The following is a 50,771-nucleotide window of genomic DNA, read 5'->3' on the forward strand; positions in this document are numbered from 1 at the left end:
GAAGAAGCGCAATGGCTTGAATCAATTCAACGTTTCAGGCAGCAGTACTCAAATTTTGCAGGCAGCAAACAACGGTTAAAGCAGCAAGCCGCCAGCAACGATGTAAAATGGTACAAAGGCGCAGGCTGAACAGTTGCATCTTTATTAGGTTGTTTTAAAAATACACTATTGAACAAAGTGACGGCCTAGCTTTGCCTTTTTTTGCCTAAAATCCTTTCCAAGCACCTCAATTCTAAGCTCTGTAACTAACACTAACAGTATGTGAAAAAATAATTATGCGATTATCCACAACGGGAGAGGTGCTAAATTTTCTGACACAAAATATGTGTCTGTCCTTTTTATTTCCGTTTCTATTTCCTGCAGTCATCTTCATGCGTGTAATTTAGGTTTAATAGGGCTAATGACTTATTTAATAGGTGAAATAAAAATAACCCCGCAATAAAAGATAAATTCTGAACCTGAAAAGTAAATTTAGTGACACAGTTTTATTTGTTCAATTAGAGTGGCTCTCTTATTTAGTTGCTGCTGAAAGGTAAAGGGTTAGGAAAGATAGTCGACGCTGTACCAATAGTGAAAGGTCATCAAATGTTGAAGACAGAGCTGTTCCAGATCACTGGGAGTTGGACTTGAACCAAGGCTCAGAAAACAGCTTTATCGCGACCTTAGTTGAACGACATTCTAGGTATGTAATGCTAGCGAAAGTACCTAGTAATAAAACAAAGCCAGTAATCGAAGCATTGATTAGACAAGCTAATAAGTTGCCAGCACTGCCAAGCTAGTATGTTGCGATTAATTTAGATGTAGCGACAAATTAAATAGTTCGAACGAGTTAGCGGCCTAGCTTGCTGCATCAAATCAGCTAATTAACCTGCTTAATTGCTCAGGTCAGTAACGACTGTGCATACGAAAAATATAATTGCTTAAGGGTTAAACATTAGGTTTAATGGATAGATAATAAACACTGAGTAACGCAGGGACAGCATAGATACGACAGGCACACTAATTAAATTTGCTTGCTATAGCTTAGGTCATAAAAAGCCTTTCTATATATGTAAAGTCCATAGCATAAACAACACCAACTCTACACATCGAGCAGGTAGCGCCTCAGTCCGACAAGCGATTATGCAACACAAACTGCGTGTCGCATAAATACTAAAATGTTATAGCGCAATTGAAATTCAGCAAGATTCGGGTCGGCATTAATCGTTCGGCCTCCTAATATAGCATCTGTTCGGGCATATGCCCTTTAATTGTCAGCAGAGCTAGGAGAAATAATCGATGAACATATTGGCCAACAAAGTTGCTATTGTTACTGGTGCCAGCACCGGCATTGGCTACGCAGCCGCGAAGCTTTTTGCGAGAGAAGGTGCTGCCGTAGTGGTGGCAGCAAGGCGACAGAAGGAGCTTGATGAACTGGTGGAATTAATCAAGACTGAAGGTGGGCAGGCACTGGCACTAGCCGGTGATGTTGGCGAAGAAGCTTTTGCCAAAGCTTTGGTAGATAAGGCTGTAAGCCACTTTGGTGGCCTGGATATCGCTTTTAACAATGCTGCCATTCTGGGTGCTATGTGCCCTGTGCCGCAGATGTCGCTCACGGACTGGAATCAAGTTATTGCGACCAACTTAACCAGTGCATTTTTGGGCGCAAAGTACCAGCTGCCCGCCATGGCTGCCCGAAAAGGAGGTTCGTTAATTTTCACCTCTACCTTCGTTGGTTACACCGCAGGTATGCCAGGCATGGCTGCCTACGCAGCCAGTAAGGCTGGTCTTATTGGTTTGACTCAAGTGCTGGCGTCAGAGCATGGGCCTCAGAATATCCGGGTCAATGCCCTTTTGCCTGGTGGTACTGATACGCCAGCGGGACGTGAGTTTGCTAATACGCCAGAAGCATTGGCGTTTGTGCGTAACCTGCATGCGCTCAAGCGTATGGCGACACCAGATGAAATTGCTCAATCCGCATTGTACTTAGCATCCGATGCATCCAGTTTCACAACTGGTTCTGCGATGTTGGTAGATGGCGGTGTATCCATAAATCGTGTCTGAGAGGCAGAGTGTGTCAGACTATGACCGTATCGCACGTGCTATGGCATACTTGGTAGATCGTGCAACTACCCAGCCCGCTCTAGAGGAGATAGCCGCCCATGTGCATCTGAGTCCGTATCATTTTCAGAGGTTGTTTTGTCGTTGGGCGGGTACCACGCCAAAGCGGTTTTTGCAGGTCCTGACATTGGAGCGTAGCAAGGAGTTGTTGGATAAATCCCGCTCTCTGCTCGACGTTTCACATGAGATTGGCTTAAGCGGTAGTTCAAGGTTGCATGATCACTTTGTGCAGCTGGAGGCAGTGACACCGGGGGAGTATAAAAATAAGGGTAAGGAGCTACGTATCGAATACGGTGTGCACCCTACACCACTGGGGCCTATGTTTGTAGCTGTAACACAGCGTGGTGTTTGTAGGGTTGAGTTCATGGACTTCAATTACATTGAAGAGCTGCTGGATGACTTGCGTAACGCTTGGCCATTGAGTTCGATTGTTGAAAGCATCACATCTACGCACTATGTTATTGATGCGTTTTTTAGTAGTGATACAGCTGCCAAACATGGTCCGCTGTCGCTTCATGTGAAAGGTACGAATTTTCAGGTAGCTGTGTGGCGGGCGCTGCTGAAAATACCACCGGGCGCAGTGGCTAGCTATTCTCAGGTAGCCACAGCACTCAATGCGCCCCAATCTGCAAGAGCGGTTGGTAACGCCATTGGAGCAAATCCTGTTGCTTTACTGATCCCCTGCCATCGGGTAATACAGCACAGTGGTGCACTTGGTGGTTACCGTTGGGGGCCAGCCAAGAAGCTTATGGTACAAACATGGGAAAAAATGCGTGATGAACCTGTTTCGCTATAACAATGTCATGCAGCTGACGTTCTTATCTTACCCCGCGCGGCAGATGGCGGGCGTTGAGGCTGTAGAATTACTCTTTACAGGAACGAATGCACCTACTTTTAGTTGTTCAACTTTTAACCTTGAATCTACTATCAAGCTATGATCTAGTAAATATTATTCACCCACGGTAAATCGTTATGGCTCTTTCGTTGGGTGAGGAGTCAAGCGAGACTTATCCTACCAAAATAAATTCATTCCAATCAATTTCGCTGAGCAAATTGACCTTGCGCGGACAAACGAAAGTGAATGCTTTCACTTCACACTGCGGCAACTGTATTGCTTAGTTCATAATAGAGAAAAGCTGCAAAACACGATGCACTAATTAGGGTAGCCCTTATCACCTCAAATAAGCCACTCAAACACCTTGCAAAATGCCAATTAAAATAACACCAAGTCCTCTTTTTATATTTTACGTAAAATCGAAGTAACTAATTGAATCAAAATAGGAACTCGGCTATGGTGAATGCATCAATAAGAATAAATTAAAAACGAGTAATTCTACAGGCTCGTTACATTTCTTGAGAATACGCATGACCAAGGCAGAAATTAAAAAGTTGTTTGTTGCAATCGAAAAGCACGACCAGGATTCAGTTCTTGGTATCCTTGCAAAGGATAAGGGCGTAATCGAAACAGTTGGGCACCATAACGCTAATTGCAGAGACAAGACTCCTTTGATGTATGCCATGCAATGCGAAGATTTTGAGCTTGCCAACAAGCTCATAGAGTTGGGGGCTAACGTAAAGGCAAAAATGCCAGCAGGGCCTGAGACTAGCGTAATTCAATTAGCTGTAAAGTTTGGCCATGGTCTAAATCCAAATTTTGATAAATGGCTTAGCTTTACTCAAAAGCTTATTGAGCAAGGCGCTAATCCATCAGAGGCCTTATGGCCGGCGTGCCATGGATACAACAAAGTTGCGGATAAACCGGAAATTATTTCACTATTATTACAAAATGGTGCTTCCCTGGAAGGCGAAGTTGGCAATAGCGGTAGCACAGTGAAAGAGCTTCTTGTGATTAATTCGCAGCTCTATTCAAGTCGAGTTCTTAATCTATTCGGGCTGTAGCAATGACAAAATGTGACACATATGAGCCTTAACTCTGTCAATAGGCACTAGTATTTTCTTTAACCGTTTTTATACAGTGACGGTCAATTCAAAATCAACTTTAATTCAATAAGCAAATTCGTTTACTTCGTCGGCCGATGCGGCGGTTAAGCAAGTAGCTTACGGCAAACACATATAGGCGCGTTACGCAGTAATCGATTATTGCGAGCTCATCGCAGCCAGGTTTTTCCCATATCCTTTTGGAGTCGCTGGGGCACTACGACTAAATGGATTTAGAAGGTAGAGCGAAGCAGGATGCTAGAGCCGAGACATTCATCGGTTAACCTTATCATGGCACTATTCAAGGCGGCTGGTTTCATCATTGTGATCCAGTTATATTTAGGTGCGTAACGCAGTTATCAAGTCAGGTGTAAGCGACTTTGTTTATTGTATTAATGCACGCGTACTGAGTGTCTAATCAAGGCAAGTGGTTTAGGTCTGTAGGCATATAATCAGGTTAAACCTTGTTGGTTATTAACTCACCCAATTGATTCATGCTCAGCCTTATATCCAGTTAGATGTTCAGCTGAAATAAAAGGACAGACAAAAATTTTTGCAATATTTACTTTTAGATAAAATAGAAGTAACCGATTGAATCAAAATAGGAACTCGGCTATGGTTAATGCATCAATAAAAATAAATTAAAACGAGTTAATCTACAGGCTCGTTATATTTTAAGTGCTAAATTTTACTTCTAAATTAGCTATATAAGGGATTTTATAATGAAAACTGGACTTTTAGTTCTATTATTTATCGTAGCCTTTGGCGTATCTGCAAAAGACGTCATTAAACCAAGTGTTTCAGGCTTGTATCAAGTAGATAAAGTGAACCTTTTTATTGAATGTTATGGTGAAGCCTCCCCTTCAATAATTATCAATGCTGGCTTTGGTGGTACGGTTGAAGACGGAAACTGGAAGAAGGTAATACAATCACTTCACAAAAAAAATAGAGTGTGTATTTATGACAGAGCCAACTTGGGGAAAAGTGATAAATCGCAAGGCCATTATGATCTAGGCACTATTGTTGAGCATCAAAATGTATTGTTACAAAGGGCTGGAATTCAGCCTCCTTACGTAATGGTTGGACACTCTTATGGCTCATATCCTATTAAGTTATTTAATCACCTTTACCCTGAAAAGGTCAGCGCCATTTTACTTGTAGATCCTTCATTGTATGGCCAATTTAGAAGCCATATAAAAAAGTGGGATGCAAAAAATGACACATATGATGCTGATACCAAGAAGAATATGGAAGCTGAACTTGCTAGCTGGCATGGTGCTCCTGATAATCTAGAAAAAATTAATATGAGAACTAGTTCAACGTTCATTCAGCAAAGCGACGATTTTGGTGACACACCTTATGTATTACTTTGGAACAGAGACGCAATTTGGGTGCCTGCAAATCAAACTCCAGATAACTGGCATCCAGCAGTCTGGGAGCGTATTAAAAAGTCTTATTCTACCGAATTAAATAAGATGCAGACTTTATCTAAAGATACCAAAATTACATTTGCAACAACTCCAGAGCATTACATACAAAAACATGAACCAGAGATTGTTATCGCAGAGATTAATTATTTATTGAATAAACTTTGAAATGAGTAAGCAAGACATAACAAGCGCCTTAACTCCAACAATGTTAAGTTGTCATGGTTTTGGCAAACAACGCAAAGTCATGCCAACACATTATGTAATGGTCTAATTGGACTGATTTATATCTTTTTAGTAGGATTAACTAGAGTTGTTAAACGCGATAAAGATGGCTTAAGGCGCATTAAATGGGGGTTTATAAACCTTGTACTATTTAGCTTGTCCATATATCTCTATGTTAATCAATCCTTTCTAAAGTTTGGTGATATTACTGCGGCAAGTATTTGCTTGGCTTTTTTATCAGGGGTTTTGCCAATAACACTTTTATTTTCTTTATGGATTTCTTTAAGAGGAAAGTTGCAAAGTAAGTTAATAAAATTGGATATTGCATCGATCATGATGTCTATACAATTTTGTTTAGTATTGGCTGCTTGGGGGCAGATATCCACTATATTTTGGCAATAAATTGCAGAGCTTTAACACATATGAGCCTTAACTCTGTCAATAGGAACTAGTATTCTTTTTGACCGTTTTTATACAGTGACGGTCAATTCAAAATCAACTTTAATTCAATAAGCAAATTCGTTTACTTCGTCTGTCGATGCGGCTTCATCATTGCAAAGATAAGCTCTTATCACCGCAAATAAGCCACTTAAATATCTGTAACAACTTGAAAAATGTCAATTAAAACAACACTAAATCCTATTTTATATTTTACGTGAAAGTCAGTTGTCGATTGAATCAAAATAGGAACTCGGCTATGGTTAATGCATCAAGTTCAGCTACAGGTTGCGCAGGAGTTGGTGAATGAAAAAACATAACAAAAGCATGTTGCATAAACTACTGAGTGGTTGGACGGTTTTTCCGCTCGTACCGCGCTACAAAACCGCCGCAAATGCAAGGCATTATGTGAATGGAGGTTAAATTGTCTTCTGTGCCAAGAAATAAGGATGAATTGGAGTTAGCCATAAACTCAGTGTTCCCAAAACTAATGGCTGATTATCGCTCAATTTCAAAAAGCAAAGCTCGTAAATTGGGCGTAGAAGGAAATATCAAAGGTACAATCATTAGCGTTAGTGACACAGTTGCTTACCTGATTGGTTGGGGCAAACTGGTCCTTAAATGGCATCATCTAAAGTCTCAAAATCAGGATGTAGATTTCCCTGAAACTGACTACAAATGGAATCAACTTGGGTTACTAGCTGAAAGTTTCCACGAAAAATATCGTGACTGGAAATACGATGATCTGCTTGTTGAGCTGGAGTCTACGGTTCACGAGATACTTTTACTCATTTCAAGTTTAAGTAATCATGAGTTGTATGGTGTTGCGTGGTATGAGCGATGGACTCTAGGGCGCATGATTCAATTTAATACGTCATCACCTATGAAAAACATGCGAACAAAAGTTCGGCGCTTCAATCGGGAATTCACATAACACATATGAGCCTTAACTCTATTAATAGGCACTAGTATTCTTTTTGACCTTTTTATTCAGTGACGGTCAATTATAAATCAATAAACAAATTTGTTTACTTCGTCGGCCGATGTGGCTTCATCATTGCAAAGGTAAGCCCTTATCACCGCAAATAAGCCACTTAAATATCTGTAATACTTTGAAAAAAAGCCAATTAAAACAACACCAAGTCCTCTTTTTTATATTTTACGTGAAAGTCAGTTGTCGATTGAATCAAAATAGGAACTCGGCTATGGTTAATCCATCAATAAAAATAAATTAAAACGAGTTATTCAACAGGCTCGTTATATTTATTAAGGTAGTTTAAATATCATTTGATAGTGAAATAGCTGCATTCATAGCAAAGTCAGACCAAAACGGAGAACGGGCTGATTTAGAAAAGTTAAAACGATTAAATAAAAAATAGGCGGTATTATTCCTAAGTGGTATATCGAGGCAATGTCCACACCTATTTTGCAATTTACTTCTTGGCTGGCAAAAATTTGAACCAGAAGAAGACTTTGATGGCATTGAAGAGATTCAAATTGTGAACATTGATTTATGGAAGAAGTTAATTGTGATTCCTACTCAGGGATGTATGTGTTGCCAGCAAACTATCTTGTTATTGGTTATGGCGCTGATTGGGCTGATAATTGTTTTGTAATTCCAACGGATCAAAGCGACGATCCGCCTCTTTATGAAGTGTTGCATGATGTGGCACTCAGCACTGAAGAGCTTGTTTCGACGATAAAGTCGGGTGCAGGTGGCTGTGAGAAAATAGCTGATAAACTGTCTATTTTTGTGGGCAATGCGATTGCACTAAAAACATAGCAAATTACTGCAGTGCGACTTGTGAACAGAGTAACAGAGCACGTGATATGGAGCTAATAAGCAATTTCACAGTTAATATGAACGATATTTAAGAGGAGGTTCTGTGGTTACTAAAGAAATAGAAAATATTGAGCGCAGTATTGGTAAGTTACCTAAATCTTACCGTGATTGGATCGAACAGGGTATTACAAAAGACAGCTCCTACAATATGTATTTGTTAGAGTGGATTTCAAGCTCAAATGTATTGAAAATTGAAATAGCTCCTGAGGGCGTACTTGATGGTATTTTGCCAATTGGTGTCTTCCATGGTGTTGCATTTTGGTGTTTGGATAATAAAAATAATGGCAGGGTCATTTTATGTCCACATGATGATATCGTTGCTGATTTTTATGCGCCTTCAGTTGAAGGGTGGATATATCGAATTTGCTTACAAGAAGCATCTAATTTCTGTGATGAAGACGAGATAGTGCAAAAACAGTTACAACTTTGGGCGTCTTTACTCGAAGAATCTAAACCTACTTGGGCTGAGCACATTATGTTGCTGGCAAAATCAAAGGTAAAAAATATGGGGCAGCACTCTGGCGTTATTTCTGACGAAGAGGTAGAAGCAATCATAGCTAAAGAATTCGGTTCAGAGTATTTAACAGAAAAAGTTGAGTTTTTAAACCCGAATTAACGTTAGTGGAGTCTCTTGAATTGGCTTCTATTTTTTTGGGAAGCAGTGTTAATGTGGGCATTGTGGAATACCTGTAAGGTGCATATGATCAATCAACTTAAAGTGACGAATATTGAGTTTTACTCGGATGAAACAGCATTAGTAACTGTTGAAAATGAACACTCAGCCGTTGACGTTTTTTGTCACATTTGTGAATACTCCATAGGTGATAAAGTTAATAACCTCCTTAAAGTGCTAGATGCCAACGTTAGAGCGGCGTACCTTGCCGATTGGCCGGTAGAAATGATTGCAGAAGCATCTAAAGAAAGAATTGAAAAAACGGGGCCTTATTCATACATAGGTTGTGGCAAAGTAATTGATGAAAATGAAGGGGTTATTGAGGTTCAAGGTTTTCTTATCGAGTTCGGTGATCTACCTTGCCAAGGCTCAGTCGAGTTTGAAATTGATAGGCTTGATTTATGGTAAATTGCTTAATAAAGCGTTGATGACAACTGCATTGATAGGCTAATAGATGTAGTCTGGAATGAGAGCGATAAAACGTTTTTTAGTCTTTACTGATAAAAAAGAAATTATTTTAACTTGTGATGGAGCGCCACGACGTGAAGTCGTCATATAACAAACCAATTATTCCGACCTTAACTCGCTACGCTCGTTTCGTCGGCATCTTGGGGCTTTAAGTGTCTAGGCTGATTCCGTATTTAAACCTTTTATTCAATTGTATCGTCTAAATAATGAATTTAATCATTTAAAAAAAGAAAACAATGAAGCTTTTTATATCTATTTTACTTTCAGTAATACTGTTTACTTCAACTAACCTAAGCGCAGAGTCGACAAAAAAAGTATTAATCATCGCATCAAATATGATCGATATGGGGGATTCTGAAAAACACGATGCGAGAAATAATTTATGGGAAGTTGCTCCACCGTACCATATTTTTATGAGCCATGGTTATGATGTCGATTTTGTTTCTCCAAATGGAGGAAAGGTTGAGTTCATGATGGATCCGTTGGGTATTAGTAGTTACACCATTAAATATGAAGGCTTTATGGATAAAGCGAAAAACAGCTTTGCTCCTGAACAAATTAACCCAAATGATTACTGGGGAATTTATATTGGTGGAGGGTATGGCCCATTATTTGATGTAGCTAATAACAAGGAATTACAATCAATTATCGCCAAAGTTTATGAATCTGGCGGTATTATTGGTGCAGGTGGTCACGGTGCCGGTGCGTTTGCCGATGTATTATTATCTTCTGGTCAGTATCTTGTTAAAGGTAAAAAAATTGCTGGTTTTCCTAATTCTACTGAAAAATCTAAGTCATGGGCTAAACAAGGTACTCTGCTACCTTTCCTTGTTGAAAGTCAGTTGAATAAAAATGGAGCTATTGCACAAAACAAAAAAACCTTAGAAGATAAACACGAAGTGGTCGTTGATCAAAGAATCGTTTCAACAATGTTTTTACCTTCAGCTGCTCTAGTTGCAAAAGAAATGATAATTTCTCACAAGCAGTAAATGCACATAACACATATGAGCCTTAACTCTGTCAACACAAGTTAACGAGTTATCAGCGATCCGTTAGAACTCGAGGTAAACTTCTACTCCAAATACCATTTAGGGATAAAAGTTTGCGGTAAAAATTCATAAATTAAACTCTCAAGCATATTATTTGCTTTATTTATAAGTTGCAGATAGACATTTAGTTAATTTTATTAACTTAAATAAACAACGTTGTCTTTTTGTTGCTTAGATGAAATAATATCTCACGACATTTATTTAACAAATATATCTGCATTTTAATTTTTAAGTTAAAAATGTTTAAGTTATTGAAATTTAATATCTTACTTTCTATGAAGTGAAAGGTAAGTTGAACTTTGTCTAATCCGTTATCTGACCATACGAAGCGTATAAGGAAGCTCTTGAATGAGTATAATTGTGAATCAAAACGTGGCTAATAAAATTAGTCTAGTTTGTTTTGGGGAGGTCCTTTGGGACTGTTTTGGCGCAACTAAGCGTTTGGGAGGCGCACCTTTAAATATGTGCTTTAGGGTTAAATCACTTGGAATTGATGCACAAATGATAAGTGCAGTAGGGGAGGATGAGTTAGGTGATGCTCTGCTTGACGAATTAAAAGAAAAGCAATTGAGTACAGAGTACATTGCTGTAAACCCAAACAAAAATACCAGTACGGTGCAGGTAACACTTGATAGCCATGGTTCTGCTAAGTACGAAATTATGCCTGATACTGCCTGGGATAATATTGTTTTAACTGATGAAATTATTGGCAAAGTTGAATCGACGGATATTTTTGTGTTTGGTAGTTTAATTGGCCGTACCGACACTTCATTAATAACTTTAAAGCAACTACTAGAACATGCGAAGTTTAAAGTGTTTGATGTAAATTTACGAGCTCCTCACTATCAACTTGAGAGCTTAATAGAATTAATGAATAGCGCTGACTTTATCAAACTAAATGATGAAGAACTATATGAAATAGCAAAAGGAATGGGGTGTAAATACCATTCATTAGAGCAAAACTTAGCATTTATAGCAAAGCAAACCAACACAGAGTTTTTGTGCGTGACGAAAGGAAACCATGGTGCTTTATTATCGATTAAAGGTAAAAACTACTATAACTCAGGCTACCTGATCGATGTTGTGGATACTGTTGGTGCAGGGGATTCGTTTTTGGGGGCTTTAATTTATCAATTGTGCATTCAAAACGATCCGCAACAGGCAATAGATTTTGCTTGTGCTGCAGGAGCTATGGTTGCTCAGCAGCTAGGGGCAACACCAGATATAACGCATCAGCAAATCTTAGAATTTATTGAACCATGTTAGCGTACAGCGTTGTATTTCAAGTTATACATATTTTTAATAAAATATTTTGTTATTTATATTGAATAGATGTTTTTTTAATGTTAAAAAGACAACGTTGTTTATTTGTGTTAGACCGATCAAGCCAAACAACAAAGTGTAAAAAGATATTTTTTTACGCCAAAAAGACAACGTTGTTAATTTGAATGATGAAATCAACATTCAAAAAATAAAATTAAAATGAGGACACACACAATGCTCAGATTTAGGAAAAACCAGCTTGCTGCGAGTGTTAGTACAGTATTGATAGGTTGTTGGCTGCCATCCAACAGCTTTGCCGCTGAACAACTGCAAGAAGAAGCGTCGGCCAAGGTTGGTATTGAAGTTATTGAAGTTTCATATGGTTATGGAAGTGTTAAAAAACAAGATTTAACCGGCGCAGTGAGCACAGTTGAGCTTGAAGATGTCGTTGATCAGCCTTCAGGTAATATCATGCAAAATTTGCAGGGGCGTGTGCCTGGCTTGCAAATTACAACTAATGGTTCACCTAACTCTGCAGCAACAGTGCGTATTCGTGGTCAAGGTTTAGGACCTTTAGGTAATAACGATCCTCTTTATGTTATTGATGGTGTACCAACTAAATCAGGCATGCATGAACTTAATAGCCATGATATTGCTGATATACAGGTGCTAAGAGATGCGGCAGCTGCAAGTATTTTTGGTGCTCGCTCTGGTAATGGGGTCATTATTATTACCACCAAAAAAGGGAATGAAGGGCTCGACTTTAATTTCTCTTTTAATCAGTCATATGATGATTTTAATTATGAATTAAATCCATTAAATACACAGCAAAGGGGACAAGCAGTTTGGCAAGCTGCAGTAAACGACGGCTCAGATCCAAATGCAGCAAGTTCTCTTTATAGCTATGATTGGAATAATGATTTTAATAACCCTCAATTAAACAACGTTGTTTTTCCTGAGTTTACGGATGCTGCAAAGGTGCAACGCCCAGCTGATACTAATTGGTTTGATGAAGTTACGCGCTCTGCAAAAGTAACCGATCTTAACTTTTCAGTTTCAGGTGGTTCAGACAAAGCTTCGATATATAGTTCACTTGGCTATTTCGGCTCAGAAGGTGTTGTTGATGGCTCAGAGTTTGAACGAATAAGCTTTCGCGTCAATTCTGATTATCAGCTAACAAATAAGCTTAAGATTGGTGAAAACTTTATAGTGACAAATCAAGAATCAAACTTGGTTAATGATCTGGCCGGTAATATTCTAACTTTGGCTATAGAACAACAATCTATCGTTCCTGTGTACAACGATAAAGGTGGCTGGGGAGGACCCGTCCCTGGTGTAACTGACCGTGATAATCCGGTTAGACTAATTGAAATGAATCGAGATAATGTTAGTAGATTCAATAAATTAATGGGAAATATTTTTGTTGAATATGAGGCAATAGAGGACTTAACGTTAAAAAGCTCTATCGGTTTAGATTACGGACAATACTACTTTAGAAACTATACCCGTGCTTTTCAAGCTGGCTCGCTAAACTATGGTGATCAGCTGTCAGTGACAGAAAACTGGAATAGCAGTTTTAGTTGGACTAATACCGCAGAATATAAGCTTGATTTAGATGCAAATCATTTTACGTTTTTGGTCGGTACAGAACAAATAGATTATGAGTATGAAGGATCTGTTGGTTTTGGTTCAGGTTTTGCGTCTGATGATCGTGATTATGCTCATTTATCACAAGCAACGGGTGATGTTCGTGTGGAAGGGGATGGCGATAAATGGTCTCTTAATTCTTATTTCGCGCGTATGGACTATAACTTTGATGACCGCTATTTAGCAGGTTTAACAATACGTCGCGATGGCTCATCTCGTTTTGGTAGTAATAATAGCTACGGTAATTTCCCTGCTATTTCTGCAGGTTGGGTGATCAGCAACGAATCATTCTATGATATTGAATTTTTATCTACCTTAAAGCTTCGAGCTAGTTGGGGCAAAACGGGTAATCAAGAAATCCCTACCGATGCAACATATACAACGTATTTAAGCCGTTATGCAACTCGGTCTTTATTCACTGATCAGCAAGATGAAGGGACCGCTTATGATATAGGCGGTGCAAATGGCGGCACGCTTCCTTCTGGATTTGTAAAAGCACAAACAGGGAATGATGACCTAAAGTGGGAAACATCAACGCAAACAAACATTGGTCTTGATTTTGGCATGCGTTACGAAACCATATACGGCAGTATCGATTGGTTTGAAAAAACCACAGAGGATATTTTAACGTTAACCAATCCACTTGCAACATTAGGTGAAGGCGCTCAGCAATGGGTCAATGGTGGCACGATTGAAAACTCTGGTTTTGAGTTTCTCATTGGCTACGCCGATTACCTTACTTTTGATAGCTTAGATGGTGATATCGATGTCGATATTAGCTTTAACATTTCTTCTGCTAAAAATAAGGTTGTCTCACTACCAGAGGATGTTGTGAATTCATTTGGTGGTAATGGTGATGATAAAACGATTGTTGGTCATTCAGTCAATTCTATTTATGGTTATGTCGCCGATGGGTTATTCCAAAATCAAGGTGAGATAGATGCTCACGCAGCGCAATCTGGGGCTGGTTTAGGCCGAGTTCGCTGGAAAGATTTAGACGGCAATGGCGTGATTGATGAAAACGATCAAAGCTTTTTCACCGATACTGATCCTGACTTTATGTATGGATTGAACATGAATTTCAAATACAAAAATTGGGATTTCAATATGTTCTGGCAAGGTGTTCAAGGAGGTGAGATACGTAATAGCTGGCGTGGATTTACTGACTTCACATCATTAAATATAGGCTCTAACTACGGTGATCGCGTTCTTGATACATGGTCAGTTAACAATACTGACAGCAATGTACCGGCATTAACTTTAATCGATAACAATGGTGAAGGCCGTCAATCAAGTTTGTTTTGGGAAGATGGCAGCTACATAAAGCTGCGTAACTTATCTATCGGTTATACACCTGATGAACAGTGGTTAAGTCAATACGGTATAAGTTCTGCACGAATTTATTTGCAGGGAAGTAACTTATTGACCATTACTCCGTCAGGGACGCTAAGCCAGGATCCAGAAACTCCAAACGGCAACTTCCCAATTCCAAAACGTATTACGTTAGGCGTGAACCTTTCTTTTTGATTTATTAAAACGACAACGATACGAGCACATATTATGAATAAAATTAAAACACTATTTACAGCAGCTACACTCGCGCTTTCTTTAGCATCGTGTGGTGGTTCTGATCTTGATGTTGCACCTTCTGGGGTATTAACCGAAGAGCAAGTTTCTAACAGTGAAAATGTAGATGCGTTGATTATTGCTGCCTACTCATATCTAGGAAACGATCATTATACCGCACCTAACTTTTTATGGCCGACAGGAAACTTACGCGCTGGAGACGCCCATAAAGGCGGTAATGGACCTGGTGATATCTTTGCTTATCATGCTTTGTCTTTATATCAACCAATAGTGCCTGATATGGAGTCTTTCCCGCCAGATTTAATTGATTTGAACAACAAAAAATGGGTACGTAATTACACCGGTATTTCAAGAGCAAACTCAGCATTAGCGGTAATCGCAAATGCGCCAGATGCCATTGAAAACAGTGCTGCAAAACAATCCGAACTGCGGTTCATTCGCAGTATTTTCTACTTTGATTTAAAAATACATCATAAGCATATCCCGTGGATTGATGAAACAATGACTCAAGATCAAATTCTTAGCGCTACTAATCGTGAGCTAAGCGATCAAGAGTTATGGGATAAAATTGCTGCAGATTTTGAGTTTGCTGCAAACAATCTACCACAAACCCAAAAAGATGTTGGACGCGCTTCAGCGTTATCAGCTAAGGCATATCTAGCTAAAACACTACTCTACCAAGCGTATGAGCAGAATGAGCTACATCAAGTTATTAATATTAATAAAGATAAACTTGTAAAAGTGGTGGCTCTGGTTGATGAAATTGAAGAAACGGGCGTCTATGGTTTATTTGATGATTACGCGAATAACTTTTTGTTTGAAAGTGAGAATGGTAAAGAGTCAGTTTTTGCTATTCAGCGCTCTCTAAATGACGGCTCTCCAGATGGACGTGGTAGCTGGCCTAGTGCATTAAATGCCCCAATGGCTGGTGGTTTTGGCTGTTGTGGTTTTCATGTACCAACAGAAAATTTCGTTAATGCGTTTAAAACAGACCAACAAGGTTTGCCGTTATTCGACTCTTTTAACGACTTTAACTACGACATGACGACAGACTCAGTTGACCCTCGCCTAGATCACACTGTGGCAATGGAAGGTAAACCATTTAAGTATGACGAAAACTTAATTCATGGCGGTGATAGCTGGGCACGTGCCCCTGGTATTTATGGCAACTTTACGGCAATGAAAGATCTTGAACACCCTGACTGTAGTTGTCGTGGTGAGAATGGCCCTTTTCCTATCTTTTCATTAAATACACCGCTCATTCGTTACGCTGATGTATTGCTTTGGAAAGCTGAAGCATTAATTGAGTTAGATAGGTATGACGAAGCATTGCCAATTATTAACCGTATTCGTGAGCGTGCTAAAAATAGTACCGGTAAATTACACAACGCGAGTATTTATAACATGGGCTTATATACAAGTTTTGATTCTAAAGAACAGGCAAGAGCGGCACTACGCTTTGAGCGACGTTTAGAATTAGGGCTTGAAGGACATCGCTTTTTTGACTTAGTTCGATGGGGAATAGCGAAAGAAACTATTGATAGTTACTTAGCTATTGAAGCTGTACGTAAACCTTATTTGGTCGATGCTATTTTCACTAAAGGTCGTGATGAGTATTTACCTATTCCGAACCAGCAGATGATTTTAAGTGGTGGATCGTACACACAAAACCCAGGTTATTAATAGTGGTGGGTTTCGGCCCACCTTTTAATCGTTAAGTTTTAAGAGTGATTATGAAAAAAATTATTTATTGGTCAGTCACCGTTGCCGTTGCTGGTTTTTTATTCGGCTTTGATACAGCAGTTATATCCGGTGCGGATAAACCTATTCAAGCGTTATGGAATACGAGCTCGTTATTTCATGGCTTATTTATTATGTCTTCAGCTTTATGGGGAACACTACTGGGTGCCTTAACCGGTAATTACCCATGCGATAAGTGGGGTAGAAAACCCACATTAGTTTTAGTTGGAGTGTTGTTTTTAATTTCGGCGCTTGGCTCCGCCATGGCACCTGACGCATATAGCTTCGCCTTATTACGGTTCATTGGTGGCGTGGGAGTGGGCATTTCTTCAATTGTTGTACCTGCTTATATTTCTGAGATTGCACCTGCTAAGTACCGTGGGCGTTTGGTTGCGCTTTATCAGTTTCAAATTGTATTTGGTATCTTAGTTGCGTTTGTTTCTAATTTTTTAATTGCAGGAACATCTGCAATTGACTGGCGTTTAATGTTAGGTGTGGAGGCAATACCTGCTCTGGCTTATTTATTAATGATCATTAAGGCACCTGAAAGCCCACGTTGGTTAGTGCAAAAGAAAAATGAGAAAACTAAAGCGCGTTCAATCTTAGTGACTTTAGGTGAACAAAACCCAGACCAAGTATTAAATGACATTGAACGCGACAAGTTACAAAACAGTCAATCAAAGCTATTTGGTGGTAGTTACAATAAGGCGGCTTTATTTGCATTTTTATTTGCCGCATTTAATCAATTATCTGGCATTAACTTTATCATTTATTATGCACCGCGCGTATTTGAACTTGCAGGGTTGGATGTAAATCAATCATTACTTTCTGGCGCTGGGATTGGCGTGGTTAACCTATGTTTTACCATGCTGGGTTTATCGTTGATTGATAAGTTTGGCCGCCGTTCGCTGATGTATATTGGCTCAATTGGCTACGTTATTTCGCTCTCTGTCGTGGCGTGGGCGTTTAGTACTGACTCTGGTGGTTTAACGGTTGTAGCGTTTGTATTTGTGTTTATTGCCGCTCATGCCATTGGCCAAGGTACCGTTATTTGGGTCTTCATTGCAGAAATATTCCCTAACAAAGTTCGTTCAAAAGGGCAGTCTTTGGGCTCCGGTACGCATTGGTTTTTTGCCGCAGCAATCACTTTACTTATGCCATTTTTCTTAGAACGTTTTAGTGCCACTGAAGTATTCACTTTCTTTACTTTAATGATGTTAGGGCAATTGATTTTTGTTGCGTGGTTTATGCCAGAAACAAAAGGACGTTCTTTAGAAGCAATTTCATTAGATACCAATAATAAACATGGAGCATTCGATGCGAACCGTTAATTTAGTTTTAATTTCATCATTTTTGGCAGCATGTAGTATGACAAACCAAACTGAAAAAACAGCCCCTATGGGTGAAGATAAACCGAGTAAAGAGGCGTTTCGACCTGCTTTTCATTTTACCCCAGAAAAGCATTGGATGAATGATCCCAATGGTATGGTTTATTACCAAGGTGAGTATCATTTATTTTACCAGCATAACCCTGATTCATCTGTATGGGGGCCAATGCATTGGGGGCACGCAATTAGTAAAGATATGGTTAATTGGCAGCATCAAGAAATTAAGTTGTTTCCTGATGAGCACGGCACTATTTTCTCTGGCAGTGCGGTAGTTGATTGGCAAAATAGCAGCGGCTTTGGCAGTAAAGAAAACCCACCATTAGTGGCTATATTTACCTATCATGATGATAAAAAGGCTGCACAGGGAGCGATTGATTTTCAAACGCAAGGTATAGCATATAGCACTGATAAAGGCCGTACATGGAAAAAATATGCTAACAACCCGGTATTAAAAAATCCTGGGATCCGCGACTTCCGTGACCCTAAAGTAAGCTGGCATGAAGATACTCAGCAATGGGTTATGGTATTGGCTCAAGATGATCATATTGGTTTTTACAGCTCAAAAGATTTAAAAACATGGCAATTTGAAAGTAACTTTGGCGCTGATTGGGGCAGTCACGCAGGAGTATGGGAGTGTCCAGATCTTATTCGCGTGCGTATTGAAGGCACAGACGAATATAAATATGTGTTATTAGTGAGTATTAACCCTGGTGCGCCAAATGGTGGCTCTGGTACACAATACTTTATTGGTGATTTCGATGGTGAAAAATTTGTATTAGATAGTGATTATCAAAAAATGCTTACAGGTACACCAGCTGCGTTTCCCGAAGGGTTAGACTTTTCTAACTTCAAAAATGGTTTAAAAAATTGGCAAGTATCTGGTGATGCATTTCATATAGTTAATGATCAACCAGCCAATACCATTGCTAGTTCTTTTAAAGATTCGGATAAGGCAACAGGCACCTTAACCTCAAAATCATTTGCGATCGACCATGATTTTATTAACTTTAAAATTGCAGGCGGAAAGCATCACAATAGTACCGCAATACAGTTGTTAGTAAACGGCGAAATAGTTAAAACTGCAAGTGGTAACAATACAGGTACGATGACCGAGCGCTCTTGGAATGTGAGTCAATTAAAAGGCCAGCAAGCTTATATTAAAGTGGTAGACAATGAACGTGGTGATTGGGGGCATATAAAAATTGCTGACATCGTGTTTTCTGATAAAGCAGCAAATGAAAAGTACGAACCTTCAATATGGTTAGACTACGGCACTGATAATTATGCTGGTGTAACTTTCTCTGATGTTCAAGACGGTAGACACTTATTTATGGGGTGGATGAGTAACTGGCAATACGCAAACCAAGTACCGACTGAGGTATGGCGCAGCGCAATGACGATTCCCCGAGAATTAAAGTTATTGCAAACGCCAGCAGGCGTGCGTTTGGCATCTCAACCTATTAAAGAGTTAGATAGTTTATTGAGTAAACCACAACAAAAGGCAACATTAACTGGCGCGAATAGCTATCAGTTAGATGAACTTTTTACTGTTGAACCTGGGCAATTTAAGGTGAGTTTTAGTGTAGCAAACGCTGAACAAGTTATTGATATCGTGCTTAGCTCTGCAACGGATGAATACACTAAGCTTCAACTAAACCCAGCTCAAGGACAACTAATACTAGACCGCAGACAGTCGGGTTTAAAAGACTTTGAAGATGGCTTTGCGTCTTTACAAACTGCACCATTACAGAAGGGCCTTGAGTATTACGATGTTGATATATGGGTAGATAAAGCGTCGATAGAAGTATTTGTTAATAAGGGAGTTAGCTCTATGACGTCTATTGTTTTTCCAACCTCTCCTTATAATAAAATACAAGTGAGTGCTGATCAGCCTTTGTCGCTTAGTGACGTAAAGTTAAACAATATAGCAATAGAAAAATAACCTTTGAAGCGACTCTATAGTAATATAGAGTCGTTTTACTTTTTATAAGGCTATGCGATATATGAGTAGTAATTATCGGCTATTAAGCGCCATATTCTTTATTTATTTTATGGCATGGTCATTTTCATTTTCATTTTTTCCAATTTGGCTTAGTCAAGAAGTAGGCCTCAACAGTGCTAAAGTAGGGGTCATCTTTAGTATCAATTCCATCATGGCTTTACTCGTGATGCCTTGTTATGGCATTTTGCAAGATAAACTCGGTTTACAAAAAACACTGCTTTACTTCATTGCATTTTTTATAATGTTGATTGGTCCATTTGTCAGTTATGTATACGCACCCTTACTACAAACACAGTTTTATCTGGCTGCTATTTTAGGAGGTGCTGTTTTTTCATGTGCATTTTTGGCTGGAGTCGGGACACTTGAAAGTTATATTGATAAACAAAGTCGCTCGACGAATTTTGAATTTGGTAAAGCTCGAATGTGGGGGTCACTAGGTTGGGCCATGGCAAGCTACTTTGCCGGTTTATCCTTTAATTTATCCCCTAGTTTAAATTATTGGTTATCAAGCATTGCGGCGGTTTGCTTAATGGGGTTATTAGCCTTTGTTAAGGTCGCAAAAAATCAGCCCGAAATAGCGCCTTCTCGAACTTTTTCTCCTGTAAAACAGCTTACAGCATTTTTTAAAATCGCAGGATTGTGGCGTTTAAGTGTATTTGTGATCGGTGTTAGTTGTATTTATGCGGTATTTGATCAGCAATTTGCTATTTATTACACCTCTTTTTTTGACACCCCAGAGCAAGGTCGAGAGTTTTTTGGCTATTTAACTTCAGCGCAAGTAATTCTTGAAGCGGCTATTTTGTATTTAGCTGTTAAATGGGTGAATTATTTGGGCGTTAAAAACTCGTTGCTGTTAAGTGGTGTATTGATGGCGATACGAATATATTGCTCGGGGATTGTTAATGACTCTATCAGCATTAGTGTATTAAAATTGTTACATGCAATTGAGTTACCGCTGATGTTAATTGCATTGTTTAAATATATAAACATGCACTTTGAAGCTCGTTATTCAGCCATGATCTATATCATTGGCTTTCAATTTACTACGCAATTGATGGCGTCAATGTTAGCCGTCGCTGTAGGTGTAGTATATGATAATGTAGGCTTTGCGTTAGCCTACCAATATTTGGGTTTGGTTGTGTGTGTGTTTATTGTATTATCGCTTTTTGCATTAAAGGCAGATGCAATTAAAACGAATCACGAGCAATTAGTTTAAATGGTAAGTGGTGGTGAACAATATCAGTGCGCTGCTCTATGAGGTATTCCATTGCCCAACGTCCCATAGCATGGTGTGGTAATGCCATAGTAGTTAAATTCGGTTGTAATAATTGTGGAATACTGCCCCAATCATCAAAACTAGCTATACCAATATCTTTACCAACGATCATTCCTTTATCATGCACAACAAAGTAAATTTCTAGCGCCATGGGGTCTTGACCACAAATAATTGCATCAGGTTTAAACTCGTCAATTACTCGCGCTGCAGACTCTCTCGAAGTAGAAATCTCACTACCATCGGCTTGACCAATAATCACCGATTCAATGAGTAAATCATCGAGTGGTAAGCCGTGCTTTTTAAATGAATTTATAACGCCTTGTTTACGGCCTTTGGCAGCAACTATATGCTCATTTAAGTTTAAGAAAGCAATTCGTCGATAGCCTTTACGGATTAACGCGTCAGTAATATCTTCACCGGCTTGCTGTTCATCAGGTACTACACAAGGGAAATTATTCAAAGCAGGAAAACAGTTAGCTAAAATTGTTGGTATTTTTTTTAGTTCATCAGCTACCACAACTTGGCGATGATACATTGCTGAATATATAACGCCCTCTACGCGATACTCTAAAAGGCTTTCTATAGCTCTGTCTATACTCGCTTGGGTTTCGTTAACATTGAGGATCAACAGTTCTTTATTTTTCTGCCACGCAATTTCTTGGGCACCACGAATAATATCAAAAGTATAAGGAACACTAAGCAGTTCATCAGCAATAATTGCGTAAATGTTTGAGTTTTTACGTCGCGTTAAACTTGCCGCACGATTAGGACGATAACCTAATTCTTTTATCGCTTTAAGAACTTTCTCGCGGTTAATATCTTTGACTGTTGGATCATTATTGACCACTCGCGATACAGTTTTAAATGAAACACCTGCGTGGACAGCGACTTGCTTAATTGTAACCATACTAGAATAAGACCCTCTGTGATTAAAAACAGTATAACAGCAGATTGCACTTTATTTATATGTTTTTGTTAAGGTTTGAGTTGTCGTTGTTATCTAAAGATAAACTTATTCAGAGGCTTACTTTTAAGTTATTGAGGCGAATTATACTCATGATGTAATAACATTGGCTAAACCTAGTAAGCCGAAAAGGTAATACCAAGCGTTGATATAATAGCTTAAAACATTAGCTCATCAGATTATAGAGTGAGCAGTCACAGTGAATCGAGTTTGATATATTACTATCTCTAATTGGCTCGCCATGGATCGCTTCGACTTTCAATGAGTGGAAGAAACTCGCTGACTTACCAGCTCACCGAATTTGAACCGCTTTATTTTTGATTCTTCGCGAAGTAGGTGGCAGCCTTTTTAATATGGCTAAGTCCTATGTTTTGGATACCTCAATAATTTCAGCTTTTCATACGCAAACAAGCTGCCAGCTGTTAAATAACATTTAATAGTAGGGGCTTGCTGCTAGCGTACGTTACAATTTAATGGTATTAAATGATAATTAATGTGCTAACTGCAAGGGAAAATCTATGTCATTGAGAGCTTTTAAAGAAAAACCAAGTGCAATAATTTTCTTTTTACCGCTTTTGCTACTGCTTTTAATTTGTATATCCCATTTTGGCGCAAACTATGTACAAATGCTTTATCAGAAAAAGTTTACGCAATCTCTTATTAGTAAAGCCGAAGAAATCTCCAGTGATATAAGCCAATCCATTTATCAGACAGAAGCCATTAACCCTCGACGCTGTGATGAAGAAACTGTAAATAAATTACGTATCCTTTTAACTAACTACCACTACACGCATGATGTTGGTTTAGTTAAACAAAATAGAATTATATGTTCGGCAAATTGGGGCATTTTAAAAGAGCCTGTTGAACTTAATGTTGATTTTTTTAAGGGCAATACAGGTTTTTATTTTGCGCAAAAAGTTGAGGGGATTTTTCCTATTGATGCCAAATATGATATTGCAAAACGTAACGGTATCGTTGCATTTACAATTCAAGATCCTTTTAAATATTTTGATCAAGCAAATAAGGATTTTTCGTTTAACATAACCTCTATTGATGGTTTGTACGTTTTCCATCAATTTGACTCCGAATTTCAGTTTGATAATGAATTTAACTTACTATCACAAGAAGTTAAAAGCTGTAGTACAAAGTTTGGCTATTGCGCTAGCGTGCTTAATAATCGCCCTGGGTTACTATTTTTTTCCACTTTGACTCTGACTGCAGTACTTTTACTACTTTGCGTTATTAGTTTTTTAATTATTTATTCTTTTATCTCATACATAGAAAGAACAAATTCGATTGAATTTCGATTACGTAATGCAATCGCAGATGAAAGTATTTATTTAGAATATCAGCCAATTTTAGAGGTCCAGAGTAAGCAGATTATTGGTGTAGAATGTTTAATTAGATGGAAAGATGCGGTACATGGGCAAGTCTCACCTGAGTTATTTTTAAGTATTGCTGAGCAGTTAAATTTATATCCGTCGATGGCATTTTCATCTGTACAGCGAGCATTTAAAGAGTTGTCGCCTTTTGTTATAGAAAAAGATGACTTTAGTATTGCGATTAATGTTAACTCCTTTGAAATTCAAAGTTCGGAGTATTTACCGTTTTTAAATGAGCAATGCGAATTATATAAAATAAGCCAAAAACAAATAAAAATTGAGATCACTGAGCGTATTGGACTGCCACTAAATGAGTTGTCACATTTTGCTTTGCAGGCTAAACGTTATGGGTTTACTGTTGCCTTGGACGATTTTGGCACAGGTGTTTCAAATTTAGTTTGGTTAACTGAAATTAACTTCGATATCATAAAAATAGACCGCATTTTTACCCAATCGATTACTGATCCTTTGAAAAAAGATATGCTCCTGGCAATAATGGCACTATTCACTAACCTTAATCGTATTGTTATTTTTGAAGGGGTTGAAACGAAAGAACAGTGTGAATTCATTGAAAAGTATAATAAATGCTACCAGGTTCAAGGTTGGTATTTTTATAAAGCGCTGCCTTTAGATGCGTTGAAAGAATTAATAGTTTAAATAAAGCGGTTTTGCGGAACCGATCATTCACCAGGCCTTACTTGAGTTAGAACACTTATGTCTGACTCAAATAATATGCTTTTTAAATAGTGCTGGTTTTTAGCTAAAGCTGGTGCTTCAAATTTAAACCGTAACCATAATCAAACCAAATATAGTATTTAAGTGTTGTAGCGCACAGAGCTGGGGAGCTTTATAAACTAGGCTTTAAATCTCGGCCTTTTACATTAACGTGAGGGGCGAGAACTCTGAGGCAACTATGCAAAATCCAACTCATGATAAAAAAGTAGATGATAAAAAATCTGCTGAAACACTAAAAAAAGAAGCGGCAAGCAAGCGCGCAGCTTTAGAACCTGACACGAAAAAATCATACAGAAAACCCCAGCAAAAATAATAGAGTCGTTAATTATCTAACCAGTTTTCGCAAAGCATTATTTGAGCTTAATTAAGGGTTGAGTGGCATTATCGACAGGTATATTCGATAAATATGCAAGGAGCTAGATAATAGATGTTCTCTACTATTTGTGGTTCTTCACTCGTTGGTGAGGGATCATATTCTTGTTGTTTAAGGCTACTGAGAGCGCTACGTCATTAGGGGCTGTTGATCTTTGTGGTACATATATTGATCAGCCCGCATTGGTAGCCACATCATCGTAAATGCTAAAGCGAGCATTGAATGATAATTTCGTGCAAGCTTTTCATACCGTGTGGCTATCTTTCTATATTGCTTAATATGGCCAAATGTATTCTCAACCAAGTGCCGATATTTGTACATGCATCAGTCAATATCTTCATTACCTATTAAACTGTTATCCTTGCGTAGAATAACGGGTGTCGTGTTGTTATCACGAACCAACTTTCTCAGTTTTTTACAATCGTAGCCTTTGTTAGCAACAACGACTTTATTTGTTGAACAATTTGCTACGAGTGACTCTGTGTGAACTATACCATGTGTATTTCCGCACGATAATTCATAGAGAATAGGCAATCCTCTGCTATAACCTAAGTATTAGTTTGTTAATTTATGCTGCATACAACATTGGCTGTATTAATTTCACATTTATATAAATCATTCAGCAAAACATACCCATATTCTTCGTCTTTAATTATTTGAGCTTTGGGAGTAGTAAGCTCAAATCAAGACGATTTGTGCATTTCATTTTCTATGAACGTAGAATTTAATACCAACACCGTATTTTAATTCAGTAAAAATTAATAGTCGTACTCACAAAATAGCGGCGGCTTTGCTGACTTTTGCATTTAGAACGAGTAGATCTTGAATATGCTCATCTCTACCATTTTCAAAACGAGGTTAAGCTAAATATCAATATACTCCATTTACAATATTTGAATGAACTCAGGCGCCAGAATTCAATCCGAGAGTTGAGTTTTTATTGCAATATGGTTGCACTGGCGTGGCTATTTTATTCATTAACGAGAGATACAATGAAAATAATTTTAAACAAGCTTGTTATTACTACTTTAGCTGCAACTATAGTGATGTCTAATGATGCTCGGGCTGAAAATAATAATCAAATGTTGAGAAAAGCAGTCGATAAGCAAGCCGAGCGCTTAATGCAGCAGTACCAAATTCCTGGTTTAGCGGTGGGTATAATTGTTGATGGTAAGTCACAGTTTTATAATTATGGTGTTGCGAATAAAGAAAAGAACCAAGCAGTAACACAGAATACACTGTTTGAATTAGGATCGGTCAGTAAAACCTTTGCTGCAACCTTTGCGAGTTATGCTCAAGGCAATGGTACTTTATCATTTGATGACACTGTTGATAAATATCTACCTGAGTTGAAAAATAGCGTTATTGGCAGCACAAAACTTACACAGTTAGCTACCTATACAGCAGGTGGTCTGCCTTTACAGTTCCCTGATAATGTTAAGACTGACGATGATATGGTGCAATATTATAAATCTTGGCAGCCAACCTTTGCTGAAAATTCACAACGACTCTATTCAAATCCAAGTATAGGTTTATTTGGCTATGTTTCTGCATTAAGTATGAAAGTTGATTATGCACAGTTTCTGGAAATTAAAATATTTCCGTCGTTAGGCATGTCAAATACGTTTGTTAATGTCCCAGCAAATAAAATGAATGATTATGCATTTGGATATAATGCTTCAGGCGATGCTGTGAGAGTAAATCCCGGTATGCTGGATGCACAAGCATATGGCATTAAGTCTACTAGTGCAGATATGGTGCAATTTATTAAAGCGAATTTAGGGTTAGTCTCTCTCGATGATAAAATCAATACGGCCTTGAAAAGTACTAGGAAGGGCTATTATCAAGCGAGCACTTTCACGCAAGGACTAGCGTGGGAAATGTATCCTTTACCAACTAACTTGGCTGCTCTGTTAGCTGGAAATTCAGTTGAAACCATTACACAACCTCAACCAATCGATATTAATAATTCTCCTCAAGTAGCTTTGCATAATGGCTGGATCAATAAAACAGGTTCAACAAATGGGTTTGGCGCATATATTGTATTTATTCCGGCAAAAAATGCTGGAATTGTTATGTTAGCAAACAAATATTACCCCAACGTAGAACGGGTCAAAGCCGCCTATGCGATTTTAGATTCAGTTATCAGCAGATAACGAAGAATAAAAAGTCACTCATTAGTTTAGTGAGTGGTGTTTTTTTTATTTATTGAATATGACTTTTTGCCAAATTTTTTTCGCTAGGCATTACTTGAAAGCCGATCATTTCAGCAATCCTTTTTCGCTTTTGCTAGTTTGTCCCAGTAACCCGCTAGTTCGTAATGTTGATATATAGCTGTTTCAAACTCGGGAGTTATTTGCAGGTTATAATCATACTCTGGCGCATCTTTTATTACTTTGCGGTTGAGATCAACACTGATGGTTTTGTCGAGCCAGCATACTTCGCTGATCCACTCTGGTGGCACGAGCACTTTATGTCCACCCCACCAATTACTGGTATCGATGATCAGATAACGCACCGCCCACGTTGTTTCTTCTACTAATAATCCAGATACATGACCAATATCACCATCATTTGCATTAATATGATAGCCAATAACCTCTTTGCAACTTCGTAAATTTGGATCGGCTTTTTTATTATCTTCACTTTTAACATTATGGTGAGTTAGTTGTGCGCTGCGTGCACCTGCTTCTGTATGTGGGAGGTGTTGGTGGTCACGGTACAATAAATAAGGGTAAATACCGCCTCCCCAAAATCCTTCGCCTACCCAATAATAAGGGTAGCCATAATAATCGAGTAAGCTGGCCTCATTTTGCCGTGACACGGGTTTATCGTTATCGATAGTTGGGCTGTTTTTAACTTGTTCTTTACTGATCAACACAGGCAGAATTTTTTCTATCCAGTTTGGTTTTTGAACCGCAATTGGTGAGATCAAAACCTGACGGCTGGATAGCCAAGAACCTGTTTCAACAACAAAATAGCGGATCACCCATGCTAAATCATCGAATAGAAAATCTTTTTCTTTACCGATCACACCATCGGTAGCAGCGATAGCGCAATTTTCTAGATCTTTCATGCTACGTAACATAGTAGTTATCCTTTTTAATGGGGTCGACAGTATAAAGTGTTGGCGTGTTTTAGAGCTGATATTGAGGTTGCCAACTAGGCGATGATTTGAATGAACCGCTTTAGTTTTAGCTTATTTGCCGCGGTTGTCTGTGCGCTGCAGTACACAGCCAAATTAGCGAGTTAATTACATGAATGCAGTAATGACCTATGAATCGCTGCTTTTTATTATTGACACACAGTTGTTTTGAGTTCGATAACGAACAGAACGTTAGCCTCTTACATAATAAAGTGATGGTAGGTAGTGAAGAATACACTTTACCGCCAATGGTGATCGCTCCACTTAATACTGAGGATATCCTAATGGATAAATACTTTTCAAAAATACTATGTGTTGTTGCAATACTGATGGTTTCACAATTAACTGGTTGCTATAAATCCTCAGAAATTGCTGCAGAAAAGCCGCCAAAAAGTACGGTGGCTAACAATGTTTTAGATATCGATGTAACTACAAACGTTAAAATGGCTTTAATGAATGATCCTATTCTCAGAGCATTTAATATCGAAGTCATTACGAATAAAGGCGATGTGCGTTTAATTGGTATTGTTGATAGCCAAAGCCAAATTGACTCAGCAATGTTAATTGCCAAAGGTGCTGAAGGTACGCATGCTATTCATGATGAACTGACTGTGAAAAGGAGTTCGTTATGAAAGGATATCTAATCGTGGGGGTTATAACCGCTGTTTTTGCTGTTACAGCAGTTGCCCAAGAAGATGAACGCGAAGGCGAACACCATATGATGATGGGCAAGATGATGCATGATAAAGAAACATCGCATATGGAACCAAAAATGCGGCAAATGTTTTCGCTAATGCAACAGATCGAAAACGAAAATAATCCACAAAGGTCAACACGCCCTAAAGCGCAGTAGAATAAATCGACTCTGAGCCACTACTTTCAGCGCTAACAGTGTTGAAAATAGCGGCCTTGAGAGATGCACTTTCAATTTTTTATAAAGCGGTCATTTATAAATATAATTATTAGGTGCTAGGGCCGGTTACCTCTCTGGTTGAAGATTGTTTAATTTACAAGCTATTTAATCACCATGCTAGGTTTGTAATCTGATGGGTTAAGTAAAAAATTAAGTAAAACTTCCGCACTTTATTCTGGCTCTCTACCTACATTAATACTGCCTTATCTAAAAACCAAACATACGGATGTAAAAGTAACTGTGAAAGATAAACAGGCTCTAGCCCTTGAAACTAAAGTTAATGGCCTCATACCTTTTACGAGGTCAAAAATTTTAAATGAACAAAGTAACAGGTGTATTTCGAAAAACTTAGGTTAGAAATCTAATAAGTTTATATTTAAACCGATTATTTTTATAAGGATAAAGTTATGACACAACGTGTAATTGAAATGCCAGACTTAGGCATGGGGACATTCCGCTTAGAAGGAAAAACAGCTTATGAATCTGTAAAAATGGCATTAGAAGTTGGCTTTCGCCATATTGATACCGCACAGATTTATGGCAATGAAGAGCAAGTTGGCCAAGCGATAAAAGACAGCAATATCCCTAGAGACGAGCTATTTATTACCACCAAAGTGTGGAATAACAAACTGAATAAAAGCGATTTTATCGCCAGTGTAAAAGAGTCTCTTAACAAACTGCAACTCGATTCAGTCGATTTATTGTTGATCCATTGGCCTGCGCCATCAAACGATGAGCCAATGAGCGAGTATTTAACTGAGTTATTAACGGCAAAGCAGCTAGGATTAACTAAGCATATTGGTGTATCGAACTTCACTATTGCGAATTTAAAAGAAGCCATGCAAACACTGGACTCACGTGAAATATTCACCAACCAAATAGAAGTACACCCTTATTTAACCAATACCAAGTTACGTGCTTTTTGTCAGCAGCATGACATTCATATCACCGCCTATATGCCATTTGTGGTAGGTAAAGTGTTAAACGATCATACCATTATTGATATTGCTAAGAAGCATGATGCAAGCCCTGCACAAGTAGTTATTGCATGGGTAAACGCCAAGGGTATGACGACCATTCCGTCATCAACTAAGCGTAAAAATCTTGAAGATAACTTTAATGATAAAGCCGTAAAACTTGATGAAGAAGACATTGCGCGTATTGATGCTCTCGATTGCGGCGACCGTCAAGCAACCCCAAGTTTTGCACCGCAGTGGGATCAAGACACGTTTTAAGCGTGTTCAATATAAAGTGCAGTGAGTCTGCACTTTTTAATGCAAAGGAATAACTATGTTAACCGTTATAGCAATGCTGTCATGTAAAAACGCTGATGCAGCTACGTTACTTAGTGCACTTGATAACTTACAAAAGTTATCACGCAAAGAAGTAGGGTGTTTGCGCTACGAGCTGGCTGTGAAAAATAATGACACGCAAACAGATTACATTGTAACTGAACAATGGGCTACAAATGAGCACTTTGAAGAGCATAAGTTAGCGCCGCATTTTAAAATGTTTGGTGAGCAGGCTGGTGATCTACTTATTCACAGTAATATTGATGTGTATAAAACGATTGGTTAATAATATACCCAAACCACCTCAAGATGCAGAATTCAGCGTTTCACAGGTGCTTAATATCAAGGCGTTACTTTGCAAGAATGGCCGTCCCTTTTAAGAAGTAACAACGCTGAGAGTAAGTGCCTGTGAAACGCCCGAAGGGTTGTTTTAAAAGCGATTTATACTGCGTTATTGATTTTAACAATAGAACCACTATTATTTGCAATCAATGCCTTGCCTAAATCGCTTTTAATTCCAACTGAAACTCGCATCTTGAGGTGGTTTGGGTATATAGGGGCAGTGTTTAAAGCCACGTATTTTATATCGAGCTTAGCATGTTAAGCATGGCTTTAATAACGCCTTAGCAGGTGACAATGAGTGAGTCTTGATAACTTACCTAATGTACTGACCTGCGTTTTTGGGTATATAAAGTTATGCCATGGTATTTTTCATCGCTCACTGGTTATATCCGCTTTCTTTGTGTTTATGGCATCGGTGGTCAGTTTTACTTTCATGTAATAAATTTTTAAGTTTTTTGACTGTTGATACTAAATCAAGGAGTCAGTTTATTTATTGTCCAAGATTTAATTTCGGCTTGTATTATATCTAACTCGCCTTAACGTATTTGACTAGTAATCAAAAAAGACCCTATGGATACTGTGAGACTGTTAAATAAAAGTAACAAAGCTTAACGTTTTACACACACATCAAAAGGTCGAATATGCACACAATAAATAAAAAAGCATTATCAATTGCCGTAGCATTGGCTTGCGCATTCCCGTTACATGCCCAACAAGCTGCTACGAATAATCCAACGAATACGAATGAAAGCAACACTGCGCAAAAACAAAGTACCTCCTTAGAGGTTATCTCTGTAACAGCAACCAAACGTAAAACAAAGTTAATGGAAACCCCTGTTGCTATTACAGCATTAACGGAGGCTGAGCTCAGGCAAAATGGCGTAAATAGTGTTAAAGATATTGCTAATCTAGTGCCAGGGTTAGATATCTCCACAGCGACGGATCAATCAGCACCTGTTATCTCGATGCGTGGCGTACGCTCTACCAATATTACTGAGCTTGGCGACCCTGCTGTTGGCGTTCACCTTGACGGTATTTATTCGCCAAGAATGCAAGGAGCGCTAGCTCTGATGTATGACATTGAACGAGTTGAGGCATTAAGGGGGCCACAAGGCACATTATTTGGTCGAAACTCTACAGTTGGTAGCATTAATGTTATTTCAGCAAAGCCTGAATTCACTCATTTATATGGCAATGTGAACGTTGAAGCAGGAAAATACAACAGCAAAAATATTGATGGCGTAATTAATATTCCAATTAATGACGAATTTGCAGTACGGTTTTCTGGCAAAGGATTAAAACGAGATTCTTACCTTGAGGGTTACTACGATCCTAACCAATACGACTCAAGACGATTAAGCGACGATATACTCAATGCTCCTGTTATATCAGAGGATTCTTATCAGGGTATTGGTCAAACAGTCACGCAGCGAGAAAACTGGTGGATTGATGGCGCAGGCACAAATCCAGAGGCACAAAAAGTTCGCCAATTAACCCCCGCAGAAAAAGACGACTTTTATAACAACGCTAATGAATACTCTTTTAGAATTAGTACGCTTTGGGAGCCGTTAGATGGTGGCTTTTCAAATCATACCGTTTTTCAAAAGTACGTTAATAACAGCAATAACAATCTCGATTTAGTTAACTGCGATAAAATTCGTGGTAGAAGTGAAGAGCTGGGCGGCGATTGCACAAACTTTTTACCCAGTGATAATACATATCAAGCTGTTGTGAATGTGCCTGGTAAGCTTAATTTAGATATCACCTATCTTAGAAATACCCTTAACTACGATATAAATGATGAATATTCGCTTGTGTGGCTACTTGGCTATGAGGATATGGAACGCTCTTCAGCACAAGATAGCGAAGTCGGCCTCGATCCTTGGGATGGGGCAACGTACTTTTTAGATGGCACTGGTGCTGAATCTTTTTCTACAGAAGTGCAATTACAATCTGACGAATACGGCGATTTTATTTGGATTGTTGGTGCTAACTATTTCCACGAAAAAACCACGACCTTAGGTTATTACGATAACCCAATGGACGATAAAGCCTTTTGGGATCAACCTGATCGCTCTACAGACGCATTCGCTTTGTTTGGCCAAGGTACATACGATTTAACTGAAAAATTACACCTAACACTTGGCTATCGATTTAGTGATGAAACAAAAGAAGATAAAGGCGGAAAAACCTATCGCTGTTCTAATGCTGATGGCTGCGCCGTAGGTTGGTTAAATAGAACGGATCTAAATAATTTACCAGTTGATTACTACCAAGATCCTTCAATTTATGCGTCATACTTTGCAAACGATAATAAAGGAAGTTGGCAGCATCATGACTTTCGTGTTGGTTTAGACTACGACATTTCACCTGAAACGATGGTTTATACCTACCTTGCCAGTGGTTTTAAAGCTGGTGGAATTGGTGATGTATATGAAGTCGTAAATGATAGAACGGGCGACGTAACACGCTTTGAAACTAAGTTCGATCCAGAAGAAGTACTTACATGGGAACTTGGCGCTAAATCGAGCTTTTTTGATAATTCATTAAACTTAAAAGCCGCGTTTTTCTACACAGATTACACCGACATGCAATACGCATCAGTGGGCTCAATCGGTAATGTAGAACGTTTATCTGTGGTAGAAGATGAAGATGGCTCTCCCGTTTTAGATAGCAATGGCGAGCCGGTACTTGATTTTCAAAACAAGCCTGTGATTGCTTATTACACACAAAATGTTCCTAGTTCAACAATCAAAGGTATTGAGCTTGAGTTTGATTGGAAGCCATACCCAAGCGGGCGTATCACCGGTTATGTAACCTGGACCGATGCCAAAGTGACGGACGATTGGAATACTAAGTGGGATTATGATGCTGAGTATCTTTTTGATATTTCTTATGAGGAATCAAAAAATCCTGAAAATACACTGCTATCAACTAACCTTAAAGGCAATAACCTAGCGATGACGCCTAAGTTCACGGCGAACATCAGCTACACACATACATTTGATTTAGGTGAATATGGTTTTATTCATAGCTGGCTTAATGCGAGCTGGAAAGATGAATCGTACTCAACAGTATGGAATGTTGATAAACACTTAGATGATATGGACTTTAGCGTGTCGGACGAGGCGACAAAATACATTGACGATAGCCGAGATGCATTTGCAGTCTATAACGCGTCAATTAAATATGAGCCGCAAGGACAAAGCTGGTACGCAGAAGTATTCGTTAATAATGCCTCTGATGAAACTATTCAATATTGGAATAATACTAGCAAAGGAATTCCAAAAGGCAGCTTTGGTATGCCGAGATATTACGGTATGAGAGCGGGTTTTTCATTCTAAATAACCGAGTAAAAGTTACCCTCCTACAGGCTAAAGTACTGTAGGAGATGCTTGATTAAATAAGGATTTAATAATGAAAACGAAGTTAATTTCAACCTTAGTTGCTGGCCTTATAGTTATTTCACCCGCCACATACGCTAACTATTTTAAAGACGATTTTTCGTGGGGATTTGACACGACTCTTTGGAGTGCACGTAGTGGCGATAATGGCTCACCTTTTGGCTGCGAATTTGTCCCAAGAATGATTAACCCAAGTCAACACGGCATCACCCTTTCTCTGTCACAAGGTGCATGTGCTGAGCTGCAAAGTAATCACTTTTATAGTTTTGGTAAGGTACAAGGCAGTGTTAAGTCGGGCAATATCGCCGGTACCGTGTCTTCTATTTTTACTTATACCTCATGGTGGGATTCGCCAGGACGCGCTTGGCAAGAAATAGATATCGAACTATTACCTTCTTTAGGCAATGTTGTTCATACCAATGTGATTTACCAGCCCCAAGGAGGTACATATCAAAGTTGGGAAAAGGATATCGATTTAAGCCAGTTTGGGCTTGATTACAGAGAAAACTTATTAACCATTGGCTTTGATTGGTCAAGCTCATCAATTCGTTGGTATCTGTACGACTCACAAGGAAACGAGAAAACAATTAGAGTGATGTACAAAGACAATGGGGATGGCGTAATAGCCGATAATGAAATTCCCGGCTATGCATGGCCAATTGATAAAACAAAAATAATGATTAACCAGTGGAATGGTGACAACTCGACTCAAGGGAATTACTTTCCGGGTCAATACTACGGCAGCCCTTCATGGGCATATTATGATTTTATTGAATATATTCCACACTAAATTAATCAGTCCATATTTTATAAAACAGTATTTAATCTCGAAGGTTTTAAATGTCGAAAATAAAACACCCTAAATTATTACTTTGCTTATTGCCTGTTTTTGGCATGTTCAACTGTCAAAATGTATTGAGTGCAGACAATCAGCAAGTTAACTGGCCTTATGTGAATACGCAACTTAAGCGTGATCCAGCCGTTGAAAAACAGATTGATAAACTGCTCGCAACAATGACTTTAGAGCAAAAAGTTGCGCAAATGATCCAGCCAGAAATTGGTTATTTAAGTGTAGAGCAAATGAAAAAGTATGGATTTGGCTCTTATCTAAATGGCGGAAATACTGCGCCTTACGGAAATAAACGAGCGGATCAAGCTACTTGGTTAAAATACGCAGATGAAATGTACCTAGCCTCTATGGATTCGACCATAGATGGTATTGCGATCCCGACAGTATGGGGAACCGATGCCATGCATGGGCATAGTAATGTGTATGGCGCTACGTTATTTCCGCACAATATTGGCTTAGGAGCTGCGCATGATGCTGATTTAATTAAACGCATAGGCCAAGCAACAGCAAAGGAAGTATCTGCTACAGGGATTGAATGGAGTTTTGCGCCTACTGTTGCTGTAGTTAGAGATGATCGCTGGGGCAGAACTTATGAAAGTTACTCAGAAGACCCTGAATTAGTTAGGTTGTATGCAGGTAGTATGGTTACCGGTATTCAAGGTGACATAGGCGCTGACTTTTTAAAAGGCAGTAACCGTATTGCCACCGCTAAGCACTTTGTGGGTGATGGTGGCACTGAGCGAGGCATTGATCGCGGAAATACGCTTATCGATGAAAAAGGATTAAGAGATATTCACAGCGCAGGTTATTTTTCGGCTATTAATGAAGGTGTGCAATCAGTGATGGCATCATTTAATAGTTGGAATGGCAAACGTGTACATGGTGATAAACATTTATTAACGGATGTACTTAAAAACCAACTTGGTTTTGATGGGTTTGTAGTCAGTGATTGGAATGCTCACAAGTTTGTAGAAGGCTGCGATTTAGAGCAATGTGCGCAAGCAATTAACGCGGGCGTTGATGTGATCATGGTGCCAGAGCATTTTGAAGCGTTTTATCATAATACTGTTAAGCAAGTGAAAGACGGTGTAATCGCAGAATCAAGAATTAACGATGCCGTTAGGCGCTTTTTAAGGGCTAAAATCCGCTGGGGTGTGTTTTCGAAGAGCAAACCATCAGCGCGACCTGAATCACAACACCCGCAGTGGTTAGGTGCTAATGAGCATCGCATTTTGGCAAGAGAAGCGGTTCGTAAGTCACTCGTTCTGTTAAAAAACAACGAAAACGTGCTGCCAATCAAAGCGAGTAGCCGCATCTTAGTTGCCGGCAAAGGCGCGAATGCAATTAATATGCAAGCGGGTGGCTGGAGCGTTTCTTGGCAGGGCACAGACAATACCAATAGTGACTTTCCAAATGCGACCTCTATTTATGCGGGTTTACAGTCGCAAGTAACAAAAGCGGGTGGTGAGATCACTTTGAGCGAGTCTGGTGAGTATAAAACCAAGCCAGATGTAGCCATTGTTGTTATTGGTGAAGAACCTTATGCAGAATGGTTTGGTGATATAGAAATGCTTGAGTTTCAGCATGAAACCAAACACGCACTTGCACTGTTGAAAAAGCTTAAGGCAGACAATATTCCGGTAGTAACGGTATTCTTAAGCGGCCGCCCGTTGTGGGTTAATAAAGAGCTCAATGCATCGGATGCCTTTGTTGCTGCTTGGCTACCAGGCTCTGAAGGTGAGGGCGTTGCAGATGTACTATTAACTAATAGCGAAGGTAAAGCCCAGTTTGATTTCAGCGGTAAGTTGAGTTTTTCATGGCCTAAATATGATGACCAATTTACGTTAAACTTAAACGATGCTGACTATGACCCATTATTTGCTTATGGCTATGGCTTAACTTATCAGGACAACATAAATGTGCCTGTTTTGAGTGAGAAAACCAGCCCTAAAAAAACGGTTAATAGTGACTCACATCCCCTGTTTGTAAGAAACTTAGCCAAAAATATGACTTGGCAACTGGCAGATACAAGCACAGAAAAGGTGTTAGCCAGCGGTGCATCAGCAACCAGTGGCGATAAACAAAGTTTACTTATGCAATCAGTCAATTTATCTTATCAAGAAGATGGCCGTGGCTTTAATTGGCGCGCACAAGCCGCTGTTAGCTTGAGTTACCTAGAGCCTAAACAGCTAGATAGTAAATTTAGTGCAGGTTACCTTGAATTAAAAATGCGCATAGATAAAGCTCCTGAACAAGGAGCAAACTTGCAAGTCATGTGTAGCGAAAATCATTGCTTAAGGAATATTGATTTTTCATCGTTTTCACAATTAATGACAGACAAAAGTTGGCATACTCTAGCAATCCCTTTGCACTGTGGTGATAGCGGACTTGCTGAGCAAAAAATAACAGACGCGCTGCGCATTACTAGTCAAAATTTAAGTTTAGCAATTGCTGATGTGGCGTTGACTATAAAACCGAGTAATGACTCATTATCATTAACGTGTGCAAAGTAATACCCATGGCTGTTGATTAACGTTTATTAATCAACAGCCTATAACATTGGATTTAATAATGTGAATAGTAATAACCCTAGAAGTCAGTTGTTCTGGTTATTCCAAAGTTGTGGTTGGATTGTCTATGCAATGCTGACCGAATTAATGATAAAAATACCAAGCGAAGAGCCATGGACAATACATATACCGCATTTAATTATTGATGTAGCGTGTGGCTTTTTGATCACTTTAACGTTAAGACGATTTTACAACTGTTTTAGTCAGCAAGAGCTCAAAGTTAAAGTCGCGTTACGTATTATGCTGCTTCTAATTGCAACATTACTCTGGACGCAAATTAAATGGATTTCCTTGCAGTGGTTATATGGTAACTGGTGGCTTTCAATGTCATGGTTTGACTTTGGTACATGGACGTCAGCCTCGTTAACCATGCTTTCAACATGGACTGCCTTTTATTACGGGATTAAAATTTATTTAGATAATCTTGAGCAAACTCAAAAGGCCGCAGAAGCTACCCATTTAGCGAAAGAGTCACAGCTAAAAATGCTTCGATATCAGCTTAACCCGCATTTTATGTTCAATAGTATTAACGCCATTTGCACGTTAATATTGAAAAAAGAAAGCTTGCAGGCAGTAAACATGCTTGAAAAACTATGTGACTTATTGCGCCATAGTTTATATACCGACCCACTTGAAAAAGTAGCTATCAAAGAAGAAATCGCAATGTTAAGAACCTACTTAGATATAGAGCAATGCCGATTTGCTGACAAGCTAGAGGTTAATATTAGCGTTGATGAACCATGCAACGATTTATTAATACCTTCTTTATTAATTCAACCATTGGTAGAAAACGCGTTAAAACATGGTATGCGAGCAGATCAAAAAATGGTGATCACAATTAATGTTGAAAAAACAAAATCCGCATTGCTCATTAAAGTTGCTGATACTGGTAAAGGCTTTGATGATAATAAAAAAACCAAAAGAGGCATCGGCTTGGCTAATTGTGAGCAACGCTTAAAATTAATATATGGTAATAGTCACCGAATTGAAAAAGGCAATGCGACTACCGGTGGTGCGTGGTTTTGTATCTCTCTTCCAATTAATGGTTTGCAATCATGATTCAATTAAAAACGTTACTCGTTGATGACGAATACAGTGCTATTGAAGGTTTGCGTATTCGCTTAGAAGCCTTTGCTGAAATTGAAGTGATTGGCAGTGCACAAAGTGTTGATGAAGCAATTAAAGTACTTAACGAATATGATGTAGATTTAGTGTTTCTAGATATAGAAATGCCAACAAAGTCAGGTTTTGAATTAATTAAACATTTTCAACCAGAGAGCTGCCCTGCGGTTATCTTTGTTACGGCATTTCATCAACATGCTGTTAAAGCTTTTGAGGTGAGGGCGCTGGATTATTTACTTAAGCCCGTTAAGTTAGCTCGCCTTGCAGAAGCCATTGAAAGAGTTATTAAAACCCAAAAGCTAAACAGAAAAACCGAACTTATTGAAGTGCACCAATCGCTGGTGATCAATGAATCGCAACCACTTGAAGTGGCGGGTAATTCTGACTATAAGTTTGAAGCTGAGAATTTAGTTATTCAAGATGCTAAAAACCCAATTCAAATTATTCCGTTTAAAGATATTTTATGGATTGATGCGGCGGGGGATTATATGTGTGTACACACACCTGCTGAAACACACGTAATGCGTGCGCGTTTAAAAGAGCTTGAAAAAAACACCTTGCCTGAAGATTTCCTGCGAATACATAAATCAACGATTGTGAATTTAAGCCATATAAAGCAATTTAACCCACTTAGAAACTCTGAATACACGGCTGTATTACAAAGTGGTAAAACACTTAAAGTCAGTCGTACCTATAGTAAAAATTTAAAGAGTTTGTTCAAATAATAAATATTGAGAGTAGTAAACTATAGCTGCAACAGTTTGTATAATAGGCATTTGTTATGCTATCTCAGGTCATAAATTATAAGGACTTTAAATTTCTATGGCAAAACCTCAGCTTTTTTGGATTATTTTAATATTATTGATTACCTGTTTTATGCCTTGCGGTTTTTTCATCTGGTATGAAAGTGTGGATCCCGCATTTATCCCTAATGCTAATTACAATTTTATTTTACAATGGGTTTTACCCTCGCTGACAGTGCTGACGATTGGTTACCTTTTTAGTCAGTATAAGAATTTTGCTCAAGTGAAGGAAAGCTTAGATGAGCATTTTATTGCTGAGGGACGTTTAGTTAAGTATTTTACGCTGCTTTTTAGTCCAGTGTTTATTTACTTTTACTTTTGGACATTCATTAATATCCCAATACAGTTATGGGCAAATTATCAATTGGCTGAGTATTGGTCGCAAGAATATTTATTAGTTGAGGCAACAACATGTAGTAGTGACTATGAGCCGCACTGCGTAGAATTAAAGTTTTCCGATTTAGCAAGTGAAGAAACGCATTCAATAAGATGGTATTTAGATAAAGCTGAATTATTAACGCTCAAGAATAAAAGAGTAAATCTGGTCGGTGAAAAAAGTTATTTTGGTTATATTATCAATACAATACAGTGGTGATCAAAGCTTTAAAAGGCATTATTGTGATTTGTGGTGGTTATAAAAAGGCCTATACTACCCCTGCCATTTTGCAGGGGTAGTATAAATTGGTTAACCGCGATTATGCTCGCGAGCGTAATCAATATTGGGCCCTTTAGGGACGATTTGCGTTGGGTTGATCATGGTATGACTAAAATAATAATGTCGTTTGATATGATAAAAATCAACGGTTTCTTTAACGCCAGCAACCTGATAAAGCTCACGTAAGTATTCACTCAGTGCCGGGTAATTTTCGATAGTACGCAGATTACATTTAAAATGCCCAACATACACACTGTCAAAGCGTATTAGAGTGGTAAATAATCGCCAATCTGCTTCTGTTAGGGTGTTGCCCACCAAATAGCGCTGCTTGAGTAAAATACTTTCGACTTTGTCTAATGCAGTGAATAAGTCATTAAATGCCTCTTCATAGGCTTTTTGAGTGGTCGCAAACCCATTACGATACACGCCATTATTAATGTTGTTGTACACCAGCTCATTAATTGCATCGATTTCAGCGTGCAAGTTATTTGGGTAAAAGTCTAGTTTATTGCCAGTTAAATCATTGAAGGCGCTGTTAAACATGCGAATGATTTCAGCAGATTCATTACTGACTATTTTATTTTGCTGTTTATCCCAAAGCACAGGCACAGTTACTCTTCCGGAATAATCTGCTTTATTTTCGGTGTATATTTGATGCATAAATTGCTTATCAAAAAGTGCATCTCCAGTGCTGTGGTTGTTTTTATCAAACGTCCAACCGTTATCTAACATATCTGGGCTAACCACAGAGACATCAATATAGTCTTCAAGGCCTTTTAATTTTCTAAAAATCAAGGTGCGGTGCGCCCATGGGCAGGCTAATGAAACATATAAATGATAACGGCCTTTCTGTGCCTTAAAGCCCGCCTCACCAGTTGGGCCTGCGCTGCCATCTTTGGTTATCCAGTTACGTAATTGTGCAGACTCGCGTTTAAACTCACCATCGCTTTTATCGGTGTCGTACCATTTATCTTGCCATTTACCGTTGACTAGTAATCCCATAATTGACTCCTATATCGTGTTTTAAAAGCTACCAAATTTACCGCTTTGGTAATCACTAATTGCTTCTCGTAATTGAGCTTGCGTATTCATCACAAACGGCCCCATGTGAGCAATAGGTTCATTAAGCGGATCACCGGCTAAAATAAGTACCCCAGCGCCGCTTTGCGAGCTAAATTTAATATCACTACCGGACTCTAAAATAAGTAGGCTGCCAGCCATTACTGGACCACCTTGTTCGGTGTTGATAGAGCCGGTATGAATATAAATCATCACCTTGCTTTGTATCAGAGGTGGGTGGGCAAACTCAGTGCCTACAGGTAATGTTACATCTGCTAGCATGCCATTGGCTGCTAGTTCTTGTAGGCTTGAAACCTGAGTTTGCTGGTCAAATTGCCAACTGCCAGCCAGTGCTTTTAGTTCAACACCTTGACTATTTTTATGATCAGGTGCAGAGTGCTCAGTAGTATCTTGATATTTCGGTGCTCTGAGCTTTTCAGTGCTTGGCATATTGAGCCAAATTTGAAAGCCATGCATCCCCTCAATCGCATCGGCAAGTGGCATTTCGCTATGGATAACGCCAAAGCCGGTACTCATCCATTGCACGTCACCTGCGCGAATAGCTTTTTTATTGCCCATTTGATCTTGGTGTTCAAAGCCGCCTTTAATAATGTAGGTAAAGGTTTCGATACCACGATGCGGGTGGGCAGGAAACCCACCCATAAAGTCACTGTGATCGTCGGATTTTAATTCGTCGATCATTAAAAAAGGATCTAAATGCTTACCATCAAAGCCTGGTATCCGGCTAATATTTACGCCATCACCATCTTGGGTTGCATGGCTATTGAGTTGCTTTATTACTTTCATTGCTTTGCTCCGAATCTTGTATGGTATTATTTAAACACAATAAAATTAAACAACCATGGGTAAAAATAGCACTATTCATTCGTTTTAACAGAACGTTCTGATTTTTGTTTTTTCGTTAGGTTATCCGCTACAAAAGCCCCGCGATTGCCAGACTGATGTGCAGGTCCCACGGTGCTATCAACCATGGTTTGCTGTTCGGTGCTGGCATTAATTGCAGCGCCAAAAATAATAATATAGGCGCTGATATACAACCACATCAACATGATCACGACCCCGGCTAAAGAACCATAGGTCTCATTGTATGAAGCAAACTGTGACACATAATATGAAAACCCTAATGATGCGATGATCCAAAGCCCAGTAGCCATTACTGAACCAGTTGTAACCCAACGCCACTTTGCCGCTTTTCTATGGGGTGCATAACGATATACAAAAGCTAAAGCAAAATGAAAAGTCGCTGCTAGTAACAGCCAAGTGAGTAATTTGATCACCGTATCGATACTGTTTTCTAGACCAACAATATTAAGTGCGATAGGCAATATACCAATGATTAATAATGCGATTACGGCGACCAATATAGCGCCAATAGAGAATAGAAAGCGCACTAAAAGCGCTTTGAAAAACTGCCTTTTGGTTTGCTCATGGTAGGTAATATTGCAGGCTGTGATCAGTGCTTGGCAGCCCTTACTGCTACTCCATGTGGTTAATAACAACGTGCTTATTGCACTAACACTTAACACTTTTTGTGATTGTTGGGTAACTTCAGATACCTGTTGTAGAACGATTTCTCGGCTGCTTGGTGGCAATAAAGTAATAAACTTACTAATCTGTTCACTAACATCCGCCGTAGAGGCGAAATAAGCATACAGCGAAACACAGGCTGCCAGTGCTGGAAAAATAGCGAGTAATGCGTAAAAGGCGACACCAGCGGCAACAAAGGATAAGTTATCTTGCGACATACTTTGATATACCCGCTTGCTGATATCCCACCAGCCCAGCAAGGGGATCTCGGTTGGTTTATCTGCTGTGTAGCCACGTGGTTTATGTGCCATATTTTATTCCTTGCTGATGGTTATTAGTCACTATTTATTAGAAGTTAAGGTGCAAGGTGCTTGCCAGCTTAAGTTGGCGTTTAATTTGCTTCTACAGAATTAATGGTTTTATCAATAAAGAGCGCATGAGTTACATATGGAAATAATGAATAGTATTAATAATCAAATTATTAGCGCATTAAAAATACAAACAACGAGTACCAATGCGGATCCTTTAGCGCCAGTATCTTGGCACGGTATAAACTCACAAATTGCGCATTTTTTACAAAGTGCTTGGCAAATGTTACCTGCTCTCACTTTAGGTATAGCAGCAATAATCGTGTGCTATTTTTTAGCAAAGCCTGTGTCTTATTTATTAGTGAAACCTATTGGCTATGTAAGTGAAAGGCGGTTATTGCATGTTGTTGCTCGTCGCTTTATTAGTACTGTGATCATTTTGTTTGGAGTTTATTTATTTTTACGCTTAGCAGGCTTAAGTGAATTTGCCGTGGCGATAATGAGCGGAACTGGATTAGTCGGGCTAATCTTAGGTTTTGCATTTCGTGATATTGCAGAAAACTTTATATCGAGCATGCTATTAAGTGTGCAACGTCCTTTTCGTATTGATGATGTTATTGAAGTCGATGGCTGCTTAGGGGTAGTAAAAAAGGTCACTGCGCGGGCGACCACATTAGTTGATTTTGATGGTAATCATATTCAAATACCTAATGCGACTGTTTATAAAAATGTGATTAAAAACCTTACTGCTAATCCGAAAATGCGCGGTCACTATAAAATAGGCATAGGTTACGATAACGATATACGTAACACTCAGCAGTTAGCGCTGAGTTTAATGGATAAACAAGCTGCTGTGCTAAAAGATCCGGCTCCACAGGTGTTACTTGATGAATTAGGCTCAGCCACTATCAATCTCAGTATTTACTTTTGGGTTAATAGTGAGCAAAACAGCCCGGTTAAGGTAGCGTCGCAATTGATGCGTGAAATGGTTAATAGCTTTAACGCGCATGGTATTAGTATGCCTGATGATGCTCGTGAACGGATTATTTTAAATGCACCAAGTGAGCAAGCACAAAAGACTCCGGAACAACCCACTACGCAAGATCAAAAAGTCAAACCGATTGCGCATCTGGATGCTGGTATTGATGATGTGAGCAGTGATGCTGATGAAATTCGTGAACAAGCTGAGCGCTCTCGCGATCCTGAGCAAGGCAACAATATTATTTAACTTGCTCTTTAAATAATATACTTAGTTTAATGGCCGTGGGTTCGGCAATTTTATTTAGCAAAGACTGAGTTATCGCTCGAGGAGAAAGTTTTACTGAAGACAGTTCATGTATGGATTGGTTATGTTTTTACCATCAATCTACTGTTGTTTTGTTATTACTGTAGCTTATCTTCCTCTAGACGATTAATTACCACAAAGTGGTTCACTGTTTTTGTGGGCTGCTCGCCGATAGCGTATACTGTTGTGCTTGTAATTTTGACTTATCTATTTTGTGCTAACGGATCAGTTTAAATTTCGCCGTCTTCTTACTCCTTTCTAAAATGATATTAAATAAATGAATGATATAACAGTAGCAACTCATAACGGTAATTTTCATGCGGATGATGTGTTTAGTATCGCCGCACTTAGGCATATTCTTCCTACTTTTAAACTTATACGTACCCGTGATTTAGAATTAATCGCGCAAGCTGACATAGTGATTGATGTTGGCGGCGAATATGACCCAGCTGCTGGACGTTTTGATCATCACCAACGTGGCGGTGCCGGCGAGCGTGAAAATGGCATCCCATACTCATCATTTGGTTTAATTTGGCAAAAATATGGTTTAGAGCTGTGTCAGGGTGACCAAGATGTTGCGCATGCAGTTGATGCCGGTTTGGTATCGACCATTGATGCGATTGATTGCGGTCATGTTGAAGGTGTATCGAAAGGGATCAGTCTTAGCCAAACAATTTCAATGTTTAACCCAACATGGCAAGAGGAAAGTGACTTTGATCGTTGTTTTGATGAGGCGGTTGAATTTGCATCGCGTGTTTTAACACGTTTTATTGCAGCAGCCAGTGGCGGCATTAATGCTAAAGCAATCGTCGCTAAAGCGATTGATAACGCAGATGATGCAAGAGTGATTGTATTAGAGCAATATACGCCGTGGAAAAAAACCGTGCATGCTTTATCGCAAGAAGCGTTATACATGGTTTATCCATCGCATTCAGGCAAATGGATTTTGCAAACGGTGCCTGTTGAACCGGGTTCATTTGAAGACAGAAAGTCACTACCAAAAGCATGGGCTGGTTTATCAGATGCTGCATTTCAAGCGCAAACGGGCATTGATGACGCAATGTTTTGCCACAATGGCTTGTTTATCGCTGGCGCAGAATCATTTGCAAGTACCATGAAACTTGCTGCTATGGCGTTGCAAGACGAATAAAACGAAGTCACGGTTATTAAAAAGGGGGGGTAAGCGCTGTACTGGCTTCCCCCCTTTTTGTATTAGTGCCTAAAGTTTTCTAGCAACGCTGGAATACCTGGCAGCATGCCCACCATGGCCATAACACTGGTCAATAATACAAACATAAACAGCGGAATGATCCAGCGACTCATATGGGTCAGCTCAGAGCTGCGCTCTTTACAGCCAATTAAGCCTAAGTTATCGAGCAGCATGGTCAGTGACCAGCCAAACGCTGGGTTTACTAACGTTGAAGCAAATACCACAATAGCTGCTGATTGCGTGGTTTTACCTTCGCGAGTCATTTCCATACCTGCCTCAAGCAGTGGGATAAATACACCCACTATTAACGCCACACACAGTACCGGTTGCCAAATGGCGAGATCCATTGGATAACCCCATATACCTGCAATTACACAAAAAAGTGCGGTTAAAATTGCACCAGCTGGAATAGGGCGCTTAGCAATCGCGGCAGGCACAATATACGTGCCCCATGATGAGGTGAAGTTAGACCCACCTAAAATAGAGCCAAAGGTTTGCCTAACTGATGCACTGAGCATAGTATCGTCAATGTTCATTTGCACTTTTTCAGTGCGTTTTGGGTAGCTGATCTTTTGGAATACTTGATGGCCTAAAAAGTCTGGCGACCACATGGCCACTGCCAGTATGGCAAAGGGCAATACGACTACAAAGCTTTCAAGAGTCGGCAAACCTAACATCCAACCGGTGTTTTCACCCCACCAATACATAGGGTTCATATTTGGTAACCCAGGGGCGGTTTTAAATTCAAACGGCGCACCTAAGGCAAAGGCCGTTAAACCACCAATAAGGCAGCTGAGCGGCACAGCTAACCAACGTTTTTTAAAATGTTCGAGTAGCGCGTACAGTAAAATAGTGGCCAAAATAACGATGAAGGCAATGTGGGTCATTTGAATTTTTTCAGCCCATGCAAACAGTTTCTTTACTTGCGATATAGTGCCTATGAATCCTAAGTAAAGTAATAATCCGCCGCACACCCCTTTACTGGTTAGTCGTGCCAACAAACTGCCGCCTTTACTGATGGCAAGCAGTAACCCTAAGGCGCCAATGAGTAGCCCGAATGCCATTGGGTGTCCGCCTGCTGCAACAACAATGGGAATTAATGGAATGAGTGGTCCGTGGGTTCCCGCTAAGTTAGCAGTGGGTAAAATAAAACCTGAAAACAAGATGATAAAAATAGCCACTATGAGTAACTCATAGCGTACGTTTTCTAACACAAAGGCGTCACTTAAACCAAGCGGTGCGGCAAAGGTGGCGGCAATAGCGCCTACCATAACAACTTTACCAATTGTCCCTGCCATAGCGGGAATCGTGTCTTCAAATTCGAAGCGGTAATCCCGAAAAGGCAAGTTAGGACGCCAGCGCTTTGGTTGCATAATTTGCAGTTCATGCTCGAGATAATCGTCTCGACTGGCAAACTCAGAGCTTGGTTTATGAAGATTTTTATAGCTATCGGAAACGGTTTGAGTATCGCTTACCTGCTCAGCTTGGGATGACGTGTCATCTTTTGGCGTGGTTGTCATGAATTCTCCTGCAACATTGTTGCTAACTCAAAATAAAAAAACAGCTTGTATAAAGCAATGAATATTGAATCGATAGAATAAAGTAGAGGTTTATCAATTACGATTAGGCAAAGGTCGAGCATGACGGATTAAAGTAGCTTGGCGCAGGTATAGCCAGCAGAGAAGAAAATATTCAAAAGTTAATTTCTATTGTTAATAATCAATACCTTATTTTCATATTTGTTGTTTATTGCTTTGAAAAAGCCAGTTATACGGCATGTATTAATGAATTACTGGGTTCTAAGTCTTTAGTCTAATGGCTAGGAGCTCACTCAAAGCTAAGCTCTGTTTTATTCTGTATAGCCGCCAGGGCGACTGTCTTGCATTAATAGATCTAGTTTTCTTTGTGCTTTTTTATAGTTATCTAAATCGATTACTTCAATCATTTCGCATTCGTCTCTTACCATTTCGGTGATAAGGCTAGGATAGTGGCGGCAATCTTCAGGGCGGTCTAAATAAATACTGCAGGTATATTTATTTGCGGCGAGGGGATTTATTTTTGGGGCTATTTCAAGAAAAGGGCATTGGCTTAGTTTTACTCCCGATTGTGGGTCGTGCCATATTTGGTTATTTTTAACGAACTCAAAGATTTCGGGGTTAAATATCTCCCATAGATCAATCTCTTCTTGCGTGGCGCTCAGATCGCCACCACCGTATTTAATACAGCATTTACCACATTGATTACATTCTTTCATGGTTCGCTAATTTGTAAGATGGACTAATTCTAGTGTAACACCGATTTTTTTAGTGCAGCTGTGTTTTTGCAGGGGTAATTTGTCAGATGCTATTTTATTTACAACAAGGTCAATTTTGTTCAATACATGGCTTATTGCAACAACAGATAATAAACGCCACTTTAAATAACCTAAGTATACGTTATGACTTTATCAGTGATCATCTCAATGGCACTATTTGCCTTGGCGGCGTCTATATCACCCGGGCCAGTTAACCTTGTTTCGTTAAGTAGTAGTGCGCGATATGGGGCAAAAAAAGGCTTAATATTTGTGACTGGTGCTACCTTTGGTTTCATTGCATTATTTTTGTTTATTGGTTTTAGTTTGCATTATCTCATTGCGCAATTAGCCTGGATCACTGGTGTATTACAGTGGCTCGGTATCGCTTTTTTACTTTATCTCAGTTATCAATTATTTATCGATGATGGCGGCCTCACAGCTGACGCTAAGCAAAATGCCCCTACCTTTATGACAGGTGTGATCATGCAATGGCTTAACCCTAAAGCGTGGTTGGCTTCTTTATCAGGCATTGCAGCATATAGTCCAGGGGCGCAAGGATTTGAACTGGTTACTTTTGCAAGTTTATATTTACCTATTTGTTGGTTATCACTTGGCTGTTGGGTTTGGCTAGGTATACGGCTCGGGCAGCATTTTCAAAGCCCAGCTAAAATACGAGTGATGAATAAAATTCTTGCACTATTACTGGCTGGCAGCTGCTTTTTATTATTGATTTAGTGGTTTTAATTTACAGTGATAAAGTACGGCGATATTGCTCGGGAGTTGCCGCTACGCGTTGTTTAAAGACCCGCTGAAAATGCGCTTGATCACTAAAACCTGCACTGTGAGCGATACTTGCTATTGGCTGGCCTTGTTTTAGTGCTTGCTGACCTAATTGAATACGACGATTTAACCGATAAGCGTGCGGAGTCATATTAAAATGACGTTTAAAAGCGCGCACTAAATAACTGCTGCTAAAGCCAAAAAGTGTACTGATTGTGTTAATTGATTGGTCTTCAAAACAGTGCTCATTCAGGTAGTTCGCTACTTGATATAGCTTATTTTCAGGTAATAACGTTTGCTCGTGTAATGGCTCAACGCAATCAAGGTACGTAAATAATTGCACGAAGTAACTACTTAGCAACGTGCGCTTTTGTGCTGCGGTAAACGTATTTGTCATTAGGTTTTGGCACAAGATAACAAAGTCCTGATAAAGCTGTGGTAGTAGCACTGTATCCAAGCGACTTCCTTGCCAGTTTTGTTGCTTTGTGACGCCAGACTCGAACAATAACGCTGCTAACCAATTTTTATCTATATGCATCATGTAATAAGCCCACACTGAGTTTTGCTTTGGATTACAGGCGTGGACTTCATCAGGGTTCATTAATACTAAATTACCATGTGTTACTTGATGTAGACGATCTTCACAAATGAATTCACTTTGCCCCGCTAAAATTGCGCCAATTGACCATTGCTGGTGGGAGTGGGGAGCATAAGTGACTTTGCGGCCATCTAATACTTGGCGCAGCTCGACAAATGGTAACTCGGGGTCGCGCCAAAAAATAGGGTGTGTTGTTGGGAGCATACTATTTTCCACAATTGAAAACCTATTTCCAGTATACCCCTAGTTGTAGTGTATAAATCTACCCTCAGACTAAATTATTCACCAAAAAATCAGTGAGTAACTGCGTCACTTAGCTACATGCAATTGTGTGCTGAGCGGGTGTGTTTTTTAGGTATCACTATTGGTCTGTTTGCACCCGTTAGAGCATAACGCAGATACTTAATTTTGGTATTTCCAGTACGGCGGGTTGCCATAAACTTCACTAAAGTAATCAATACATACTCGAACATTTAACGGTGGTTGTCGTGTATTAGGGTAAATTGCAGTAATGTTTTGTGGTCCTGTTTTTATTGTTGGCGCAAATTCACTTAAGAGTGAAACAAGAGCGCCTGTTTTTAAGCTTCCACCAATTAACCAATCAGGGAATAATACAATTCCCATGTCGTTCAAAGCCCCGATAAACAGCGTTTCAGCGTTGTTAGATACTAAAGTCGGTATTACACTTTGCTGCTGCCATGACGAATTAATTTTGATTAACCAACGATTTTGCCCCGATGAACCGCGATAAATTAAGCCCTGATGCTGACTAAGATCAGCCGGTACTTTTGGTGTGCCATATTTTTTCAGATAAGCAGGGGATGCGGCTAAATGATAAGTTTGCAGTCCTAATGTTTTAGCATGTAACGATGAATCTGCAAGAGATCCGATACGAAAAATCACGTCAGCGGCATCAATATGCGGATCGATAAAATCATCGGTTTGAGTCAACTCTACTTGAATTTTCGGATAGCGATTTAAAAACTCACCAAGCCAAGGCGCTATGTGTTTTTGTCCGAAAAAAACCGGCGCATTAATTCTTATTAACCCTTTGGGTTGAGTTGCTCTATCCTGCAGCTCGTTTCGTACTTCGTTGAGTTGCTCGGTCATTGAGCGCGCATAATCATGAAAAATTCGGCCCGCTTCGGTTGGCATTATTGCTCTTGTGTTACGGTAAAAAAGTTGCTGACCAAGGGCATCTTCAAGTTGCAAAATTACTCTAGAGACCATAGAAGGCGATACATTTTCATGTCGAGCAACAACAGAAAAGCTTTTACATTTATACACGGCGATAAAAAATTTTAACGCTCTGATATTGATCGAACTGAAATCATTCATTTGTGCAAATCCTGCAAAAGTGTTTCTTATATAATCCCATTTTTCGCGTTAAAGCTCTAGGTTATTATTTATTCCTTATTAATAGGAGATTTGCATGCAGTTTATTTTGATTTTAATTGTCGTTATGGGAGGAATGGGGCTGTCTGTAGAAGCAGGCTTATTGGGCCCTTTAGGTGGTGAGGTTGGAGAATTATGGGCCACATTTAGTGTGTTTGGTGTTGGTGTTGCTCTTACCTTTATGTTGATGCTATTTTTTAGTCCTCGCAATAGCCCGTCTTTTTTCAAACAACCATCATGGACATTGTTAGGCGGCGTGTTGGGGCCTGTTTATGTCGTTATATTGACGTTCACAGCACCTGTGATAGGTATTGCTATGACGATGATCAGTATATTGACGGGACAAATAGCGAAAAGTTTGCTGATAGATCATTATGGTTTATTTGGTAGTCAACATCGCCAGATTGACCGCAAACGGCTTATGGCACTATTTTTTATTGTCATTGCATTAATTTTAATGGCACAAGGTTAGGGGACGCTGATGACTATAATTATGATAATTTTGGCGGTGATTGGTGGTGCAACCTTGAGTATTCAGGCTGCCATTAATGGCCAACTAGTACTTCGTCACACAAATTTTGACTAGTTGAGAGCACCGTAAGCTCTCTCTAGTTTTTCACGTGCTGAATCAACATTAAACATCCAATTTATACTGGCGCCTTCTTTATTTCGGCGCCATTC

General features: G+C 39.2%; 42 protein-coding genes and 2 pseudogenes. 34 read left to right on the forward strand and 10 right to left on the reverse strand.

The window, feature by feature from the left end:
* Positions 1-543: 543 nt before the first annotated feature.
* From H5154_RS16110 to H5154_RS16190, 17 genes and pseudogenes are all read left to right on the forward strand, one after another.
* Positions 544-764: pseudogene (locus H5154_RS16110) on the forward strand (transposase); the annotation flags it as partial.
* Positions 765-1,278: 514 nt separating this feature from the next.
* Complete coding sequence (locus tag H5154_RS16115) at positions 1,279-2,043, forward strand: SDR family oxidoreductase (protein WP_149982876.1); 765 nt, start codon at positions 1,279-1,281, stop codon at positions 2,041-2,043.
* A gap of 10 nt (positions 2,044-2,053) precedes the next feature.
* The gene (locus H5154_RS24060; RefSeq protein WP_182718934.1) at positions 2,054-2,896 is read left to right on the forward strand and encodes a bifunctional transcriptional activator/DNA repair enzyme AdaA; all 843 of its coding nucleotides are present in this window, start codon (positions 2,054-2,056) and stop codon (positions 2,894-2,896) included.
* A 569-nt stretch (positions 2,897-3,465) separates the two neighbouring features.
* Positions 3,466-3,999: a hypothetical protein gene (locus tag H5154_RS16125; RefSeq protein ID WP_182718935.1), complete on the forward strand. Its 534-nt coding sequence runs from the start codon at positions 3,466-3,468 to the stop codon at positions 3,997-3,999.
* Between the two features lie 761 nt (positions 4,000-4,760).
* Positions 4,761-5,633, forward strand: a complete 873-nt coding sequence (locus H5154_RS16130) for an alpha/beta fold hydrolase (protein WP_182718936.1) — start codon at positions 4,761-4,763, stop codon at positions 5,631-5,633.
* Positions 5,634-5,681: 48 nt separating this feature from the next.
* A complete protein-coding gene (locus H5154_RS16135; protein WP_259398532.1) occupies positions 5,682-6,092 on the forward strand; it encodes a hypothetical protein in 411 nt (136 codons plus the stop codon).
* Positions 6,093-6,552: 460 nt separating this feature from the next.
* Positions 6,553-7,062 carry a ClbS/DfsB family four-helix bundle protein gene (locus H5154_RS16140; RefSeq protein ID WP_182718968.1) on the forward strand — a complete coding sequence of 170 codons (510 nt, stop codon included), beginning with the start codon at positions 6,553-6,555 and terminating at the stop codon, positions 7,060-7,062.
* A 579-nt stretch (positions 7,063-7,641) separates the two neighbouring features.
* Positions 7,642-7,911 (forward strand): hypothetical protein, encoded by a 270-nt coding sequence (locus H5154_RS16145; protein ID WP_182718937.1) that lies wholly within the window; start codon positions 7,642-7,644, stop codon positions 7,909-7,911.
* Between the two features lie 103 nt (positions 7,912-8,014).
* Positions 8,015-8,587, forward strand: a complete 573-nt coding sequence (locus tag H5154_RS16150; RefSeq protein ID WP_182718938.1) for an SMI1/KNR4 family protein — start codon at positions 8,015-8,017, stop codon at positions 8,585-8,587.
* A gap of 51 nt (positions 8,588-8,638) precedes the next feature.
* Positions 8,639-9,052 carry a hypothetical protein gene (locus H5154_RS16155; protein ID WP_182767974.1) on the forward strand — a complete coding sequence of 138 codons (414 nt, stop codon included), beginning with the start codon at positions 8,639-8,641 and terminating at the stop codon, positions 9,050-9,052.
* Positions 9,053-9,348: 296 nt separating this feature from the next.
* Positions 9,349-10,101, forward strand: coding sequence for a DJ-1/PfpI family protein (locus H5154_RS16160; protein ID WP_182718940.1), 753 nt, complete (start codon positions 9,349-9,351; stop codon positions 10,099-10,101).
* 408 nt (positions 10,102-10,509) lie between these two features.
* Entirely contained in the window at positions 10,510-11,427 is a 918-nt protein-coding gene (locus H5154_RS16165) for a carbohydrate kinase (protein ID WP_182718941.1), read from the forward strand.
* A gap of 231 nt (positions 11,428-11,658) precedes the next feature.
* Positions 11,659-14,598 carry a SusC/RagA family TonB-linked outer membrane protein gene (locus H5154_RS16170; RefSeq protein WP_182718942.1) on the forward strand — a complete coding sequence of 980 codons (2,940 nt, stop codon included), beginning with the start codon at positions 11,659-11,661 and terminating at the stop codon, positions 14,596-14,598.
* A 33-nt stretch (positions 14,599-14,631) separates the two neighbouring features.
* Entirely contained in the window at positions 14,632-16,341 is a 1,710-nt protein-coding gene (locus H5154_RS16175; RefSeq protein ID WP_182718943.1) for a RagB/SusD family nutrient uptake outer membrane protein, read from the forward strand.
* A 50-nt stretch (positions 16,342-16,391) separates the two neighbouring features.
* Positions 16,392-17,729, forward strand: coding sequence for a sugar porter family MFS transporter (locus tag H5154_RS16180; protein WP_182718944.1), 1,338 nt, complete (start codon positions 16,392-16,394; stop codon positions 17,727-17,729).
* The gene (locus H5154_RS16185; RefSeq protein ID WP_182718945.1) at positions 17,716-19,728 is read left to right on the forward strand and encodes a glycoside hydrolase family 32 protein; all 2,013 of its coding nucleotides are present in this window, start codon (positions 17,716-17,718) and stop codon (positions 19,726-19,728) included. Before H5154_RS16180 ends, H5154_RS16185 begins: the two co-directional genes overlap by 14 nt.
* A 61-nt stretch (positions 19,729-19,789) precedes the next feature.
* Complete coding sequence (locus H5154_RS16190; RefSeq protein ID WP_182718946.1) at positions 19,790-21,004, forward strand: oligosaccharide MFS transporter; 1,215 nt, start codon at positions 19,790-19,792, stop codon at positions 21,002-21,004.
* Here H5154_RS16190 and H5154_RS16195 read toward each other — a convergent pair.
* Positions 20,976-21,971 carry a LacI family DNA-binding transcriptional regulator gene (locus H5154_RS16195; protein ID WP_149982868.1) on the reverse strand — a complete coding sequence of 332 codons (996 nt, stop codon included), beginning with the start codon at positions 21,969-21,971 and terminating at the stop codon, positions 20,976-20,978. The two genes, H5154_RS16190 and H5154_RS16195, sit on opposite strands and share 29 nt — an antisense overlap.
* Before the next feature lie 575 nt (positions 21,972-22,546).
* Here H5154_RS16195 and H5154_RS16200 point away from each other — a divergent pair.
* Positions 22,547-24,067 (forward strand): EAL domain-containing protein, encoded by a 1,521-nt coding sequence (locus tag H5154_RS16200; RefSeq protein WP_182718947.1) that lies wholly within the window; start codon positions 22,547-22,549, stop codon positions 24,065-24,067.
* A gap of 256 nt (positions 24,068-24,323) precedes the next feature.
* Complete coding sequence (locus tag H5154_RS23745) at positions 24,324-24,458, forward strand: hypothetical protein (protein WP_257326201.1); 135 nt, start codon at positions 24,324-24,326, stop codon at positions 24,456-24,458.
* Positions 24,459-24,647: 189 nt separating this feature from the next.
* Here H5154_RS23745 and H5154_RS16205 read toward each other — a convergent pair.
* Positions 24,648-24,848: pseudogene (locus H5154_RS16205) on the reverse strand (transposase); the annotation flags it as partial.
* Positions 24,849-25,510: 662 nt separating this feature from the next.
* On the opposite strand from H5154_RS16205, the gene ampC reads away from it, so the two are divergent.
* Positions 25,511-26,674, forward strand: coding sequence for a class C beta-lactamase (gene ampC, locus H5154_RS16210; protein WP_182718949.1), 1,164 nt, complete (start codon positions 25,511-25,513; stop codon positions 26,672-26,674).
* Positions 26,675-26,784: 110 nt separating this feature from the next.
* On the opposite strand, the gene H5154_RS16215 is transcribed toward ampC, so the two are convergent.
* A complete protein-coding gene (locus tag H5154_RS16215; RefSeq protein WP_182718950.1) occupies positions 26,785-27,606 on the reverse strand; it encodes a PRC-barrel domain-containing protein in 822 nt (273 codons plus the stop codon).
* 188 nt (positions 27,607-27,794) lie between these two features.
* On the opposite strand from H5154_RS16215, the gene H5154_RS23440 reads away from it, so the two are divergent.
* From H5154_RS23440 to H5154_RS16265, 10 genes are all read left to right on the forward strand, one after another.
* Positions 27,795-28,295 (forward strand): BON domain-containing protein, encoded by a 501-nt coding sequence (locus tag H5154_RS23440; protein ID WP_220493415.1) that lies wholly within the window; start codon positions 27,795-27,797, stop codon positions 28,293-28,295.
* Positions 28,292-28,516 carry a hypothetical protein gene (locus H5154_RS16225; protein ID WP_182718951.1) on the forward strand — a complete coding sequence of 75 codons (225 nt, stop codon included), beginning with the start codon at positions 28,292-28,294 and terminating at the stop codon, positions 28,514-28,516. Before H5154_RS23440 ends, H5154_RS16225 begins: the two co-directional genes overlap by 4 nt.
* A 467-nt stretch (positions 28,517-28,983) precedes the next feature.
* Positions 28,984-29,811, forward strand: coding sequence for a 2,5-didehydrogluconate reductase DkgB (gene dkgB, locus H5154_RS16230; protein WP_182718952.1), 828 nt, complete (start codon positions 28,984-28,986; stop codon positions 29,809-29,811).
* Positions 29,812-29,866: 55 nt separating this feature from the next.
* Positions 29,867-30,154 (forward strand): putative quinol monooxygenase, encoded by a 288-nt coding sequence (locus H5154_RS16235; protein WP_182718953.1) that lies wholly within the window; start codon positions 29,867-29,869, stop codon positions 30,152-30,154.
* Between the two features lie 697 nt (positions 30,155-30,851).
* On the forward strand, positions 30,852-33,554 hold the full coding sequence (locus tag H5154_RS16240) for a TonB-dependent receptor (RefSeq protein ID WP_182718954.1): 2,703 nt from the start codon (positions 30,852-30,854) through the stop codon (positions 33,552-33,554).
* Between the two features lie 73 nt (positions 33,555-33,627).
* Complete coding sequence (locus tag H5154_RS16245) at positions 33,628-34,404, forward strand: family 16 glycosylhydrolase (RefSeq protein WP_182718955.1); 777 nt, start codon at positions 33,628-33,630, stop codon at positions 34,402-34,404.
* A gap of 50 nt (positions 34,405-34,454) precedes the next feature.
* Positions 34,455-36,977 carry a glycoside hydrolase family 3 protein gene (locus H5154_RS16250; RefSeq protein ID WP_182718956.1) on the forward strand — a complete coding sequence of 841 codons (2,523 nt, stop codon included), beginning with the start codon at positions 34,455-34,457 and terminating at the stop codon, positions 36,975-36,977.
* 60 nt (positions 36,978-37,037) lie between these two features.
* Complete coding sequence (locus H5154_RS16255) at positions 37,038-38,093, forward strand: sensor histidine kinase (RefSeq protein WP_246175609.1); 1,056 nt, start codon at positions 37,038-37,040, stop codon at positions 38,091-38,093.
* Positions 38,090-38,881 (forward strand): LytTR family DNA-binding domain-containing protein, encoded by a 792-nt coding sequence (locus H5154_RS16260; protein ID WP_182718957.1) that lies wholly within the window; start codon positions 38,090-38,092, stop codon positions 38,879-38,881. Before H5154_RS16255 ends, H5154_RS16260 begins: the two co-directional genes overlap by 4 nt.
* Positions 38,882-38,978: 97 nt before the next feature.
* Entirely contained in the window at positions 38,979-39,554 is a 576-nt protein-coding gene (locus H5154_RS16265) for a hypothetical protein (RefSeq protein WP_182718958.1), read from the forward strand.
* 90 nt (positions 39,555-39,644) lie between these two features.
* Here H5154_RS16265 and H5154_RS16270 read toward each other — a convergent pair whose 3' ends face one another.
* The 3 genes from H5154_RS16270 to H5154_RS16280 all read right to left on the reverse strand — a co-directional run bounded on the left by H5154_RS16270 (position 39,645) and on the right by H5154_RS16280 (position 42,532).
* Complete coding sequence (locus H5154_RS16270; RefSeq protein ID WP_182718959.1) at positions 39,645-40,616, reverse strand: glutathione S-transferase family protein; 972 nt, start codon at positions 40,614-40,616, stop codon at positions 39,645-39,647.
* Positions 40,617-40,637: 21 nt separating this feature from the next.
* Positions 40,638-41,480, reverse strand: a complete 843-nt coding sequence (locus H5154_RS16275; RefSeq protein WP_182718960.1) for a pirin family protein — start codon at positions 41,478-41,480, stop codon at positions 40,638-40,640.
* A 71-nt stretch (positions 41,481-41,551) separates the two neighbouring features.
* Positions 41,552-42,532 (reverse strand): YihY/virulence factor BrkB family protein, encoded by a 981-nt coding sequence (locus H5154_RS16280; RefSeq protein WP_182718961.1) that lies wholly within the window; start codon positions 42,530-42,532, stop codon positions 41,552-41,554.
* Between the two features lie 136 nt (positions 42,533-42,668).
* On the opposite strand from H5154_RS16280, the gene H5154_RS16285 reads away from it, so the two are divergent.
* Together H5154_RS16285 and H5154_RS16290 are read left to right on the forward strand one after the other, a co-directional pair.
* The gene (locus tag H5154_RS16285; RefSeq protein WP_182718962.1) at positions 42,669-43,757 is read left to right on the forward strand and encodes a mechanosensitive ion channel family protein; all 1,089 of its coding nucleotides are present in this window, start codon (positions 42,669-42,671) and stop codon (positions 43,755-43,757) included.
* A gap of 334 nt (positions 43,758-44,091) precedes the next feature.
* Positions 44,092-44,964, forward strand: coding sequence for an MYG1 family protein (locus tag H5154_RS16290; RefSeq protein ID WP_145241081.1), 873 nt, complete (start codon positions 44,092-44,094; stop codon positions 44,962-44,964).
* Between the two features lie 62 nt (positions 44,965-45,026).
* Here the strand turns inward: H5154_RS16290 and H5154_RS16295 are convergent, their stop codons facing one another.
* Both H5154_RS16295 and H5154_RS16300 read right to left on the reverse strand, forming a co-directional pair.
* Positions 45,027-46,544: a DUF3360 family protein gene (locus H5154_RS16295; protein ID WP_182718963.1), complete on the reverse strand. Its 1,518-nt coding sequence runs from the start codon at positions 46,542-46,544 to the stop codon at positions 45,027-45,029.
* Positions 46,545-46,873: 329 nt separating this feature from the next.
* On the reverse strand, positions 46,874-47,278 hold the full coding sequence (locus tag H5154_RS16300) for a YkgJ family cysteine cluster protein (protein WP_145241077.1): 405 nt from the start codon (positions 47,276-47,278) through the stop codon (positions 46,874-46,876).
* 183 nt (positions 47,279-47,461) lie between these two features.
* On the opposite strand from H5154_RS16300, the gene H5154_RS16305 reads away from it, so the two are divergent.
* Positions 47,462-48,052 (forward strand): LysE family translocator, encoded by a 591-nt coding sequence (locus tag H5154_RS16305; protein WP_182718964.1) that lies wholly within the window; start codon positions 47,462-47,464, stop codon positions 48,050-48,052.
* Positions 48,053-48,062: 10 nt separating this feature from the next.
* On the opposite strand, the gene H5154_RS16310 is transcribed toward H5154_RS16305, so the two are convergent.
* Complete coding sequence (locus tag H5154_RS16310) at positions 48,063-48,899, reverse strand: AraC family transcriptional regulator (protein WP_182718965.1); 837 nt, start codon at positions 48,897-48,899, stop codon at positions 48,063-48,065.
* A 198-nt stretch (positions 48,900-49,097) separates the two neighbouring features.
* Entirely contained in the window at positions 49,098-50,033 is a 936-nt protein-coding gene (locus H5154_RS16315) for a LysR family transcriptional regulator (protein WP_182718966.1), read from the reverse strand.
* 94 nt (positions 50,034-50,127) lie between these two features.
* Between H5154_RS16315 and H5154_RS16320 the strand changes: the two genes are divergently transcribed.
* Positions 50,128-50,562, forward strand: coding sequence for a DMT family transporter (locus H5154_RS16320; protein WP_182718967.1), 435 nt, complete (start codon positions 50,128-50,130; stop codon positions 50,560-50,562).
* Positions 50,563-50,771: the final 209 nt, after the last annotated feature.

This window comes from Pseudoalteromonas sp. SR44-5, from assembly GCF_014163675.1.
Taxonomy (GTDB): Bacteria; Pseudomonadota; Gammaproteobacteria; order Enterobacterales; family Alteromonadaceae; genus Pseudoalteromonas; species Pseudoalteromonas rhizosphaerae.

Coding starts and splice junctions, on each gene's coding strand:
- H5154_RS16235 (WP_182718953.1), top strand. CDS start 29,867: ATGTTAACCGTTATAGCAATGCTGTCATGTAAAAACGCTGATGCAGCT.
- H5154_RS16195 (WP_149982868.1), bottom strand. CDS start 21,971: ATGGTTACAATTAAGCAAGTCGCTGTCCACGCAGGTGTTTCATTTAAA.
- H5154_RS23440 (WP_220493415.1), top strand. CDS start 27,795: ATGAATCGCTGCTTTTTATTATTGACACACAGTTGTTTTGAGTTCGAT.
- H5154_RS23745 (WP_257326201.1), top strand. CDS start 24,324: ATGCAAAATCCAACTCATGATAAAAAAGTAGATGATAAAAAATCTGCT.
- H5154_RS16215 (WP_182718950.1), bottom strand. CDS start 27,606: ATGTTACGTAGCATGAAAGATCTAGAAAATTGCGCTATCGCTGCTACC.
- H5154_RS16285 (WP_182718962.1), top strand. CDS start 42,669: ATGGAAATAATGAATAGTATTAATAATCAAATTATTAGCGCATTAAAA.
- ampC (WP_182718949.1), top strand. CDS start 25,511: ATGAAAATAATTTTAAACAAGCTTGTTATTACTACTTTAGCTGCAACT.
- H5154_RS16270 (WP_182718959.1), bottom strand. CDS start 40,616: ATGGGATTACTAGTCAACGGTAAATGGCAAGATAAATGGTACGACACC.
- dkgB (WP_182718952.1), top strand. CDS start 28,984: ATGACACAACGTGTAATTGAAATGCCAGACTTAGGCATGGGGACATTC.
- H5154_RS16275 (WP_182718960.1), bottom strand. CDS start 41,480: ATGAAAGTAATAAAGCAACTCAATAGCCATGCAACCCAAGATGGTGAT.
- H5154_RS16320 (WP_182718967.1), top strand. CDS start 50,128: ATGCAGTTTATTTTGATTTTAATTGTCGTTATGGGAGGAATGGGGCTG.
- H5154_RS16280 (WP_182718961.1), bottom strand. CDS start 42,532: ATGGCACATAAACCACGTGGCTACACAGCAGATAAACCAACCGAGATC.
- H5154_RS16290 (WP_145241081.1), top strand. CDS start 44,092: ATGAATGATATAACAGTAGCAACTCATAACGGTAATTTTCATGCGGAT.
- H5154_RS16315 (WP_182718966.1), bottom strand. CDS start 50,033: ATGAATGATTTCAGTTCGATCAATATCAGAGCGTTAAAATTTTTTATC.
- H5154_RS16190 (WP_182718946.1), top strand. CDS start 19,790: ATGAGTAGTAATTATCGGCTATTAAGCGCCATATTCTTTATTTATTTT.
- H5154_RS16245 (WP_182718955.1), top strand. CDS start 33,628: ATGAAAACGAAGTTAATTTCAACCTTAGTTGCTGGCCTTATAGTTATT.
- H5154_RS16185 (WP_182718945.1), top strand. CDS start 17,716: ATGCGAACCGTTAATTTAGTTTTAATTTCATCATTTTTGGCAGCATGT.
- H5154_RS16225 (WP_182718951.1), top strand. CDS start 28,292: ATGAAAGGATATCTAATCGTGGGGGTTATAACCGCTGTTTTTGCTGTT.
- H5154_RS16260 (WP_182718957.1), top strand. CDS start 38,090: ATGATTCAATTAAAAACGTTACTCGTTGATGACGAATACAGTGCTATT.
- H5154_RS16250 (WP_182718956.1), top strand. CDS start 34,455: ATGTCGAAAATAAAACACCCTAAATTATTACTTTGCTTATTGCCTGTT.
- H5154_RS16160 (WP_182718940.1), top strand. CDS start 9,349: ATGAAGCTTTTTATATCTATTTTACTTTCAGTAATACTGTTTACTTCA.
- H5154_RS16240 (WP_182718954.1), top strand. CDS start 30,852: ATGCACACAATAAATAAAAAAGCATTATCAATTGCCGTAGCATTGGCT.
- H5154_RS16310 (WP_182718965.1), bottom strand. CDS start 48,899: ATGCTCCCAACAACACACCCTATTTTTTGGCGCGACCCCGAGTTACCA.
- H5154_RS16155 (WP_182767974.1), top strand. CDS start 8,639: ATGTGGGCATTGTGGAATACCTGTAAGGTGCATATGATCAATCAACTT.
- H5154_RS16145 (WP_182718937.1), top strand. CDS start 7,642: ATGGAAGAAGTTAATTGTGATTCCTACTCAGGGATGTATGTGTTGCCA.
- H5154_RS16130 (WP_182718936.1), top strand. CDS start 4,761: ATGAAAACTGGACTTTTAGTTCTATTATTTATCGTAGCCTTTGGCGTA.
- H5154_RS16200 (WP_182718947.1), top strand. CDS start 22,547: ATGTCATTGAGAGCTTTTAAAGAAAAACCAAGTGCAATAATTTTCTTT.
- H5154_RS16125 (WP_182718935.1), top strand. CDS start 3,466: ATGACCAAGGCAGAAATTAAAAAGTTGTTTGTTGCAATCGAAAAGCAC.
- H5154_RS16305 (WP_182718964.1), top strand. CDS start 47,462: ATGACTTTATCAGTGATCATCTCAATGGCACTATTTGCCTTGGCGGCG.
- H5154_RS16295 (WP_182718963.1), bottom strand. CDS start 46,544: ATGACAACCACGCCAAAAGATGACACGTCATCCCAAGCTGAGCAGGTA.
- H5154_RS16300 (WP_145241077.1), bottom strand. CDS start 47,278: ATGAAAGAATGTAATCAATGTGGTAAATGCTGTATTAAATACGGTGGT.
- H5154_RS16265 (WP_182718958.1), top strand. CDS start 38,979: ATGGCAAAACCTCAGCTTTTTTGGATTATTTTAATATTATTGATTACC.
- H5154_RS16115 (WP_149982876.1), top strand. CDS start 1,279: ATGAACATATTGGCCAACAAAGTTGCTATTGTTACTGGTGCCAGCACC.
- H5154_RS16180 (WP_182718944.1), top strand. CDS start 16,392: ATGAAAAAAATTATTTATTGGTCAGTCACCGTTGCCGTTGCTGGTTTT.
- H5154_RS16175 (WP_182718943.1), top strand. CDS start 14,632: ATGAATAAAATTAAAACACTATTTACAGCAGCTACACTCGCGCTTTCT.
- H5154_RS16170 (WP_182718942.1), top strand. CDS start 11,659: ATGCTCAGATTTAGGAAAAACCAGCTTGCTGCGAGTGTTAGTACAGTA.
- H5154_RS16165 (WP_182718941.1), top strand. CDS start 10,510: ATGAGTATAATTGTGAATCAAAACGTGGCTAATAAAATTAGTCTAGTT.